Raw genomic sequence first — 57000 nt, 5'->3', positions numbered from 1 at the left:
CGTTCGCCGCGGCATTCGCGGGCTGCGTGTTGTTCATCGAGGCGAGCGCGGCGGCCAGCGCGTCCTGCGCCGACTTCGCATCGCTGCTCTTGTGCGTCGTGTCCGTCGCTTTGTCGTCGCCGGTCGATGCGGTCGTCGTGACGAGCGATGCAGCGTCGGCCGCATCGGCGAGCGCGGACTCGGTATCGTCCGAGTCGGCGTCGGCTTCGTTCGCGGCGTCCGCGCGGGCTTTCGCTTGCGCAGCGGCGGCCGCATCCGATGACGATCCCGACGCCGGCTTCGACGCGTCGGCCGTATTCGTCTTGTCCGCAGGCTTCGATGCCTCTTTCGGCGCGTCCGTCTCGTCGGGCTTCGCGGCGGCCTGAGCATCGGATGCGTCGTCGCTCTTCGATGCGTCGTCGGAAGGCTTCGGCGCGTCGTGCACGCTCGATGTGTCGGCGGACGAATCCGCGAACGCCTGAGCCGCTTGCGCATCGGCGTTGGCGCGGTCGGTGATGCCCTGGAGCGTCTTGCCGAACGACGCGCCGGCGCTCGCCGCGCGCTGCGCCGCGGAGTTGCCCGATGACGTGGCGCCGGAAAGCGCGCCGAGAAGAGAAACGGAGGACATGCTGAGCCTCTGGAAATATCGATGAATGGGTTACGACGAAGCCCGCTCGGCGCGCATGCGCAGCACCTTGGCGGCGTGTTCGTCGGATTCGCGCTGCTCGACGCGCGCGGCCTTCTTCGCGAGGATCGCCTCGCCGCGTGCGGCCAGCACTTCGTAGCTGCCGAGCTTCTGTTTCTTGAGACGCCAGTCGGGTTTCGCCGCCTCGATGCGCTGATCGGCCATCAGGAGCAGCGTGCGCTGCTGCGCGATGGCGCTGTCGAGCGTATCGACGAAAGCCTGGAAATTGCGCAGCGTCTGCGCCGTCGTGCCTTGCTGCGCCGACGCCGTGAAACGCGCGTGATACTCGTCGCGATACGTCACGAGCGCGTCCAGTTGCGTTTCGATCTCGTTGCGTTCCTGCTGAAGCTTGCCGAGCTTCTTCGTGGCGTTATCGAGTTCCTCTTCGGCGAGTTCGATGAGGGTGTTGATCGGCAGATTCTTCGACATGGCGTGGCGGTCCCGTGAGGTCTTTGTGCTTTCTTGTGACGAATGCTTCGGATACTAGTCGAAAACTATTCGAACAGTTGATTCAACATCGCGATGCTCGGCTCGAACGGCGCCTCTTCGCGAAAGCCTTGCTGCAAAAACGACTCCATGCGCGGATACAGCGCGATGGCGCGGTCGAGCAACTGGTCGCGTCCGCTCGAATACGCGCCCACGTTGATGAGATCCTTGTTGCGCTGATAGCGCGACAGCATCTGCTTGAAGAGACGCACGCGTTCGAGATGCTTGTCGTCGATGATCGACGTCATCACGCGGCTGATCGACTGCTCGATGTCGATCGCCGGATAGTGCCCGGCTTCCGCGAGCGAGCGGTTCAGCACGATATGGCCGTCCAGAATCGCGCGCGCCGAGTCGGCGATCGGATCCTGCTGATCGTCGCCTTCGGTGAGCACGGTGTAGAACGCCGTGATCGAGCCGCCGCCTTCGGGACCATTGCCGGTGCGCTCGACGAGCGCCGGCAGCTTCGCGAACACCGACGGCGGATAGCCTTTGGTCGCGGGCGGCTCGCCGATGGCGAGCGCGATCTCGCGCTGGGCCATCGCGTAACGCGTGAGCGAATCCATCAGCATCAGGACGTGCTTGCCCTGATCGCGGAAATATTCGGCGAGCGAGGTCGTGTACGCGGCGGCCTGCATCCGCAGCACCGGCGACACGTCGGCAGGCGCGGCCACGACGACCGAGCGCGCGAGTCCGTCCTCGCCCAGAATCTGCTCGATGAATTCCTTCACTTCGCGGCCACGTTCGCCGATCAGCCCGATCACGATGACTTCCGCGCTCGTGTAGCGCGCCATCGTGCCGAGCAGAACCGACTTGCCGACGCCCGAACCCGCGAACAGGCCCATGCGCTGGCCGCGTCCGACCGTCAGCAGCGAGTTGATCGCGCGCACGCCGACGTCGAGCACCTTGTGGATCGGCTCGCGATTCAGCGGATTGATGACCGGACCCGCCAGCGGCGCATCGACCTTGGCGCCGAGCGGGCCGAGCCCGTCGAGCGGACGGCCGGACGCGTCGACCACGCGGCCGAGCATTTCCCAGCCGACCGGCAGACGCTTCGCGCCCGCCATCGGATCGTTGATCGGCGCGCTTTCCAGCGGATAGACGCGCGCGCCCGGCAACAGGCCGGCGACTTCGGTCGTCGGCATGAGAAAGAGCTTGTCGCCCGCGAAACCGACGACTTCGGCTTCGGCGGTCGGAATCGCGCTGCCCGGCGGCAGCTCGATGATGCATTCGGAGCCGACGCCCATCTTCAGGCCGACCGCTTCGAGCACGAGACCGGCGGCGCGCGTGAGACGTCCGCAGGGACGCAGCGGCTTCGCGATCGCATTGCGCGAGCGCAGCGCGTCGAGCTTGTCGCGCCACGTGTCGATGTGCGGATTGCCCGCGATACCGGCCAGTTCGGCGATGGTGCGCGCGGCGAGTTCGTCGGGCGATTCGTCTTCCGCGCGCTCTTCCGCGAGCGGGCCGAACGACGCCCGCGCGAGTTCCTGTTCGAGTTCGCTCAGACCGTCCTGCGTGATCCGTTGATTTACCACGGCTTGCTTCTCCCCAACGCGGCCACGACGCGCTCCCAGCGCGACACGTTGGTCGCATCGATTTCACCGGTTGCGGCGTGCGCCTTGCAGCCGCCGCGCTCGACTTCCGGATCGGGCCGCACGGTCCAGCCGGCGGCTTCGAGTTCGTCCTTCAGATACGCATCGACGATAGCCATGTCGGCCGGATTGACGATGAGCGTCGGTGCGCCGCACAACTCCGGCTCGGACGCGATGACTTCGCGCGCCACGGCGACGAGCGCCGTCGGATCGAGTGCGAGATGCTGGCGCACGACCTGCTGCGCGATATCGACCGCGAGTTCCGCGAGCGATTCCGCGATGGCCGCATCGGCGGCTTGCAGCGCGGTCTTGAACGCATCGGCGATCTCGGCGAGACGCGCGGCCTGCGCGAGCGCTTCCTTGCGGCCGTCCTCGAAACCCTTCGCCTGACCTTGCTCGTAACCCGCCTGATACCCAAGCGCCTGCCCCGCGACGTGCCCCTTCGCGAGACCTTGCTGATACGCGTCGTCCTCGACGCGGCGCAGGTGCGCTTCGAGCGCGGCCTGTTCCGCCGCGCTGTTGTCGACCTTGATCTCGACGGGATCGAACGACGCCATTTCCCAGCGCTGATACGCCGAGACCGGAGCCTTTTGCGCGCGGGTGTTAGACATATGCGTCCTCGGCCTTGCCGCCTAACTGGATCTGACCGTTTTCCGCGAGATTGCGGACGATCTGCAGAATCTTGCGCTGCTGCTGCTCGACTTCCGACACGCGCACCGGACCGCGCGAATCGAGGTCTTCGGCGAGCAGTTCGGCCGCGCGCTGCGACATGTTCGACAGGAACTTCTGGCGCAGCGCCGGCTGCGCGCCCTTGAGCGACACGATCAGCGTTTCCGATTCCACTTCCTTCAGCAGAAGCTGGATCGCGCGGTCTTCCAGATCGAGCAGGTTCTCGAACACGAACATCTGGTCGATGATCTTCTGCGCGAGCTCGGCGTCGTATTCGCGCACGTTCGCGATGACGCCTTCTTCGTGATTGCTCGACATGAAGTTGAGAATCTCGGCCGCCGTGCGGATGCCGCCCATCGGCGCGCGCTTCAGGTTGTCGCTGCCGGAGAGCAGCGTCGTCAGCACGTCGTCGAGTTCGCGCAGCGCGGCGGGCTGGATGCCGTCGAGCGTCGCGATGCGCAGGAGCACGTCGTTGCGCAGGCGGTCGGACAACAGCGACACGATTTCCGACGCCTGATCGCGGTCCAGGTGAACGAGGATCGTCGCGATGATCTGCGGATGCTCGTTCTTGATGAGTTCCGCGACCGCGCCCGAGTCCATCCACTTCAGGCCTTCGATGCCGCTCGTATCGCTGCCCTGCAGGATACGGTCGATCAGCGCGCCGGCCTTGGTTTCGCCGAGCGCCTTCGTCAGCACGGAGCGGATGTACTCGCTCGAATCCAGCGAAAGCGCCGTGTGCTGCTCGGCTTCGCTCACGAATTCGGTCAGCACGTTGTCGAGCTGCTCGCGCGTCACGTTTTTCAGGGCCGCCATCGTCGCGCCGATCTTCTGCACCTCGCGCGGGGCGAGATACTTGAAAACTTCGGCGGCTTCTTCCTCGCCGATCGACATCAGGAGGAGAGCGGCTTTATTCAGGCCTTCAGCGTTCATCGGACACCCAGTTCTTTACGACCGTCGCAACGATTCTCGGATCCTGACGCGCGACCATGCGCGCGTAGTCGAGATTGCGGTCGAATTTGGCTTTCTTGCTTTCATGACCGAGGAGACTCACCTCGGCATCCTTGTCTTCGTCTTCCAGCTTCGCCGTGCCGCCGCCGTCGAGCGACGGGCCGTCGAGCAGCGAGAGTTCGTCCGGTACGGCGAGCGTCGGCGCGGCTTCGGGCGGCGGCGGGAAGGCGCGCTTCATCGCCGGCTTCACCATGCTGAAGTACAGGAACAGACCGACGATGCCGATGCCCAGATACTTCGCCGCCTGAATGCCCATGCCGATCGATTCCGGCGTCTTCCACCACGGCACGTCGGGCGTCGCGTTCAGATCGGCGGAGAACGCGCTGTTCACGACGTTCACCGAGTCGCCGCGCTTGTCGTCGAAGCCCATCGCGTCCTTCACGAGCTGCTGGACCTGCGCGAGTTTGTCGGCGGCAAGCGGCGTCATCGTGACGTTGCCCTTCGCATCGACCTTCTTCTCGTAGTTCACGACCACCGCCACCGACAGACGCTTGATCCCCCCCGTCGCCTGCTCGTAGTGACGCACGGTGCGATCGACTTCGTAGTTCGTCGTCGTGTCCTTGCGCTGATTCTGCGGACCCGTTTTCGCCGATGCGCCCGCCGCGCCCGATGCCGCTGCGTCGACCGGCGCGGATGCCGGCTGCGGCGGCTGGTTCGACAGCGCGCCCGGCACGCCGCCGATGCTGCTGCCGCCGGATTCGCTCGACTCGCTCGACTGCTGGCTGCGGATCGCCGTGTTCTGCGGGTTCCCGTTCGGGCCGTAGCTTTCGGCGGTTTGCTCGAGCTTCGAGAAGTCGATGTCGGCGCTGACCTGCGAACGCGCGTTGCCGGCGCCGAAGAGCGGCGCGAGGATCGCGTCGATGCGCTTTTGCGTGTTGTGCTCGATCTGCTGCACATACTTCAGTTGCGATGCGTCGAGGCCGTTCGCGGCGTTCTGGCTCGTCAGCAGGTTGCCGTCCTGATCGACGATGTTCACGTTCTTGACCGGCATGTCCGCGACGCCGGACGCCACCATGTGCGTGATCGCCACCACCTGGCCTTCGTCGAGCACGCGGCCGGGGTACAGATTGACCATCACGGAGGCGGTCGGCAGTTCCTTGTCGCGCACGAAGACGGAAGGCTTCGGAATCGCCAGATGCACGCGCGCCGACTTCACCGACGAAATCGAGCCGATCGTGCGCTCCAGCTCGCCTTCCAGCGCGCGCTGATAGTTGACCTGCTCGGCGAACTGGCTGATGCCGAACTTCTGGTTGTCCATCAGCTCGAAGCCGACCGAGCCGGCCTTCGGCAAGCCCTGGCTCGCGAGACGCAGACGCGTTTCGTGCACCTGCTCGGCCGGCACGAGAATGGCGCCGCCGCCGTCGGAGAGCTTGTACGGAATGTTGCCCTGCTGGAGCGCGGCAACGATTGCGCCGCCGTCCCGGTCTGACAGATTGGAAAAGAGCACGCGATAGTCCGGCTGGCGCGACCACATGACGAGGCCCGCGACCACCATCACCAGAATCGCGACGGCCACGATGAGCGGCACGCGCGGATTCGAGCGGAACTGGTTGAGCATCGGCATGCGCTGCGCGAAGCCGCCGAAGTCGGCTCCCGCGCCGCCCGCGAGGCTCGCGCCGGCGGTGGCCGTTCCGGCTGCGCCCGGCTGTGCGCCCGCCAGGCCCATTCTGGCGTCGGGCGTGATGAGTGAGTTGTTGGGCGTTTCCATTTAGCGTCGAAGCTCCGAATCCTGAGGTTCCCCTCCGCCGCTTCCCGCTTCCATGTAAGCGGCGGTGGAGGACTTTTCACGATGGGGATTATCCGCAGAAGATTGCAAGTCGATTCGGCGAATAGAGCGGGGTTTTCCCCGTTCTTCCCGCGCTTTGAAAAACCGCCGGCTGCTAATCTTTTTCGTACTCGGCGAACCTCCGCAAATGCGGGCCGGGCATCGGGTCTCCGCCACGAGCGGCACCCGTTATTTCCTGTCATCCGGAGTCAACATGAACTTTCCGATCAATCCGCTTTCCTCGGCTATGTCGGCCATTCAGTCGATGGCGTCGCAAGCCGCCGGCGGCACCGGCGCCGCAAACGCCGCGTCCGTCGCGTCGGGCGCCGTCATGGGGCAGAGCGGGACATCGGGCGCGGCGAGCGCCGGCAGCTTCGCCGACGCGCTGAAATCGTCCATCGACAAGATCAGCGACAACCAGAACAAGGCACTCGGCGAGGCGCACGCATTCGAAATCGGCGCGCCGAACGTGTCGCTCAACGACGTGATGGTCGACATGCAGAAGGCGAACGTCGGCCTGCAGTTCGGCCTGCAGGTGCGCAACAAGCTCGTGTCGGCCTACAACGACATCATGCAGATCTCCGTCTGACGGTCTTCACATGATCCGTCCCTCGATCCTCGCGATTGCTCTAGAGCCTTGAGTCCTAAAGCTTTGCCGCGTTTTTCCGATAACCCCGGTAACGGCACGGCGAACGATGGTTCGCCCGCTTGAGGCGGGCGGCACGCTCGTCTCTCACCGGTTTTACCGGACCCACACGGATCAGGACGAGCGGCACGGCGTCCGCTTGAAGCCCGCGCACGCTGCGGCATCGCATAAGGAGAACCCGAGAGATGTATTCCCCAGGACACGCAGGAGCCAGCGCCTACGCACGCGTGGGCGTTCAGACAGGGGTGATCGGAGCGAGCCCGCACAGGCTGATCGTGATGCTGTATCAAGGCGCGCGTCAGGCGATCGCGCAGGCGCGCATGCATCTGCAGCAGAACAACGTCGGCGCGCGCGGCGCGGCGATCGGCAAGGCCATCAGCATCATCGAGAGCGGATTGCAGCAGGCGCTCAACAAGGATGCGGGCGGCGAGATCGCGCAACGGCTGGACGCGCTGTACACGTATATGACGCGCCGGCTGCTCGAGGCGAACATCAAGCAGAACGAGTCGATGCTCGTCGAAGTCGACGGCCTGCTCGCGACGCTGGAAGAAGCCTGGGTCGGAATTGGACAGGAAGTGGCGCAAATGACCGCCGTGCCCGCATGACGGGTATGAGCGTCGACTGCCTCGAAAGAATGAAGACGACACAAGAATATTTCGCCCACTACGAGGCCATTGCGGCGGTTTCCGGTCAGATGCTGGTGGCCGCGCGCGGTGGCGAATGGAGCGAGCTGAAGGCGTTGCAGGGCACCTATCGCGAGCTGGTCGACCGCCTGAAGGAAGTCGATACTGGTTCGGATCTCGACGAAACCGCCCGCGCACGCAAGCTGGACCTCGTGAAGAAGATTCTCGCCGACGACGCCGCGATCCGCGATCTGACCTCGCCGAGTCTCGCGCGCCTGTCCGCGCTCTTCACGGTCAACAGCCCGGCCCGCGTACTGAAGAAAATGATCGGACTGCGCTAGCCGCGGTTCCGCGCCCGCCGGACGATCCGGCCGGCGCTTACGAGGATGTGGGCATGACTGGACTCGATTCTGCGATCGCATCGTTGCTCGCCAGCCGCACCGAGCTCCTGATGTCCGCGATTCGCGCGCCGGGCGGCGTGAGCGGCAGCGGCGTGACGGGCACGAGCGTCGGGCAGACGACGCAGCCGGACATGCCGCAGACCGTCGGCGCGCCCGCCGTGGCGGCGGGACCGGCGGCGTCGGCGCAAACCGAGCTTTCCAGCGTCGCGCGCACGCTCGACGTGATTTCGCGCTTCGGCGGCGCGACGCCCGCGCTGACCGGCGACACCCCGCTCTGGCCGACGCCGCCGCGCCCCGCGAGCGCCTTCGCCGCGCTCACGACCGGCCTCTTCGATACCGCTTTCTCCTCCAATGCCGCCGCCGTGGCGGCCGCGCGCGCCGCGACGCAGAATCTGCCGCCGCTGCCCGCCGCCGCGCTGGCGACGGCGCTCGCAAGGACCGTCGGCGAAAGCGGGCTTTTCTACGAATCGCATCTGGTGCAATGGCTCGCGGGCCAGCGCAGCGCGGCGTCGCTCGGCAACGAACCGCAGGCGCGCGTCGATGCCCGTTCGATGTCCCTGCCGTTCGAGCTCGCCAACGCCGTCACGCCGGCCGACACCGGCCTCGACGATGCCCGCGCGCCGCAGCTCGCGCCCGATCTGCCGGATTTCCACGGCCGCCCGATCGCGACGCCGCAGACGCCGCAGCAGGCGGCCGCGCTCGCGGCGTCGGTGCGGGATGCGTCGCCGTCCGAGCTCTCGAATTCGCAGAACGGAACCGCGAACGGTGCCAACGCGCAGACGGCGCAACCGAGCCGGCACGAATCGGCGCTGCAGGCGTCGCTCGCGGCGGGCATCCATCCGGCGACGCTCAATGTCGTGCGTCAGCAACTCGACGTGCTCGCGAACGAGCAATTCCGCTGGCAGGGCGAGGCGTGGCCCGGCACGCGCTTCGAGTGGGAAGTCGCCCGCGAACCGCGCGATCAGCGCGCTTCCGACGACGCCGCCGACGAACGCGCCTGGCGCACGCGCATCACGCTGTCGCTGCCCGCGCTCGGCACCGTCGACGCCGAACTGGTGCTGTCGGGCGACAAGCTCGTCACGCGCATCAAGGCGGGCGACGCGGGCGCGCGCCGTCTCGCCGCCGACGGCGCCGCGTTCGCGCGTCAGCTCGAAGCGGCGGGCATCGCGCTCGCGTCGCTGTCCGTGCGTTCGATGGACGGCACGACCGATCTCGCGCTTTCCGGCGACAGAACCGCCGCGAAAAAGCCGGTGCGCTCGCCGCTCGAACATCTGTTCCACCCGCCGCACGGCGATGGGAGTGAAACATGAGCGGCCCGGATCATCCGCCGTACACGCGCAGGCAGGCGACGGCGCTCGCCTACGACGCGGGCAATCGCGAGGCGACGCCGCGCGTCGTCGCGAAGGGCTACGGCATCGTCGCGGACATGATCGTGCAGCGCGCGAAGGAAGCGGGGCTGTACGTGCACGAATCGCCGGAAATGGTGTCGCTGCTGATGCAGGTCGATCTCGACGCGCACATTCCGCCCGCCTTGTATCAGGCGGTCGCGGAATTGCTGTCGTGGGTGTATCGGCTGGAGAACGAGGAGCCGTTGAGGGAAGCGGGGCGGGCGATCCGCTGACGCTTTCTCAGGCGGCGAACGCCCGCGTGACGATCGCCGCGTGATCGAAGCGTCCGGGCAGCGTGCCGTACACGCGCCCGTTTTCGCCGCGCGCGTCGCCAAGACGCGATTCGATGAACGCATCGGCGGCATCCTGCGGCGCGTGCCGCGCGAGCAGCACGCCCTGCGCGCACAACGTCAATTGCTGCGCGATGCGCCGGGCCGACGCTTCCCGGATCGACGGATCGTCCGTCAGCATCGCAATCAGCGACGACAGCGCGCCCGCCAGCGCCGGATGCGCGCCCGCCGTCGTCTTCCAGTCGTCGATGAGCGCGTGCGCGGCGTCCTGCTCGCGCTCGAACGCGCGCAGGACGTCGAGGCACATGACGTTGCCCGAGCCTTCCCAGATCGAATTGACCGGCGCCTCGCGATAGAAACGCGCCATCGGCCCGGTTTCGACATAGCCGTTGCCGCCCCAGACTTCCATCGCTTCGCCGGTGAATTCGAGCGCGCGCTTGCAGACCCAGAATTTCGCGGCGGGCGTGACGATGCGCCGCCACGCGCGTTCGGCGAGCGCTCCGCCTGGCGCGGCGCTCTGCTCGAACGCGCCCGCGAGCCGCATGAATAGCACCGTCGCGGCTTCGGATTCGAGCGCGAGATCGGCGAGCACGTTGCGCATCAGCGGCTGATCGACGAGATGCGCGCCGAACGCGCTGCGCTGCCGCGCGTGATGAATCGCCTGGACGAGCGCCGCGCGCATCAGCGCCGCACTGCCGATCACGCAATCGAGCCGCGTGAAATTCGCCATCTCGATGATGGTCGGCACGCCGCGTCCCTCGTCGCCGATCATCACGCCGTAAGCATCGAGAAACTCCACTTCGCTGCTCGCGTTCGAGCGGTTGCCGAGCTTGTCCTTCAGGCGCTGGATCTGGACCGCGTTCTTGCGGCCGTCCGGCGCGAAACGCGGCACGTAGAAGCACGACAGGCCGCCTTCGTCGGCGGTGCGCGCGAGCACGAGATGCGCGTCGCATTGCGGCGCGGAGAAGAACCACTTGTGACCGACCAGCCGATAAGCGCCTCCGCGTCCCGTCGCGCCGTTTCTGTCGATGGCGTGCGCGCGCGTGCGGTTGCTGCGCACGTCGGAGCCGCCCTGTTTCTCGGTCATGCCCATGCCGATCATCATCGAATGCTTGCCGGCTCCGAGCGGAATGTCGCGCGGATCGTGTTCGCGCGAAAGCAGCGCATGCGAAACGCGCGCGAACAGGTCGGGTTCGTTGCGCAGAACGGGGATGCTCGCGAAGGTCATCGTGATCGGGCACAGCGAGCCCGATTCGAGCTGGCCGTGCAGATAATAGCCGGCGCAGCGCGCGGCCATCGATCCGGCGCGCGCGGACGGCTCGAACGGCATCGCGTGCAATCCCTCATGGCGCAGCCGCCGCAGCAGTTCATGCCACGCCGGATGAAACTCGATGGCGTCGATGCGCTCGCCGCGCGGACTGTGCGTCGCGAGTTCGGGCTCGTGGCGGTTGGCGAGCTCGGCCAGCGCGACGACGTCCGGTTGCGTCAGCGCCATCCCGTCGCGCGAAAGCGTCTGCACATGCCAATGCGCGCCTTCGCGTCCGACGGCGGCGACGAGCGCCGGATCGAAGGCGAACGCGTCATAGCCGACGAGCGGCGACGCCTGATTCGTGACGTCGTGGGTTTGCCCGAACGGGCGATCGGCGGGATCGGACATCGTCGCTCTCCTTCTGCGGTGATTCGTCGCTGTCGGACGCGCGCAACAGCGCTTTCGGCGGATCGGCCGTCCGGGCGTCATCTCGAATTCAGGAATCATAGGCCGCGCACGGATCGGCCGTGTAGAGGCACCGTTCTTTTCGGGATCGATCGGGAATTTTTGATGCGCGCTCCTAAAGCGCCGCTCACTGAGATAAATCCGATTGTTAATCCCGCCCCGATGACGCGCCGGAACCCGAACCTATAATCGGCACGCCTAATTCCGGCGATTGCAGTAACGCCTTTCACGGAAGCATTCTCAATGAGCATCAACCTCAATCAACTTGTCCAGGGCGCTTTGACCGAAAGCGTGTTGCAGCATGTCGCCGGGCGCATCGGCTGCGCGCCGGAATCCGCGCGGCGCGTCGTGTCGCTGTGCGGGCCGGCGCTGATCGGCGCGATGATGAACAAGGCGTCGTCGCTCGAAGGCGCGCGTCATCTGTTCGCGGCGATCATGTCGCCGGCGACCAACGCGCTGATCGCCGAAGAACTGCCGCACTTCGTCGTGCAGGACGAGGGTTTCAAGACGCTCGTCGACAGCAGCGAAAAAGCCGATGCCGAAATCGCCTCGCGCGACAATCTCAATCTGCTCGCCGAGCGCATCGCCGAATACACGGGCGTCGCGGCGAGCGCCACGCGCACGCTGACCGGCGTGGTCGGCGCGACGCTCTTCGGCGTGCTCAAGCGCTATCTCACGCAGCACAACGGCAATCCCAGCCAGCTTCCGACGCTGCTCGGCCATCAGTTGCCGGTCGTGCGCGCGAACATGACCGACGCGTTCGCCAACGCGCTCGGTCTCGGTTCGGTCGGCGCGTTTCTCGCGGGTGTCGCATCTCGGCTGAAGGCGGTGTCGGCGCATCTGGAACATCCGGCGACGCAGGAAGCCGCCGTGTTCGCGCAGCCGCAGGAAGCGCCCGCCGCCGCCGATCACGCCGTGAAGGAAGACGCGGGCCGGAAGAAATGGTGGTGGATCGCATCCGCTGCCGCGCTCGCGATGTTCGCGGTTCTGGCCGGTCGCGGCTGCTCGACGGACAACAAGCCGGAAGACGCCGCGCCCGTCGCGAAGCCGGACGCCGCTTCCGACGCGAGCGCCGAGACGGCAACGGGCGCGACGGCCGCCGCGGCCGATCAGGCGTCTGCGCCGGCCGCGCTGCCTTCCAAGGACGCAACGATGTCCTTCGTCGTCGACGCATCCGGCGTTCCGACGCTGACCGCCACCGTCCACGACGAGCACGAACGCCGCGAACTGCTCGACACGCTCGCCGCGAAGCTCGGCGCGGACAAGTTCAAGGCGGACATCGCGGTCGATCCGGACACGAAGCCCGCCGCGTGGATCGCGAAACTCGACGGCCTGCTCCCGGTCATGACGCTGCCGGGCGCGCAAGTGCGCGTGGTTGGCGACGAGATCGACCTGAGCGGCCGCGCGGGCGATTCGAAGCTCGGCTGGCTGGACAAGCTGAAGGCGTTCTTCGGCGACGGCTGGACGATCGGCGCAACCGACACGACCGCCGCCGCAAAAACGCTCGCCGCGTCGGACGCTGCCGCGAATTGCAGTGCCGCCGACGTCGCGAAGAATCTGAATCTGCGTCCGATCAAGTTCGGCTTCGCGTCAAACGAGTTGCCGCGCGCGGCGCTGAACGAACTCGCCGAATCCGCGAAGGGGCTGAAGGATTGCGACGCGAACGGCAAGCCGATCAAGCTGCAGATCGGCGGCTACACGGACAGTTCGGGCAATCCGGCGGTGAATCTCCACTTGTCGGAAAAGCGCGCGCGGTCCGTGCGTTCGTATCTGATCCAGCGTGGCGTGCCGGCCGACACGCTGACGGCGGAAGGTTTCGGCGACGCGCATCCGATCGGCGACAACGCCACGCGCGAAGGCCGCGCGGCGAATCGGCGAATCGAATTCAAGGAACTGAACTGATTCGGGAATCGCGCGAGCCGCTGTAAATGACGCGCCGGTCCGCTCATCGCGGGCCGGCGCGTTTTTTTTTTGCGTGGATGTCACCGGTTTCGCGGAAAGCCATCGGCCATGAAATCCTGATCCAGATTCGCGGGCAGCATTTCCCGCGCGACCTCGATCCACGCGCGCGCCGCGTGCGACAGATAACCGTTGCGCCGCCAGCCGAGCGCCATGTCCCAGTGAATCTCGGGCGCGACGATCGGACGGCAGGTGAACGCGTTCGCGTCGAGACGCCGGCAGTACGGCGCGGGCAGCAGCGCGATGCCGATGCCTGCCTGCACGAGCGCCGCCATGAAATCCCAATGCCCGCTGCGGCCGACGATCGTCGGCGCGAAACCCGCGTCACGGCACGCGTTGAGCACGACGTCGTTGAGCGCGAGGCTCTCGCCGTAGAACACGAACGGTTCCGCGGCGAGATCGGTGAGCGCGACTTCGCGGGCGTCGTCCCAGCGCGAACCCTTCGGCGCGACGAGCCAGAGAATCTGCCGGCTCACGGGCAGGACGTCGAACATCGCGGTGTCGACCGGCTGCAAGACGCCGCCCAGTTCGAGCTCCCCGTCGATGAGCGCCGCCTCGATCGCCTTCGAGCCGCGCTCGAACAGCTTCAGCTCAACTTTCGGATAACGGCGACGGAACGCGGCGATGGCCGGCGTGAAGAGCGATCCGCCCATCGGCGGAATACCGATCGTCAGCGTGCCGCGCCCGAACGTGCCGAGATCGTTCAACTCCGCTTCCAGACGCGCGTGCGCCGCCAGCACCTCGACGCCGCGCTGATAGACGATCTGGCCGGCGTCGGTCAGCACCATCTGACGCCCCTCGCGCAGAAGCAGCGGCGAGCCGACCTCGTCCTCCAGCGCCTTCACCATCTTGCTGATGGTCGGCTGCGTCACGAACATGTGTTCGGCGGCAGCGGTGAAGCTCTTCTGCTTCACCACTTCGATGAAGTACCGCAAGGCGCGAAATTCCATCGTCGGCTCCGAATTCCAGTTTGGAATGATTCGAATAAGGTTAAGTCATTTTTATTATGCAAGGTGCGCCCATATACTCAGCCTACGGGATAACCCTAATTAGTCGCCTTCAGCCCGCGAGAGCCGCCATGTCCACCGCCCTGCCGATCAAAACGCCGTCCGCCTTCGCCCGCTTCCTGCGCGTCGCGGTGCAGTCCGCCGCGCTCGCGGGGATCTGGGTCGTAGCGGATTTCGTCGCGCGCACGCTGTCGCTGCCCGTGCCGGGCGGCGTGATCGGCCTCGTCGCGCTGCTCGCGCTGCTGTTCTGCGGCGGCGTCGCGCCGCGCTGGGTCAAGGCGGGCGCGGACTGGCTGCTGTCCGACATGCTGCTCTTCTTCATCCCGGCGGCGGTCGCGGCGGTCCAGTACGGCGGCCTGTTCATGGAAGACGGCTGGCGGCTCGCGCTCGTGGTCGTCGGCGGAACGTTGATGGTGATGGTGGCCGTGGCGTTCGCCGTCGACCGTGCGGCGCGCCTGGAACGCCGTCTCGCCCTGCGCCGTGTGCTCGTCGCGCGACACGCGGCCCGCGCCTGAGCGAGCGGACATGAACCACTTCTTTGCCTCGCTTCTCGAAGACGACGCCGCGCGCCTCATCGCGGCCGGCTGCTTCGTGCTGACCGTCGCGCTGTACTTCGCGGCCAAGCATCTGTACGCGCGCTTCCGGCGGCCGTGGCTCACGCCGCTTCTGGCCGTGCCGGCGGTGCTCGCGGTCATCGTCGTGATTGCGCGCATTCCGTACTCGGTCTATTACACCGACACGCGCTGGCTCATGTGGCTGCTCGGACCGGCGACGGTCGCGTTCGCGGTGCCGATCTATGAGTACCGCGAACTCATCAAGCGGCACTGGATTTCGCTGACCGTCGGCGTGACGGTCGGCATTTTGGTGGCGGTCGGCGGTTCGCTCGCGCTCGCGAAGCTGCTGCATCTGTCGCCGGAATTGCAGCGCAGCCTCGCGACGCGTTCCGTGTCGACGCCGTTCGCGCTCGCCGTCTCCGACAAGATCCACGCGCCCAAAGACCTCACCGCGCTCTTCGTGATCGCGACGGGCGTCTGCGGCATGCTCTTCGGCGAAATCGTGCTCGCGCTCGTGCCGCTGCGCACGCGGCTCGCGCGCGGCGCGTTGTTCGGCGCGGCGGCGCATGGCGTCGGCACGGCGAAGGCGCGCGAACTGGGGAGCGAAGAGGGCGTCGTCGCGAGTCTCACGATGATGATCGCCGGTGTCGTGATGGTGCTGCTCGCGCCAGTGCTTTCCGTACTGCCTTTCTGAGCGCTTGCGCGCGCCGCGAAAGTCCCTCTTCGGCGTCTCGAAAACGCATTCGCCACACGAGACTTTGCTACAATCGACGCTCGTTTCCGAGGAGCGTTGCGACGGGCGATTCATCGAATCCGCCCGCCAGGCTCGGAAGCATTCAATCCGGACGGTTCGAAAGCGCCAGGCAGTCAAGGCGCCCGCTGAGCCACCGCATCGAACGGCGCTCACGTCAACATTTCTAGTCTTTTTAGAAAAGGAGGGCGTGATGAACGCCGCAGTTCTCGATTCCAACGGTTCCAAGGATTACATCGTTGCCGACATGTCGCTTGCCGCATGGGGCCGCAAAGAGCTCGACATCGCCGAAACGGAAATGCCGGGTCTCATCCAGACGCGCGAAGAGTACAAGGCGCAGCAGCCGCTGAAGGGCGCGCGCATCGCCGGCTCGCTGCACATGACGATTCAAACGGGCGTGCTGATCGAAACGCTCACGGCGCTGGGCGCGGACGTGCGCTGGGCATCGTGCAACATCTTCTCGACGCAGGATCACGCAGCTGCAGCGATCGCCGCGGGCGGCACGCCGGTGTTCGCGTTCAAGGGCGAATCGCTCGACGAATACTGGGAATTCTCGCATCGCATTTTCGAATGGCCGAACGGCGAATTCGCCAACATGATTCTCGATGACGGCGGCGATGCAACGCTGCTGCTCATCCTCGGCGCGAAGGCGGAAAAGGACCGCTCGGTCATCGCCAAGCCGACGAACGAAGAAGAAATCGCGCTCTACAAGTCGATCGCGAAGCACCTCGACGCCGATCCGACGTGGTACTCCACGCGCCTTTCGCACATTCAGGGCGTGACGGAAGAAACCACGACGGGCGTGCATCGCCTGTATCAGATGGAAAAGGAAGGACGCCTGCCGTTCCCCGCCATCAACGTGAACGATTCGGTCACGAAGTCGAAGTTCGACAATCTGTACGGCTGCCGCGAATCGCTCGTCGACGGCATCAAGCGCGCGACCGACGTGATGATCGCCGGCAAGATCGCGGTCGTCGCGGGTTACGGCGACGTGGGCAAGGGCTGCGCGCAATCGCTGCGCGGTCTGGGCGCGACGGTGTGGGTCACGGAAATCGATCCGATCTGCGCGCTGCAAGCCGCAATGGAAGGCTACCGCGTCGTGACGATGGAATACGCCGCGAGCCGCGCCGACATCTTCGTCACCGCGACGGGCAACTATCACGTCATCAACCACGATCACATGAAGGCGATGCGCAACAACGCGATCGTCTGCAACATCGGCCACTTCGATTCGGAAATCGATATCGCGTCGACGCGTCAATACACGTGGGACAACATCAAGCCGCAGGTGGATCACATCGTCTTCCCGGACGGCAAGAAGATCATCATTCTGGCTGAAGGGCGTCTCGTGAACCTCGGCTGCGCGACGGGCCATCCGTCCTTCGTGATGTCGAACTCGTTCACGAACCAGACGCTCGCGCAGATCGAACTGTTCACGCAGGGCAAGAAGTACGAGAACAAGGTCTACGTGCTGCCGAAGCATCTCGACGAAAAGGTCGCGCGCCTGCACCTCGGCCGTATCGGCGCGGAACTGACCGTGCTGTCGGACGAGCAGGCCGGCTACATCGGCGTCGACAAGAACGGCCCGTTCAAGCCGAACCACTACCGCTATTAAACGCTGACGGCAGCCGTAACAGGCGCGGGCGTGACGACCACGCCCGCGCGATTCAACGCATCAACCGGAGATTTCTCGATGACCGTGCTGCTGACATGGCTGATCAACGCGCTCGCGCTGCTGATCATCACCTACCTCGTGCCTTCGATTCATATCCGCAGTTTCGGCACGGCGCTCATCATCGCGGTGGTGCTGGGTCTCATCAACGCGATCATCCGGCCTGTTCTCATCATTCTCACGTTGCCGGTGACCATCGTCACGCTCGGGTTCTTCATACTCGTCGTGAATGCGCTGTGCTTCTGGCTGTGCTCGTCGCTGTTGAAGGGCTTCGAAGTATCGGGCTTCTGGTCCGCGTTCTTCGGCTCGATTCTCTACAGCATCGTGTCGTGGCTGCTGTCGGCGCTGATCTTCGGGAATCGCAACTTCGGTTGACGTTGGACCGCGCGCTGCCGTGCGTCAAAAAACATCATGAAACCGATCGAACTCTCATTCGAGTTTTTCCCGCCGAAGACGCAGGAAGGCGTGGACAAGCTGCGCGCGTCCCGCGCCGAGTTGAAGAAGCTCTCGCCCAAGTTCGTCTCCGTGACGTTCGGCGCGGGCGGCTCCACGCAGCAAGGCACGCTCGACACCGTGCTCGAAATGGCCGCGGAAGGCTTCGAGGCCGCGCCGCATCTCTCGTGCATCGGCTCGTCGAAGGACAGTCTGCGCGCCATTCTCTTGCAGTACCGCGAGCACGGTATTCGCCACATCGTCGCGCTGCGCGGCGATCTGCCTTCGGGCATGGGCGAAGTCGGCGAGTTGCGCTATGCGTCGGAACTGGTGGCGTTCATCCGTCAGGAGCACGGCGACTGGTTCAACATCGAAGTGGCCGCGTATCCGGAGTTTCATCCGCAATCGAGGTCGCCGAAAGCCGATCTCGAAAACTTCGCGCGCAAGGTGAAGGCGGGTGCGAACTCGGCGATCACGCAGTACTTCTTCAACGCCGACTCCTACTTCAAGTTCGTCGAGGAAGCACGCAAGCTCGGCGTCGACGTGCCGATCGTGCCGGGCATCATGCCGATCACGAACTTCTCGCAACTGATGCGCTTCTCCGACATGTGCGGCGCTGAAGTGCCGAAGTGGATCGCGCGGCGGCTTGAAAGCTTCGGCGACGATCGCGAGTCGATCCGCGCGTTCGGCGTCGACGTGGTGACGGGCCTGTGCGGCCGTCTCATCGATGATGGCGCGCCGGGTCTGCACTTCTACACGCTCAACGGCGCGTGGGCGTCGAAGACGGTTTGCGAACGTCTCGGCTTCAAGAGCGTCTGATCAGCATCAATGTTCACCCGCGCGGCGCTCGCCGCGCGGTTCTTTCTCTGAATCCCCTTACCGTCGTCTTTTTTGCGTTAGCGCGCGCCTATTCGAGCAATATTTCGTCGCCCGATGTATCAGGTGCGAACATGCCCGATAACCTACCCTTATCGGAGCGCTACCGACGACAAACTCTAGTGGGGAAAACCAAGTACACGTGTCACTTTTGTTCGTGCTAGGGTAGCGCCCACTTTGCGCGTGTGCTTCGAAAAAAGCGGGGCGGCGCGATCAAGTACACTCGCGCTACGTCGGCCAGAAGCCGGCATCGACTTGGAGGAAACATGAACAAAAACAGCCTGTTGCGAGCCATCCGCGGATCGGCGCTCGCAGGCGCCGTCGCCACCGCGACGCTCTTTGCAGCACCCGCGGCACACGCCGCGGGAATCCCGAACAAGACGCTCGTCTATTGCTCGGAAGGCAGCCCGGCCGGCTTCGATCCGGCGCAATACACCACCGGCACAGATTTCACCGCGAACACCTTCACCGTCTATAACCGTCTCGTCGAATTCGAGCGCGGCGGCACGAAAGTCGAGCCCGGTCTCGCCGAAAAGTGGGACGTGTCGTCGGATGGCCTCAGCTACACGTTCCATCTGCGTCACGGCGTGAAGTTCCAGACGACGTCGTTCTTCAAGCCGACGCGCGAATTCAACGCGGATGACGTGATCTTCACGTTCAACCGCATGCTCGATCCGAACAATCCGTTCCGCAAGGCGTACAACGTCCAGTTTCCGTACTTCACGGACCTCGGCATGGACAAGCTGATCTCGAAGATCGAGAAGGTCGATCCGTACACCGTGAAGTTCACGCTGAAGGAAGTCAGCGCGCCGTTCATCCAGAACATGGCGATGGAATACGCGTCGATCCTGTCCGCCGAGTACACGGACAAGCTGCTGAAAGACGGCAAGGCCGCCGACATCAACCAGCAGCCGGTCGGCACGGGTCCGTTCATCTTCCGCAGCTACACGAAGGACGCGACCATCCGCTTCGACGGCAATCCTGATTACTGGAAGCCGAACGCCGTGCAGATCAGCAAGCTGATCTTCTCGATCACGCCGGACGCGGCCGTGCGCGTGCAGAAGCTGAAGAACAACGAATGCCAGGTGATGAGCTATCCGCGTCCGGGCGATATCGCCGCGCTGAAGTCGGCATCGAATGTCGATACGCCGTCACAGGCGGGCTTCAACGAAGGCTATGTCGCGTACAACGTGACGAAGAAGGGCCTCGACAACACCGACGTGCGCCGCGCGCTCGACATGGCGATCAACAAGAAGGCGATCATCGATTCCGTGTATCAGGGCGCGGGCCAGCCGGCCACCGCACCGATGCCGCCGACGCAGTGGTCCTACGACAAGAACCTGAAGGGCCAGACATACGACACCGCGAAGGCGAAGGAACTGCTCGCGAAGGCGGGCTTCCCGAACGGCTTCGAAATCACGCTCTGGGCGATGCCGGTTCAACGCGCGTACAACCCGAACGCGCGACTGATGGCGGAAATGATCCAGGCCGACTGGGCGAAGATCGGCGTGAAGGCGAACATCGTTTCGTACGAGTGGGGCGAGTATCTGAAGCGCGCGCACGCGGGCGAACACGATGCGCTCCTGATCGGCTGGACCGGCGACAACGGCGACCCCGACAACTGGCTCGGCACGCTGCTCGGCTGCGACGCCGTGAAGGGCAGCAACTTCTCGAAGTGGTGCTACAAGCCGTTCGACGAACTCGTCGTGAAGGGCCGTTCGACGACCGATGTCGCCGCGCGCACGAAGGCTTACACCGATGCGCAGCAGATCTTCGCGCAGCAACTGCCGTTCTCGCCGATCGCGCACTCGACGGTGTATCAGCCGGTGAGCAAGAAGGTGACGAATATGAAGATCGAGCCGCTCGGCTACGTTCGCTTCGATGGCGTCGGCATGCAATAAAGTTTGTCTACGGAACGCTTTTTGCACTAAACCATAGTTAATCGAACAGGTCCGGCGGCGCGGGTCCACAAGATCCAAGCCGCCGGTCACGTTTTGAGTCCTCCCAATACCGAAAAGGACGATCCATGTTCCGATTCGTTTTGCGACGCATAGGAATGGTGATACCGACGTTCATCGGCATTACGATTCTCGCGTTCGCGCTCATCCACCTGATTCCCGGCGACCCCATCGAAGTGATGATGGGCGAGCGTGGCGTCGATCCCGCGATGCACGCCGAAGCCATGAAGCGCCTCGGTCTCGACCAGCCGCTGCCGGTCCAATACCTCACCTACGTCGGGCACGCGCTGAAAGGCGATCTCGGCACGTCGATCATCACGAATACCAGCGTGATGGGCGAGTTCCTCGCGCGCTTTCCGGCGACCGTCGAACTCTCCATCTGCGCGATGATCTTCGCGCTCGTCGTCGGCTTGCCGGCGGGCGTCGCGGCGGCGCTCAGGCGCGGCACGGTCGTCGATCACGGCGTGATGGGCACCGCGCTCACGGGCTATTCGATGCCGATTTTCTGGTGGGGCTTGATCCTCATCATGTTCTTCTCGGCGAAGCTCGGCTGGACGCCGGTGTCGGGCCGCATCGCGGTCGAATACGACATTCCGCACGTCACCGGCTTCATGTTGATCGACGCGCTCTTCTCGAGCGACGAAGGCGCGTTCACGTCGGCGGTGTCGCATCTGATTCTGCCGACCATCGTGCTCGGCACGATTCCGCTGGCGGTCGTCGCGCGCATGACGCGCTCGTCGATGCTCGAAGTGCTGCGCGAGGACTACATCCGCACGGCGCGCGCGAAGGGTTTGTCGCCGCTGCGCGTGGTCGTCGTGCATGCGCTGCGCAACGCGCTGATTCCTGTCGTGACCGTGATCGGCCTGCAGGTCGGCACGCTGCTCGCGGGCGCGGTGCTGACCGAGACGCTGTTCTCGTGGCCGGGTGTCGGCAAGTGGCTCATCGACGCCATTTCGCGCCGCGATTATCCGGTCGTGCAAGGCGGCATTCTGATGATCGCGACGCTCGTGATCGTCGTGAACCTGGTCGTCGATTTGTTGTACGGCGTGTTGAATCCGCGCATTCGCCATACTCGCTGAGGAAAACATGTACCTCCACGCTCACACTTGTTCGCTGCCCCCCAAGGGGGCGCATGCCTCGCTTGAGGCCGCTCGGCGCGAGGCATAACGAATGGCTGACGTTCAAAACAATCTCCCGCCGGGCGCGCTCACGCCGCCGTCCGGGCGCATGGTCGCGGCGCGCGAATTCTGGGCGAATTTCTCGCGCAATCGCGGCGCCGTCGTCGCGGGCGTGATCGTGCTCGTGCTGATTCTCGTCGCGCTGCTCGCGCCGCTGATCGCACCGCATAGCCCGATCGAGCAATATCGCGATTACGTGAAAATTCCGCCCGCGTGGCTCGAAGGCGGCAACCGCATGTTCCTGCTCGGCACCGATGAAGCCGGCCGCGACATTCTCTCGCGTCTCATGTACGGCGCGCGGCTGTCGTTCTGGATCGGCTTCGTGTCGGTCGTGCTCGCGCTGATTCCGGGCGTCGTGCTCGGTCTGATGGCCGCGTTCTTCCACTGGCTCGATACGCCGATCATGCGCGTGATGGACGTGCTGCTCGCGTTGCCTTCGCTGCTGCTCGCGGTCGCGGTCGTCGCGATCATCGGGCCGGGGCTCGTCAACACGATGCTCGCCATCGCCATCGTCGCGCTGCCGGGATACGTGCGTCTCACGCGCGCGTCGGCGCTCGGCGAATTGCAGAAGGAATACGTGACGGCATCGCGCGTCGCGGGCGCGGGCACCGTCCGCCTGATGTTCTCGCAAGTGTTGCCGAACTGCGCCGCGCCGCTGATCGTGCAGGCGACGCTCGGTTTCTCGTCCGCGATTCTCGATGCTGCCGCGCTCGGCTTTCTCGGCCTCGGCGTGCAGCCGCCGGCGGCGGAGTGGGGCGCGATGCTCGCATCGGCGCGCGATTACATCGAAAGCGCATGGTGGATCGTGACGATGCCAGGCCTGTCGATCCTGATCTCGGTGCTCGTCATCAATCTGCTCGGCGACGGTCTGCGCGATGCGCTCGATCCGAAACTCAAACGGATGGGCTGACATGAACGATCTTCTGACTATCCGCAATTTGCAGGTGACGTTCGGCGGCACGCAGGCCGTCGATCGCATCGATCTGTCCGTGAAGCCGGGCGAAGTCGTCGGCGTCGTCGGCGAATCCGGCTCGGGCAAGAGCGTCACGATGATGGCGCTGATGGGCCTCATCGACGCACCGGGCAAAGTAACCGCCGATCAGGTCACGTTCGACGGGAAGGATTTGCTGAAGGCGTCGGCGCGCGCGCGTCGCAGGATCATCGGCAAGGACATCGCGATGGTGTTTCAGGACGCGCTGACGAGCCTGAACCCGAGCTACACCGTCGGCTATCAGATCAAGGAAGTACTGAAGCTGCACGAAGGTCTGCGCGGCGATGCGCTCGACAAACGCGCGCTCGAACTGCTCGATCAGGTCGGCATTCCGGACGCGAAGAACCGCATCAATTCGTTTCCGCATCAGATGTCGGGCGGCATGAATCAGCGCGTGATGATCGCGATGGCGGTCGCATGCAATCCGAAGCTTCTGATCGCCGACGAGCCCACCACCGCGCTCGACGTGACGATCCAGGCGCAGATCATGGAACTGCTCGTGAAGCTGCAGAAGGAACGCGGCATGGCGCTCGTGCTGATTTCGCACGATCTCGCGGTCGTGTCCGAAGTGGCGCAGCGCGTCGCGGTGATGTACGCGGGCGAGATCATCGAAACGAATCATGTGCCGACGATCTTCAGCGAGCCGCATCATCCGTACACGGAAGCGCTGCTCGCGGCGATTCCCGAACATTCGCGCGGCGCGGAACGTCTCGCGGCGCTGCCGGGCATGGTGCCGGGCAAGGACGATCGCCCGAGCGGATGTCTCTTCGCGCCGCGCTGCAAATATGTCGTCGACGATTGCCGGAAGGCGCGGCCGAATCTGTATCAGCTCGACAAGAACGATCCGGCCGTGCGGGCGCGCTGCATCAAGCCGTTGAACATCGATGTGGTCGTGGAAGGAGGCGCGCGATGAACGCCGTACCGAAGGAATCGAATCAGGACATCGTGCTCGCCGCCGACAGGCTCACGAAGCATTACGACGTGAAACGCAGCGCGTTCAAGCACGGCACGGTGAAGGCGTTGAACGGCGTGTCGTTCGAATTGAAGCGCGGGCGCACGCTTGCGGTCGTCGGCGAATCGGGATGCGGCAAGTCCACGCTCGCGCGTCAATTGACGATGATCGAAGCGCCCACGTCGGGCCGCTTGCTGATCGAAGGCGACGATGTCGCGGGCGCGAGCCGTGCGAAGATCGCCGAGTTGCGTCAGCGCGTGCAGATGGTGTTCCAGAACCCGTTCGCGTCGCTGAATCCGCGCAAGACCGTCGAGCAGACGCTCGGCGAACCGCTCGCGATCAACACGAAGCTCTCGTCGACGGAGCGCGCCGAGCGCATCGCGAAGATGATGCGTACCGTCGGCTTGCGGCCGGAACACGCGTCGCGTTATCCGCACATGTTTTCGGGCGGGCAGCGTCAGCGCGTGGCGATCGCGCGGGCGATGATTCTCGATCCGCAGATCGTCGTCGCCGACGAGCCGGTGTCCGCGCTCGACGTGTCGATTCAGGCGCAGATCCTGAATCTGTTCATGGATCTCCAGGCGCAGTTCGGCACGAGCTACGTGTTCATCTCGCACAATTTGTCGGTGGTGGAGCATATCGCCGACGACGTGATGGTGATGTACTTCGGCGGCGTCGCGGAAGTCGGCGACAAGAAGACGATTTTCGCGAAGCCGCGCCATCCGTACACGCGCGCGCTCATGTCCGCGACGCCCGCGATCTTCGAGGAAGACCGGCGCATCAAGATCAAGCTGCAGGGCGAGATGCCGTCGCCGCTCAATCCGCCATCGGGCTGCACGTTCCATCAGCGCTGCCCGTATGCGATCGAGCGATGCCGTGTCGAAGAGCCGAAACTGCGCGTGGTCGATGGACGTCAGGTGTCGTGCCATCGCGCCGAGGAGGTCGGCGAAGCCGAAGTCTGAATCTCGCCGGAAGGCTGCACGACGCGTCACGCGAATGTTTTAAGATGTCGATCGTGCAGGATTCAACCGTCAAGCCGCGCTTTTCGCGCGCGGCGTTCGCCAAAACGACAGCCCTCGTGCTGTCGTTCTTGCTGTTTACGGCGGGTGTCTCGGTGTCACCTTCGGGCTTCGCGGTGGTCGGATCGCGCACGCCGCAGGCCGCGGGCGATGCGGGGTCCGCCGCCGCGCCCGCCAATCCCGCTCCGCCGCCGCGCACGGACCGCTCGACCGGCACGACCGCGAGCGGCCCGGTGCGCGCGCAGCCGCCGCGCATGCCGTTCTACGTCGCGACCAAGGGCACGACGACCATCTATCTGCTCGGCACGCTCCATGTGGGTTTCGCGAGCGACTATCCGCCCGAGCAACCGTTTCGCAAATCGATACTCGCGGCGCTCGATGCATCGCCTACGCTCGCGCTCGAGATTTCCCCCGACGATCTCCTGCTCTCTCAAGACGATGTGAATCGTTATGGCATGTGCCGCAGCGCGTGTCTGATCGACTATTTGCCTGACTCGATGTGGAAGAAGGTCGAGGCGCGCATGCGCAGCAATCCGGCGGCGCTGAAGGAGATCCGGCATACGCGGCCATGGCTCGCATCGATGCTGATCGAAACCTACGACACGTTGAAGGCCGGGTTTCAAAGCGAGTACGGAACCGAGGCGCAGTTGCAGAACGTGTATCTTCGCGCGCGCGGGAAGATCGTCGGACTGGAAACGCTGAACGAGCAGATTTCGACATTCACGCGGCTTTCGTCGGCGCAGCAACGCGAAATGCTCGCGCAGGATCTCGTGCAGACGCCGGCGGAGAACGTCGCCGATGTGAAGGAGTTGCACCGGCTGTGGCGCATCGGCGACGCGGATGCGCTCAAGGCCTGGGACGACGCCAAGTCGAGCAAGCTGGCGCGGAACAAGGCGCTCGCGGCGCAGGTCGACAATCGCGTGGTGTATCAGCGGAATCAGCGGTTCGTGCAGCGGATCGTCGCCATCGCCGCGCCGGATAAACCGGTGTTCGTGGCGATCGGCGCGTTGCATCTCGGCGGGCCGCGGGGCGTGCTCGAGCTTCTGAGAAAGCGAGGGTTCGTGGTGGAAGCGGGGTGATCGCCAGATCGCCGGGCCAGCCGTCGACGTTATCGGCGCGGCGCGACCGGTGACGGCGCCGATTCCCGTTCGAGAATGTCGACGTTGCCGTAGTACATCGAGCGCTCGGTCACGTCGGACGGTCGCGTCATCCACCACCATTTGTAAATGCCGAGCTTGAGATATGCGTTCCGGTCGCCCGGATACGCATTCGCGCAAGTCTCGCACCGAGCGACGCGCGTTCCGTTCATATAGAGATCGGTTCGCGGATGAAGGCCCGTATCGTCCGGACGGTATCGCAGCAACCAGTCGACGACTTTTCCCCTGTCGCCCGAAGGCGCGCCGAAATCGATCGCATTGACGGGCTTCCCGGGGCCGCCACGGATCTCGAGCCGGTATCGCCCGCCGGCCAGCATCAGCGAGACGGGCGGGGAACCTGCGGAGGCGCCCTGATGCAACTGGAAGGTGATTTCCGGTTGCCGTGAATCGAGCCGATAGTCCGCGGGGATGACCGTGGACCACCGGATCTCGTATTCCTTGCCGATCGCGAAACGCGCGATGCGCTCGAAGCCGATTTCGGCACGCGGCGATCCGTTCGCGACGCGCGAGAAGTCGTCGGCACGGCTCATCGACAACTTCAGGGCGACGCCGCCAGCGACGGGCATCGCGACGGTGTCGAGCGATTCGGGCCTCGGCGTGTGGATCGTCAGGCGCGGATCGACGCCTTTGCTCCACTGGCTCCGAAAAACCAGCGCATAAGGGCGATCGCTATCGCTATCCGCGAGCACCGAGCACGCGGACAGCAGCATCGCGAAAACGGCGGCGAGCAAGACCGGCTTACTTGACATCAGGTTCTGCGGCGCGTCATCGAAGCGAGCGAAGCCCGCGCAAGCATCAACGCGAATTTGTTGTTCGTCACGAAGTAGCGGCGCCACATGCGGCGCGGCTCCTGAAAGACCCGGAACAGCCATTCGAGCCCGCAGCGCTGCATCCAGACCGGCGCGCGCCGCACTTTCCCCGCGACGACATCGAACGTGCCGCCGACGCCCATCACGAAGTCGACGCCGAGTTGTTCACGCCATCGGTTGATGAAATTCTCCTTTCTCGGCGACGTGATCGCGACGAACAACAGCCGCGCCCCGGACTGACGTATCTCATCGACGACGCGCTTTTCGTCGTCCCAGAAATAGCCGTGATGACGGCCTGCGATTCGCAATCCGGGATATCGGGCCGTGACCACGCTGGCCGTGCGATCGACCACGTCTTGCGTCGCGCCGAGAAGGAACACCGGCAACGCGCGCTCGGCGGCCATTTCCAGCAAACGCCCGAACAGGTCGACGCCCGCCACGCGCTCGCGTACCGGGAAGCCTAGCAGCCGCGCGCCCCATACGACGCCCATGCCGTCGATATTGACGATGTCGCAGGCGCGCACCGACTCCGCAAGTGCTTCGTCCGTCTGCATGTGAACGAGCTTTGCGACATTCACGACGACGTGCTGCGTGAATACCCGCTGCTCGACGCGTGCGCGAATCCAGTCGACGGTTTCGTCCATGGTGGCGACGTCCATCGGGCATGAAAAGATTTCGATACGGTTCATGTTTGAGAGAAGTAGTGCGAGGACACGTTCGGTCGTATCAGTGCAAGGCCTTGTCGTAAGCGCTCACCAGGCATTCGACCGTGCGTTCGATGGTGAACCGGTCGAGAAAGCGTTGTCTCGCTGCGGCAGCCAACTGCGTGCGCAGCGCCGGCGACGTGATCAGCTTGGCGAGTGCATCGCAGAGTTGATCGGCGGCATCGGGCGACACCAGCAATCCATCGCGCCCGTGAACGATGGCGTCCGTGACGCCGGGAATGTTCGTGGAAACGATCGTCGCGCCGTACGCCATCGCTTCGACGATGGCCACCGGAAAACCTTCACTGCGCGACGGCAAGACGAAGATGTCGGCATTCGCGAGCAACTGCGCCTTTTGTTCGCCCGTCGCCCATCCGAGGTGCTCCACTTCCATCGAAAGATTTCGATGTTCGACGTCCGTCAGGAACGCTTGGAGGTCGCCGCTGCCAGCGACAAGCAGCCGATACGGATGGCCGAGCCGTTTCAGCCGTTCCGCGGCTTCGAGCAGCACCTTGATGCCTTTGGCTTCCACGAGCCTGCCGAGGAACAGAATGGTTGGCGGCTGCGCGCCGGACCTGCCGAGCGCCACGTCCGACGCGGGATCCGAAATGCCGTTGTAGATGAGCTGACGCTTCTCCGGATGGCAGAGCCGGTCGCGATCCAGCCACGCTTCCATGTCACGCGACAGGCAGATCACCTGAGCAGCGCGCTTCCACATGAGACCGACTGCCTTGCGGCACAGCGCGGGAAGCGTTTCGATGTACTGCGCCATCGCGCCGTTATGCAGATGCAAGATGTACTTTTGGCGCAAGCCGATGCACGTCATGGCGAGGAGCCACTTTCTGAGCAGCGAGCCACGGACCGATGTGTGAATATGGACGATGTCGATATTCCGCGAGACCGCTCCGCTCACGACTTTCCACCACGCGCGCGCAAACTGCCGGATGCGTCGCAGCCCACCGCGGGCGCCGCATGTCGCCGCGAAGCTCAGCGTGTAGCCCTGCGATTCGAACAGCTCGCTGCGTTGCGCATATCCGCCGATCACGGAAGCGATACCGCCCTGCGCCGACATATCCGGGCCGACGTGAAGCACCTTTTGCACGGCGCGACCATGCGCGCCGGCAGACCTCGAAACACTCATCCTTCACTACCTTGCAGTTCGAATCGTTGACGCGAGCGCTTTCATCGGTCGCGGACATCCTCGGTGGACGAAGCGGGCAAACCGCCTTCGAAAGCTTCGCGAGCGCGCGGCGGCTTCTGCCGGCGCCGGTCCATCTCGCGGCCGGCGGCCCAGGCGAATACGGCGCAGAGATACAGCGCCGGCGTTTTCGTTGCGAGCGAGTTGTTGGTCATCGCCGTCATGAAGAAGGCGACGAACATTACGGACAAGCGACGACGGGTTCGGGCGTCCCGGTCATGTGCGATCCTGCGCAAACAGATCCAGATACAGGCGAGCAGCAGTAACGTGCATCCCAGGCCGAACATGAGCACGTACGCGACCAGAAAGTTCTCGATCACGCCGATATCCGCCCGATCCATCATGCGCGACACCGCGTCCGGGTCCGTTCCGGCGAGGACGCTTCTCCAGTCGAGGTAGTTCAGGATTTCCACGGACTGCAAACGGACGCCCGAACTGCTGTCGTAGGCGCCGACATTGGCAATCCGGTCGCCGAGCATGCCCGACGCCAGCATCCAGCCGACGAGGCCAATGGCGAAGGGCGCGCCCAGCGACACCAGCGCCATCCGGCCGACGGACCTCAGCCCGAAGCGAATGGACATCAGCGCATTCAAGGTCAGATAGACCATGAGCGCGCCCCGCGCGCCGAACGCCGATAGCGCCGCAGTCGTCAGTACGAACACCAGAATCGAAATCGCGGACGTGCCGCTCAGTTGCAATGCGACGGCGACTGTGACCAGGATCAGCGCGTTATTCAGCGGATGGCCGTGCAGGGCAGTCGCACGAAAATAGCTGCCGTACCATGTGTCGATTGGAATGAACTGCGTCTGCGTGACGACCTCGAAAATCGCCATCGCGCTTTCGAGGATCACGAATGCGAGACCCAGCCGCAAGGTGCGCCGCACCGTGCGTTGATCCATGAACGGCGCGACCGCCGCTATCCAGAACATGGCAAGGATCGTGTCGACGGCGAAACCCAGCGCCTGCGCGCCCGTGACGATCGCTTTCAGAATGAGGACGGCTATCGTGAAGACCGAGCACGCAATCGGTGTCCGGAAACTTCGGCAAGACCACGCCGACGGTCCCGCCGTGCGCCTGAGCACAAGCACGAGCACCGCGCCGACGGTGAACCAGACGTAAGGGTGGACCTTCAATCCACCCGCGCCCTCGTTGCCCGAATAGTTGAGGCCGAGCAGATTCAGGCCGGCTCCGCTGAGGAACAGCGCCAGCGACACGGCCGCGAGAAACATGAACGAAACGACGTTCGAGACGGACAGCCTCACGACTACGCTCCGGCTCCCTGAGTGGCCTTGTCATCGTGGGCCTGCAAACCGAGTTGCTCCAGATAGCGATCTCCGATTGCTTCAAGGGAGAACGCTCCGGCTCGCGCGATCAGCGCCGGCTTGTCGACGTCGCCGGTCAAAGACTCGATGATGGCCGCTGCCAGTGCTTTCTCGTCGTCCACGGGCACGAGGCGTCCGTACTTTCCGCCGTCGAGGATCTCGTCCGGCCCATGTTCGCAACGCGTGGACACGACCGGCAGTCCGAATGACAAAGCCTCGACGATCACATTGCCGAACCCTTCGCGCTTCGAGGAGCACACGAAAAGATCCGCGTTGCGATAGAGCTCCGCGACATCGCCGGCGAATCCGGGAAGACTGACGCTATCGGACAAACCCAGTTCACGGACCAGCGCCTCCAGACGAGCGCGGTCCTTGCCCTCTCCGGCGATGACGAGCGTGGCGTCGCCGCGCGTCTTCAGCACGGATGCGAACGCGCGAATCAGAACGTCGAAGCCTTTTTGCGCGCCCAGCCGCCCCACAGCGAGCACGGCGGCTCCACGCGGCTTTGCGTTCGCGACGGCGCCCGGTATGAAGCACGGGTTATGAATGACGACCACCTTGTCCGGCGCCCGGCCTTTGAGGCTGCGCCGGAGATCCTGTGCGACGCCTGTCGAGACCGCCACGATGGAATCGCTCGCCTGATAGAGCCATCGCGCGATCGCCCACTTGATTTTTGCCTTCGCGCTGGTCCTGTGCAGAGACCCGTACACCGAATCGGACGGAGCGAAGACGGAGTGCTCGCTGATCACCAGGCGCGTCCGGCTTGCGCCGAACAGTCTGGCCGATACGGAAATCAGGTTGGCATAGGGCAGAAACGACAGCACGGCCTCCGGACGTCTCGTCCTGATCAACGCACGCAGTTCGAGCACGCGCGCGAGATGCCCGGTCTTGCTCGCGACGACGACTTCGACGCCGGGTGGCAACTGATAAGCGGTTCCTTCCGTGTGAACGAAGAAAAACGGCCGGAAACCCTTCGAGACGAAGTGCTTCGCAATTTCGACGGCGACGCGCTCGGCGCCTCCGCCATGCAAGCAGGGAATATGAAACAGAACCTCGCGCTTGCCATTCATAGCTTGCCCCTCAGTGCTTCCCGAATGGAGCCCACGTTCGCGCCAACGCACATGCCGCAGAAGAGCGAAAGCGCGACGATCGCGGAAAGGCACTCCGTCCATATGCCGGCATGGCCCGCGCGATTCAGCACGTCGTTCGACAGCTCGCCCGCCGCCAGAGCCGCCGCGGCGAACGCAGACAGGAGGATCGCACCGCACACCACGCGCCCCAGATCCACGATGCCCCGCGCGAATGCGGCGCTGATGAGCAGCGCGACGACGTTCACCGCGAGAAGGCCGCGCACCATGCCGCCGCATCCGGCCATGCGCGCGCCGAAATATGTTGCGGCTACCGCGAGCGTCATCGTCAGAAGGTTGATGCTCATCAGCGCCTTGGTCCGCGCGTGCAGGTGATACGCCTGGTCGAAGAAATGCGCCCTGAACGCGGCAATCGTCGCGATCGCCAGCAGCGGCAGCACCAGTGGCAGCGCCGCGTTTCCGATCGACGGTCCCAGCATCAGCGGGAGCGCGACGTCACGCAGCACCATAACAACGATGGACACCGCGAACACGCAGGCCAGCATCAGCAGGCCGAGCCGGGCATGAAACGCGCGGTGCCCGGCTGCGGACCGCGACGCCTTCTCGCGCAAGAGCCACGGATAACACGGCGTCACGATCAGCAGGCAGGCGGCCGAGATGGCGTTGGTGATGAGCCCGCTGGCGGCGGCGTAGATACCGACGACGGCCGGTTGCTCGAACATCGCCAGAATGGGACGGTCGAGGCGCGTCATCGCCGTCGTGGCGATGAACACGGGTATGAGCGGCAATCCGTAATGCAGCATGGCGCGCAACTGATCCACGCTGAAGCGCGCGTGACGCATGACCGCAACCCTGTCGAAGCCGCAGAGAATCGCCTGCAGCACGAAGATGGCGGCGGTCCCATACAGGGTCAAGGTCATGGAATGCGTCAGTGACCACGCGATCAGTCCCGCGAGCGTCGCGCCGACGGTGAGCAGGAACGACGCGAATGCGTATCGCAACACGGCGCTGCCCGCCCGCGCGATTTCCTGCGTGTAAAGCGCCGCGCTTTTCGCCAGCGCGAGCACGCCGACGGCGAGCCACACCTGGCGGCTGCCGGCCTCGAACGCGAGCGCCAGAGCGATGGCGGCCAGCGCGACGAGTGCGATCGCCAGCCAGACGAGGTGACTCGTCCGCAGGTACGCATCGGCGTCGTCCTTCCGGGCCGAGGCCGTCCAGAAGCGCACGAAGGCCAGCCTGTGCCACTGAAAAACGACGGCCTGAAACGCCTCGACGAGCGCCAGATAGACCGCGAGCTGGCCATAGACCTGCGGGCCGAGCACGCGTGCGTAGGCCATCAGCGATACCACGCCTCCGGTCACGGATACGGCATAGCCCGCGGTAAGGCCAAGGCCGCGCCTAGCCACGAGCGAGCACTCCACGTGTATCGATCAGCACCTTCGACAGCATCCGGTTGCCGTCCATCGACGTGAACTCGCGGTGATCGACCAGCAGCACGATGATGTCCGCCGCGTTGATCGCGTCGGCCATGCTCATCAGTTCGATCTTGCCGCGCAGCGGCTGCGGCAATGCCGAAATGTTCGGTTCCACGGCGACGATTCCGCCGATGCGCGCATCCGCGAGCATGGCTACGATTTCCAGCGCCGGACTCTCCCGCAAATCGTCGATGTTCGCCTTGAAGGCGAGTCCCAAACACGCGATCACCGGCTCCTTGAACCGCGCGGCCGCGCGTTTGACGCGCTCGACCACCCAGTGCGGCTTCGAATCGTTCACGGCGCGCGCCGTGCGAATCAGGCGTGCTTCCTCGGGCGCCGAGTCCACGATGAACCACGGATCCACCGCGATGCAATGCCCGCCGACGCCCGGCCCCGGCTGCAGGATATTCACGCGCGGATGCCGGTTCGCGAGCCGGATCAGTTCCCACACATTGATATCGAGGCGGTCGCAGATCAGCGACAGTTCATTCGCGAACGCAATGCCCACGTCGCGCGACGCGTTCTCGGTCAGCTTGCACATCTCGGCGGTGCGCGCGTCGGTGATGACGCACTCGCCCGTGACGAAGGTTTGATAGAGCGCGCGCGCCGCTTCGCTGCAGCGCCGCGTCATGCCGCCGATGATGCGGTCGTTCTCCACCAGTTCACGAATCACATGTCCCGGCAACACACGCTCCGGACAATGCGCGATGCGAATGTCCGACGCCTCGCCGTTCTCCTGCGGAAAGCTCAGATCGGGCCGCATTTCCGCGAGCCATTTCGCCATCTGTTCCGTCGCGCCGACAGGCGATGTCGATTCCAGCACGACCAGGTTGCCTTTCTTCAGAACCGGCGCGATGGCGCGGCTCGCCGCTTCGATATAGGACAGGTCGGGCTTGTAGCCGTCGGTGAAAGGAGTCGGCACCGCCACCAGAAACGCATCCGCCGGTTCGGGCGACGTCACCGCGCGCAAATGCCCCTGCGTCACCGCGGCGTGCACCAGCATGTCGAGTTCCGGCTCGACGATATGAATCTCGCCGCGATTGATGGTATCGACGGCATGCTGATTCACATCGACGCCGATGACTTGCTTGCGGCGCGCGGCGAACGCGGCCGCCGTAGGCAAACCGATATAGCCGAGACCGATGACGGAGATTGTCTGGAATTCCATGACTGTGCTTCTTCTATCTTCTATTGCGAGAGGTGATCAGGCGGCCAGAGCCGGGCGAAGCTCGAACGCCTGCAAGACGGCGGCGATGCGATCGCATGCGCGGCCGTCGCCATAAGGATTCGCGCCACGGCTCATCGCCGCGTACGCACGCGCGTCGTGCAGCAGGTGCATGACGTTGTCGACGATGTCGGCGGTATCGGTGCCCACGAGCTTCACCACGCCGGCGTCGACCGCTTCCTGACGCTCGGTGGTATCGCGCATCACGAGCACCGGCTTGTGCAGCGAGGGCGCTTCCTCCTGAATGCCGCCGGAATCGGTGAGGATCAGGTCGGCGCGATCCATCAGCCGCACGAACGGCAGATAGTCGAGCGGCTCGATGAGATGCACGTTGCCGATGCCCGTCAGCAGACGGTTGACGGGTTCGCGCACGTTCGGATTCAGATGCACCGGATACACGATGTCGGCATCCGGCGACGCATGCGCGATCTGCGCGAGCGCCGTGCAGATGCGCTCGAATCCGCCGCCGAAGCTCTCGCGGCGATGTCCCGTCACCAGCACGAGCCGGCGTCCGGACGCGAAGGAAGGCAGGGCGTCATCGGCGCGCGCGCGAAGGCTGCCATCGCTCGCGAGACGTTCGCGAACCTGCAGCAACGCATCGATGACCGTGTTGCCGGTCACGACGATGGTTTCGTCGCGCACGCCTTCCGCGAGCAGGTTATTCCGCGCGCGTCCGGTCGGCGCGAAATGCAGCGCGGCCAGTGCGCCGGTCAGCTTGCGATTCGCCTCTTCCGGCCATGGCGACGCGAGATTGCCGGTCCGCAGCCCCGCCTCGACGTGCGCGACCGGAATGCGCTGATAGAACGCGGCGAGCGTCGCGGCCATCGTCGTCGTGGTGTCGCCGTGCACGAGGACCATGTCCGGCCGATACGCGGCGAGCACGTCGCGCATCCCGGCGAGAATCGCGGCGGTGACGTCGTAAAGATCCTGACCGCGCTTCATGACGTTGAGATCGAAGTCGGGGCGGATGTCGAACAGCGCGAGCACCTGATCCAGCATCTCGCGATGCTGACCGGTCACGCACACGCGGCATTCGAAGCCGGATTCGAGCGCCATCCGCTTGACGAGCGGCGCCATCTTGATCGCTTCGGGACGCGTGCCGAAGGTGAAGAGCAGTTTTTTCAATCTTGACCTTGAGGAATGCAAAGAGTCCGATGGCTTCATGACTTCGGGCTTCCATACTGGGAGAAGGCCCCGTAGGACATCCCGCGGGACGGCGTGTCGGTAAGCAGTGCCCCGTCGACCGACACACCCGCGCTCGTGAGCTGACGCATGGTCTGGCCCAGCTCGGCGGCGGTATGGCAGCCGTGCCGGACAACGAGGAGAGTCGCATCGGCGTGGCGGCCGATCAGGCCGGCATCGGTGACGGCAAGCACCGGCGGCGAGTCGATGATCACGAAGTCATAGAGCGTCCGCAGCTCTTCGAACAGTTGCTCGAAGCGCCCGCTCAACAGCAGTTCCGATGGCAAATCGGGCGTGCCGCCACCCGTGATGACATCGAGCCCCGGCAGCACGCCCCTGCGAATCACGCTTTGCAGACTGGCGCCGCCGATCAATTCCGCGAGGCCCGATGCGCGGGCCAGACCCAGAACACCTTGCAGATCGCCGCGCCGCATGTCGGCATCGAGGAGCAGCACGCGTTCTCCGCCCGCAGCGAGCACGCTCGCGAAATTGACCGAGATGAACGATTTGCCGATGCCGGGGCGCGCGCCAGTGAACATCACGATCTTGTTGCGCTTCCTTAGAACGCCGAACTGCAGCGCCGTGCGCAAGCTGCGCAGACCTTCGATGGCGATGTCGTTCGGCGACGCGCTTGCGAGCACCCGAGGCTTCGCCGGATCGCGTTCGCGCGATGCGTCGAGCGACGCCTGGCGGTCGGAGTGGGAGATGAGCGCATAGACAGGCAGATCGATCGCCGCTTCGACCTCCGCCGGCGTTTCGAGTCCGCGACTGAGCATCCGCCGTCCGAGCGCGAGGCCGCATCCGGCGAGAAGTCCGAGCACGAGCGAGAGCGCGAGCGTGAGCGCCTTTTTGGGCGCGACGGCCTTCTCCGGCACGACCGCGTAGTCGACGGTGCGGACGTTGCCGAGTTGGCCCGCCCTGAGCACGCGTAACTGCTGCGTGCTGTTGAGCAGACTGGTGTACAGGTCGTTGCTGACCCGCACATCGCGCAGAAGACGCACGGCGTCCTGTTGCACCGACGGCAGCTCGCCGATCTGCCGCTCGTAGGTATCCGATTGCCGCCGCAATTCGGCGATGCGTGCGTCGACCGCCGTCACCGATGGATGCAGCGCCGTGTAACGCTGAACCAGGTCGACGCGCTGCTGCTGAAGCTCGATGATCTTCGTCTTGTTTTCGACGACGGTTTGAAGCAGCAGCTTGCTTTGCTCTTCCAGATCGACGGCACCGTGCTGCGCGCGAAATTCGTTGTAGCGTGCTTCGGCCTGGTCGAGATCGGCGCGCAATTGCGGCAGCTGATCGCCCAGAAACGCGAGCATCTGCTGCGCCTGTGCCGATTTCCGGTCGACGTTTCGTTGCACGTAGAGCGTCGCGATCGTGTTGACCGTCTGCGTGATGCTTTCGGCATCGGCGCCGTCGAGCGTCATTCCGACGATTCCGGACTGCTTCGTCTTTTCCGCGATCTTGAGGCCCTGCTGCAGATCGGCGATGGTCCGCTGCGTCGACAGGCGCGTCACGTCGAAGCGCGTGCCGGGCCGCGCGCGCAGCGATGTCACGGTGAGTTCGACACTGTCGTTGCCCGTTCGCGCGGACGCCGGCTGGCCAGCCGTTCCGCGCAGGATGGTGGCGCCGTCTGCCGATTGCAGTTCGTAGCGCCCCGCGTCGCCCGCGATCAGCGTGAAGGGCTTCCCGTGCCAGCGCGCCGGCACGTCGAATTTCGACACGGCGATGCGCTCGCCGCCCCACGCATAACCGCCCAGGCCGGGCGGCGCGCCGTTGAGGCCGTCGCCGGCCAGGAAACGGACGAACGGCTTGCCGACGAGCGGCGCATAACGCGGCTTCGCATCGATATCGAGGTGCAGACGCGCGACCGCGTCGCCGATCACCGCGCGCGAGCGCATCAGTTCGATTTCCGCATCGGTGCTGGCCTTGTTCTGGAACAACGCCGCGAGATCGCCGAGCTTGTCGTTGAGCGAGCCCGTACCGCTGTCGTCATCGACCTGGATCAGCGCGTCGGCGCGATAGGTCGGCGTGGCGAGGAATGCGTACAGCGAACCGATCAGAAACGTGCACGCCGTCGCGGCCGCGATGAGCCCGCGGCTCTCGCGCAGGACGCCGAGAATCTCGAACAGGCGGATTTCGTCGTCGCCTGTCGTGTCGGAATAGGTCTGTGATGGTTTGACTTGAATGTCTTTCATCGTTGCACCGCCAATGCGCGGCTCCATTGCGAGACGCCCGCGCGGATCTGCGCGAAAGCCAGGTCGAACACCGCGCGATAGCGCTTGTAGGGATCGGCCACGTCCGCGCCCGTTTCGTCGCAAAGGCGGAAGACCTTGCCGCGAGTGAATGGCCAGGTCGTCTCGATCCAGCGGCGCTGTTCCTGGGTCATCGTGAGAATCAGATCGGCTTCGCGGACGAGAGCGCCGTCGAGCTGTCTCGCGACGTGCGAGTCGAGCGGGATGCCGTGCGCATCGGCCATGTCGGCGATGGCCGGATCGGCTGGATGCCCGGCGAGCGCGCGCGTTCCCGCCGAAACGACCGGCAGGTGCGGCAACTCGCGCGCGAGCATCGCCGCCGCGAGCGGACTGCGGCAGATATTCCCCTCGCACACCATCAGCACGGAGCGGATCATTTCGCGAGCACTCCCGCCGTGAGGCCGGCGTTGACCAGCGGCATCAGCAAACTGATCACGCGGTTGAAGCGCACGAGGCCGCTGCCGTCCACATAGACGATGTCCTTAGGCTGCAGCTCGAATTCGTTCGCCACGAGCATCGACACGGGCGAACGGCTGTCGAGGTGAAACACTTGCGGTGCGTCGTCGTCCGGGCGGATCACGAACATCTGCGCGGTGTCCGCCGTGTTCGGATTGATGCTGCCCGCCTGCGCGAGCGCATCGGCGAGCGACATGCGGCCGTCGCGGCGCGGTGCGGCGCGGCCGGGCCTGCTTACTTCGCCCATCACATAGACGACGTTGTCGTCGCGCGATGCGACGCGCAGCAAGTCGCCGGACTTCAGATACAGCGTCGACGGGTTGAGCCCTTGCGCGAGCAGTTGCGGCACGTCGATCCGGTGCGAGGCGCCGCCGCGCACCAGCACGACATCGCTCTGATCGGCGTTGTCGCTGAAGCCGCCGGCGCGCGCGATCGCGTCGTAGAAGCTGAGCGGCACATCGGTCAGCGCAAGCGCGCCGGGGTTATGGACCTGGCCGTCGACAAAGACCTGGCGCGAGCGATACGAAGCCATCCGCACGGTGACTTGCGGCTTGACGAGATACATCGAAAGCGCGCTGGTCAGCCTTTGCTGGATTTCATCGGTGCGCAGCCCGGCGACCGCCAGCGACCCTGCATACGGGAAGCGCAAGTTGCCCTGCTGATCGACGACGAAACCGGGCGCGGGGTCGCTTGCCTTCGCGCTCGTCTGGCTCTGTACGGAGCCGAGCGCTGCGGCAAATTCCGGATGATCCCAGACGACGATCTGCAGCACGTCGCCCGGGCCGACGGTGTACGTTCCCGGCGTGCCGAAAAGCTGCTTCGCCTGCTGATCCTGACGCGTCTTGCGTTGCGCGGCGTAGCGCTTCACGAGCGCGAGATCGAGCTCCGTAACGGCGATCGCGGGCGTCGCCGCGGTGGCTTCGACCTGCGATCCGGCTTCGTTCATGTGAAAGCCGGGCGCGAACGCGCACGCGCTCAGCGCGCACGTCAGCGCGATCGTCAGCGTCGTTGGTAGAAACGAAGCGCGCCCGGTCGCCGGGCGAACGCGTTCGGTTGATTGCTTCATGGATAAGGCCTGCGCATCAATACGCATTGCGATGAACGAAACCCCGCACGATGGTCGCGAGGACGATGCGCATATCGAGCGCGAACGACCAGTTGCCGAGGTAATAGAGATCGTGTTCGATGCGCTGCTGCATCTTGTCGACCGAATCGGTTTCGCCGCGAAATCCGTTGATCTGCGCCCAGCCGGTGATGCCCGGCTTGATGCGATACCGATGGATGTAGTCGTCGACGATGTCCTGATAGAGATCGTCATGCTCGATCGCATGCGGACGCGGCCCCACGACCGACATCTCGCCGCGCAGCACGTTGAAAAATTGCGGCAGCTCGTCGAGGCTCGTGCGACGCAGAAACGCGCCGACGCGCGTGACACGCGGATCGCCGCGCGTGGCCTGGACGACGCCGTCGTCTGCCGCGTGCAGGTGCATCGTGCGGAACTTGTAGATCTCGAACGGCTGCCCGCTCGCGCCGCGGCGTCGCTGCTTGAACAGCACCGGTCCCGGCGACGAGAGCTTGACGGCGAGCGCGATCGCGATCAGCAGCGGCAAGGTTCCGAGAATCGCGCACGTGGCGAACACGCGATCGAAGATCGTCTTGATGGCGGGCGTATCACCGTTGAGCGGCGAGGCGACGAGATTGATCGCGAGCAGGCCGTTGCCATCGGCCGTGCTGCTTTGGAAGCGCGACAGGCTGGTCACATCCGGAATGAACCGGATATTCACCAGTTCGTTGCGGAACGCATGAAGCACGCGGCGCAGCGATTTCTCATCGGTGAGCGGCAGGGCGAGCCACAGTTCGTCGATCCGCCGCGTACGCACATGCGATGTAAAGGCGTCGAGATCGAAAAAGCGCGGCACGCCGTTCAGCGGAGCCTCTGTTGGCGCCCCCGTCTCGAATTGCGCTTCGATGCGGTAGATTGGCTTGCGGATGGCATCGAGGCTGCGCACGAGGAAGGCGCAATGATCGCGGCACCCCGCGACAGCCACCGAATAGATTGGCGCCCCACGCGAACCGGCGATCCTGAGTACAAAGATTCCGAGCGCGGTCATCACGCCCAGACCTGCGAATGCACCGAGCGAGGGCTGGTAGTCCGGATGCATCAGCTTGACCGTGCCGATGGCGAGCGCTTCGCAGAACACCCACCCGAGCGCCGACAGAAGCGCGCCTACGCGGGGCGCGGCACGAGACGTTCCACGCACGTCCATTGCGCACCACGCGAAAATGATCGCGAGTGCGACGACGGTGCTCCGATACGCTGCGAATGAGCTTCCCTCGGTCTGCTTATGGACGGTTATTGCGCAGACTACGACGAAGACGCTTTCGACAAGTCGCAGCGGTAAATCACGGCCGGAAGGTGCGTTATTTAGTTGGAAATAGCTCGGCAATCGCATGGCGGACAAAGGCGGAATACCGGCTCGCCTGTCGATCGTGAATGGCGAATATATGGAGAACCAGATTCATGAGTGAAACAGTCTCCATTAGCCATTACACGGCAGATATAAGCATCGTCCTAATTACCCATATTTGAAATATGGATGCGATTTTTCAAAGTTTAATGATTGACGCATGCCTCTTCGGGCAATTCATAAACGTGATCCACCCTCGGAAGGCGATGATCCATTGCCTCAAAACGCAGGCGGTTGGAGGCTCACAGCCAGAGCCGGGTATTGGAAAATAAAAAAAGCGCACTCAGGGTGTTTCCTGAGTGCGCTCATTAAACCGATTATCGAATTTTATTGATTGACGAACGTCGCTCGAATATTCGCGCACTCGAGATGCGCCATAAAAATATTCGCTCAAATAAACATCAGCCAGTTCAACAAGAATATATTCGCGACTAGCAACGTCACCGCCGTCGGCACCTGCACCTTGATGACCGCGTTCTTGTCGGGCAACTCCAGCAGCGCCGCAGGCACGATGTTGAAGTTCGCGGCCATCGGCGTCATCAGCGTGCCGCAGTAGCCGGAGAACATGCCGATCGCGGCCATCGTCGCGGGATTGCCGTGGAATACGCCGACGAGAATCGGTACGCCGACGCCGCCCGTCATGACCGGAAACGCGGCGAAGCCGTTGCCCATGACCATCGTGAAAAGCGCCATGCCGAGGACATACACCGCCACCGCGACGAGCCGGTAATCCATGTTGACGTAAGCCGTCGTCACATGCGCGACCGCCTTGCCTACGCCCGCATCCGAGAACACGAGGCCGAGCATGCCGAGCATCTGCGGCAGCACGGCAGCCCACGACAGCGCATCGATGAGACGGCGCGTTTCGCGCATCGACTGGCCGACCGTGTCGCGCGTCATCACGCAGGCAATGGCCAGCGCGATCACGCAGCCGATGCCGAAGCCGATCAGCGTCACGTTCTTCAGCTCGATCAGCGGCACGCCGCCGAACACGAGGTATTTCGCGCCGAGCGTGAGGATCACGGTGACGACGGGAATCGTCAGCGCGGGCACGAAGAGCTTGTTGCCGAGCCGCGCGGCGCTCCGGCGGCGCGTGTCTTCGGAAAGCATCTTCGGCTTCGCGCCGGTGACGCCGCCGAAACCCGCGATCAGCGCCATCGCCACGACGAGCACGCCGACGACCGTCACCGGAAGCCAGTCGCCGACGAGAAAGATCAACGCGTAGATCAGCCAGAATCCGCCAGCGGTCAGACGCCGCGGATGCGATTTGTCCGTGAGGATCATCCCGCCGACGACCAGCAGAATGATGCCGACGAGATAGAACAGATAGTTGATCGTGAGCGTCATGCTTTTTCTCCCGCGACGTTGCGCGTGAGCGCGTCGAGTTCGCGCGCGAGCCTGCGGTCCAGGAGCCACAGACGGAAACCGTGAATCAGGAACGCGCAGATTGCCGTCGGAATGCCCCACACGGCGACGTGCATCGGCTCCACGACGATGCCCGCTTCCTTCAGGAACGTGACCATCAGCACGATCGCGCCGAACGCCACGAAAATGTCCTCGCCGAAGAACAGGCCGACGTTGTCGGTCGCCGCCGAGTATGCGCGCAGCTTGAAGCGCGTCGCATCCGAGAGCTTGCCGTAGCGCGCTTCGGTGGCGCCTTCGGCCATCGGCGCGAGCAGCGGGCGCACCATCTGCGGATGGCCGCCGAGTCCCGTCAGGCCGACCGCCGCCGTGAGTTCACGCACGAACAGATAGACGATCAGCAGACGCCCGGCTGTCGCGGCCTTGATGCTCGAAATCCACATTTGCGCGCGCTCGCGCAGGCCGTGCCGTTCGAGCAAACCGATCACCGCCAGCGGCAACAGGATGATGAGCGGAATGTTGCGCGTCTTGAGAAAGCCGGTGCCGATCGCGGTCAGGATTTTCTCGATGGGAAAATGCGCCGCGAAGCCGGTGATGATCGCCGCGGCCGCGACGATCAGCATCGGATTGAAGCGCAGCACGAAGCCCGCGATGATGACGGCCACACCGATGAGCGGCCATAGATTGACAGGGGTTGCCATGAGTTCTCCAAACAATATTGACGTCACGCCTCGTACCGGGCGCGTGGATTCACTGCTTCCTTGCTAAAACGCCCCGGCGTTGCGGGGCGTTCGAACCTGCGTTGACGGCTCAGGCGTCGGCGTGCGCGGCGCGGACTTCGATGCCCGCATCCGCCAGCGCGCCGCGAATGCGCCGCGCGAATTCGAGCGCGTGCGCGCCGTCGCCGTGCAGGCAGATCGTCTGCGCGTTGAGCGGCACCCATTCGCCGGACACGGCCTGCACCCGCTGATCGCGCACCATCGCGAGCGTGCGGTCGAGCACGACGTTTTCGTCATCGAGCAGCGCGCCCGGCTCCTTGCGCGGCACGAGCGAGCCGTCCGCGCGATAACCGCGATCGGCGAACACTTCTTCGATGGCGATCAAGCCCGCGCGCCGCGCCGCTTCGATGAACCCGCTGTTCGCGAGACCGAAGACGAGCAGCGACGGATCGAAATCGTGCACGGCGGAGACGATGGCATCGGCGATTTCCGCGCTTCTCGCCGCCTGGTTGTACAGCGCGCCGTGCGGCTTGACGTGCGCGATGCGTCCGCCTTCGGCCTGCGCGATCGCCGAAAGCGCGCCGAGCTGATACAGCACGCCCGCGTAAATTTCCTCCGGCGGCAGGTCCATTTCCTTGCGGCCGAAGTTCTCGGGATCGTTGAAGCTCGGATGCGCGCCGATGGCGACGCCTTTCTCGACGGCCCAGCGCACGCAATCGCGCATCGCCGTGGCGCCGCCCGCATGCCAGCCGCACGCGATGTTCGCGGAACTCACGAGATCGAGCAGCGCCTCATCGGTGCCGCAACCTTCGCCGAGATCGGCATTGAGATCGATTTCCATGATGTTTTCGCACTCGTTCCGTTGGATGTTGGATGTATGCGCCGCGTCGTTCGCGCGGCTTTCGCCCTGCTGCTAAGAGCCGGCGCGCGCGATGCGTTCCTCGTGCATCGCGATCGCCGTTTCCACCTGGCTTACGTATTGCCGTTCGTCGGCGAGCGCGTGACGCGCCTCTTCCGCCGACGTCTCGATAAAGCGCACGCCGCCGTTCAACCTCACCTGCGCGAGCTTCCACAAATCAGCCTTGATGACCGCGCCGATCTTCGGATAGCCGCCTGTGGTCTGCGCGTCGCCCATCAGGATGATCGGCTGGCCGTTCGGCGGCACCTGGATCGTGCCGGGCAACACCGCGTGCGACAGCAGCTCCATCTTTTCGCGCCGCTCCAGCGCCGTGCCCGCGAGGCGAAAGCCCATGCGATTGCTGTTCGGCGTGATCGTCCATTCCTCGTTCCAGAAAACCTGTTGCGCGGCGTCGCTGAAACTCGCGTATTCCGGGCCGCGCAGCACGCGAATCGGGGCGGCCCACGCGAGGCTCGGCGAATGGCGTCCGCGGCGCACGGGTTCGTCGACGAGCACGAACTTGCACCACGCGGGCGCTTTCACGCCGAACGCGGGTTCTTCCGGCGAAAAGGCGATGCCCTTGTGCGGCTGCGGCACGCCGACCGGCAGGCGATCGCCGTCGCGCAGCGCGCGTCCGCCGAGGCCGCCGAAGCACGCGCCGAGATCGGTCGAGCGCGAGCCGAGCATCGGCAGAACGTCGATGCCGCCTGCGATCGCCACATAACAACGCATGCCGCGCTTCGCCGCGCGCAGCGTCAGCTCCTGGCCCGCGCGCACCGGCAGGCTCCACCACGAATACACCGGTTCGTCGTCGAGCGTCGCGCCGAAATCGGTTCCAGTGATGGCAATGCGCGTCGCATGCTTGAAGCGCAGCACGGTCGGCCCGAACGTGATCTCGATGCCCGCCGCATCCGCCTTGTTACCGACGATGCGATTGCCGATTTCCAGCGACAGCGCGTCGAGCGCGCCACCGGAACTCACGCCGAGATGCCGGTAGCCGCGCCGGCCGAGATCCTGGACGGAAGTGAGCACGCCCGCGCGAATCACGTCGATCATGCGCGTACCTCCAGCGCCTTGAAGCGCACGCGGTCGCCGGGCTGCATGAGCGTCGGCGGATTTCTGGCCGGATCGAAGAGCTTCAGCTCGGTGCGCCCGAGCAATTGCCAGCCGCCCGGCGACGCCGCCGGATAGATGCCCGTCTGCGCCCCGCCGATGCCGACCGATCCCGCCGGCACTTCGAGACGCGGTTCGGCGCGGCGCGGCATCGCGAGCGCGGGATCGAGCCCGCCGAGATACGCGAAGCCCGGCTGGAAGCCGAGGAAGAACACGACGTACTCGGTTTGCGTATGACGCTTCACCACGTCATCGACGGACAAGCCCGTGTGCTGCGCGAGCGCGGCGAGATCGGGGCCGTCGGCGCCGCCGTAGCGCACCGGAATCTCGATTTCGGCGCTGTCCATGTCGGGCGTCTCGGCCGCGTCCCAGCCGCTTTCGAGTTGCGCGGCGAGCGTTTCGTAGTCCGCTTCGAGCGGATCGAACACGATCGTCAGATTGTTCATGCCCGGCACCACTTCGACGACGTGCGGCATCAGGCGCGCGTGCTCCGCCAGCGCCCAGATGCGGCGCTGGCAGTCGAGCGTGGCGGGCGGCGCGGCTTCGCACACGAGCGCGGAGTCGCCCAGCGAATGAATACGTGGTCTTGTCATGCCTCAATTTGCCTTTGCGATGCGCGAAATTCGTCGATTCGATGAACGCCGCACCGTCGCAGAATGTTACATTGTCAATAAATTATCAAGAAATTATCAATACAGGTTTTCGCCGAGGCGCGCCGTCGCTCGCAAAATCGACGTTGCGCTACACTCCAACGCACTTCAATTCGGTCACCGCCATGCCGCGCCATCCCACCAAGATCGTTTCGTCCGAGCATCTCGTCTCCGAAGCCAGCGCGGAATTGTCGGAGTTCGAGTACGGCCTCATCATGGCGGGCAACGCGTTCAATCGCTGGATGGTGCGCTGCATGTCCGCGGCGGGCGCGAAGGACATGACGGCGGTGGAAGTGTCGCTGCTGCACCACGTGAGCCATCGCGACCGCAAGAAGAAGCTCGCCGACATCTGCTTCGTGCTGAACATCGAGGACACGCACGTTGCCACGTATGCGCTGAAAAAACTCGTCGCTCGCGGCTATGTGCAGAGCGAGAAATCCGGTAAGGAAGTGTTCTTTTCCGCGACGCCGGCGGGCCGCGAGCTGTGCGGCAAGTATCGCGAAGTGCGCGAAGCCTGCCTGATCGAGACGCTGCGCGAAAGCGGCCTCACCAACGAGCAGATCGGCGAGGCCGCGCAACTGATGCGCAACGCCTCCGGCCTTTACGATACGGCCGCGCGCGCGGCGGCCTCGCTCTAATAGACAGCGGATTCGGTGACGATCGCGTCGAGCGGCATGTCGTGCGTCTCGCGCGGCAAGGTCGCGCACAGACCCGATTCGTACGCGACGCCGATCGTCACCGGCCGCGCGCCGTTCGGCCACGCGGCGAGCGTGCGGTCGTAATAGCCGCCGCCGTAGCCCAGCCGATACCGGTCCGCATCGAAACCGACGCACGGAATCAGCAGCAGTTCGGGCACCACGGCTTTCTCTTCAGCGGGCACCGGAATACGGTAGCGGCCTTCTTTCATCGGCGAGTCGGCGCGCCAGGCGTGGAAGACCATCGGCGCGTGCGGTTTCACGACGACCGGCAGCGCGGCGCTGCGCGTGGCGTCGGCGGCGAGCCAGCGCGTGAGCGCGTCGCGCGCGTCGAATTCGCCCGCGACCGGCCAGTAGAACCCGACGCTGCGCGCTTCGTGCCGCGCGAGCACTTCCTGAAGACGGATCGCGAGCGCCTCGTTTCGTGCGTCCTGGCCGGCTTGCTCCTGTTGCGCCTCGCGCTTCGCGAGAAGGGTCGCGCGCAAGGCGCTTTTCGGCTCACGCTTGGGTTCGTCGCAAACGTTGCGTGCTATGCTTTCCTCCGATCTCAGGACCCGGTTCAAGACCATTCGCGCTCCAGAAATAAAGATGTCAAAACGCCTCAACCGAGTATATCTCGCGGTCGGCGCAGCCCTTGCCGCCGCGACGCTCGTCGCCTGCGGCACGGCCTCCGCCGTCCGTCCCGATGCAGATTTCTCCCCCACGTCCGACGACCGCGTCTTCCTGCAGCTGCGCGATGCCGCGCGCGCGAACGATGCGGGCAAGGCCGCGATGCTCGCCGCCCAGATTCCGGATTACCCGGCGCCGAGCTACATCGAATACTTCACGATCAAGCCGCAGCTTTTCGATTCGCAGGGCCACGCGCGCCTCGACGCGCCCGACGCGCCGGTGCTCTCGTTCCTGCAGCGCTACGACGGCCAGGCGATTGCGGACCGCCTGCGCAACGACTATCTCGTCGTGCTCGGCGGCCGTCACGACTGGAAGAACTTCGAGCAGCAGTATTCCCGTTTCGTTCTCAACGACGACACGCAGGTCAAGTGCTATGCGCTCGAAGCGCGTTTGTCGCGCGGCGAGAACGTCGCGGATGCGGCGCGCGCGCTGCTCGTCGAGCCGAAATGGTATGGCGACGGTTGCGTCGATCTGATCGGCGCGCTCGCGGCGTCCGGCCAGTTCACGAGCGACGATGTCTGGCAGCAGATCCGCCTTGCCTACGAGCAGAACTACACGTCGACGGGTTCGAATATCGTCGACGCGCTCGGCCAGGAAAAGCCGAAGGATTCGCTCTTCGACGACGCCGTCAACAAGCCGCCGCTCTATCTCGCGCGCGGCGTGATGCCCAACACGCCGGCGCATCAGCTGACGCTGCTCGCGGTCACGCGCCTCGCCCGCAACGATCCGGCGATGGCCGCCGCCACGTTCAGTTCCGTCGCGCCGAGTCTCACGCCCGCGGAGCGCGCGACCGGCTGGGGCACGATCGGCTATCAGGCGGCGATCAAGCGCATGCCGTCGGCGGCCGACTGGTATCGGCTGTCGGCGAACGCGCAATTGTCCAACCCGGCGTACGAATGGCGCACGCGCAGCGCGCTCCTCATCGGCGACTGGAACATGGTGCGCTGGTCCATCGAACAGATGCCGCCCACACTGCGCGCGCAGCCGTCGTGGGTCTACTGGCACGCGCGCGCCGTGAAGCAGGCCGGCGATACGGCCACGGCGAATCAGGAATTCCAGAGCATCGCCGATCAATACAACTTCTACGGCCAGCTCGCGCTCGAAGAGCTCGGTCAGAAGATCACGGTGCCGCCGCGCACGACGGTGTCCGACGCCGAGATCGAGCAGATGCAATCGGTGCCGGGCTTCGCGCTGTCGCAGCGTTTCTACGCGCTGAACATGCGGCTCGAAGGCAACCGCGAATGGAACTGGCCGCTGCGCACGATGACGGATCGTCAACTGCTCGCCGCCGCGCAGTATGCGAAGCGCATCGAGATGTTCGACCGCACGGTCAACACCGCCGACAAGACGAAAGCCGAGCACGATTTCACGCTGCGCTATCTGTCGCCGTTCCGCGATATCGTCGAGCGCGACGCGAAGGACACCAATCTCGACATCGAATGGGCGTACGGGCTGATCCGTCAGGAATCGCGTTTCATCATCAATGCGCGGTCGGAAGTCGGCGCGGGCGGCCTGATGCAACTGATGCCGGGCACGGCGCAACTCGTCGCGAAGAAGATCGGTCTTGGCACGGTGTCGCGCGCGCAGATGAACGACATCAACACCAATATCCTGCTCGGCACGAATTACCTGTCGATGATCTACAATCAATTCGATAACTCGCCCGTGCTCGCGACCGCTGGCTACAACGCGGGGCCGGGCCGGCCGAAGCAGTGGCGTCAGGACTTGCGCGCACCCGTCGAGGGCGCGGTTTTTGCTGAAACGATCCCTTTCACCGAGACTCGCGATTACGTGAAGAACGTGCTGTCGAACACCGTCTATTACGCGGCGCTGTTCGAAGGCCGTCCGCAGTCGTTGAAGGCGCGTCTGGGCTACATCGCACCCTGACCGTCTGAAACGAAGCTTCACGCCCGCGCGTCGAACGACAGGACGCGCGGGCGTTTTCATTTCTGCGCCGGCGTTCTGAACTGAAGCCGCATTCGTCAGGCCGCGACCCAAGAGGCGAACTATGCGACACCAACATATAGCGTTGATCGGCGGTTCGGGATTCATCGGCAGCCATCTCGTCAATGCGCTCGTCGATCTCGGCAAGAACGTGCGCGTCGCGACGCGACGGCGCTCGAACGCCGCGCATCTCACGCTGTTGCCCGTCGATGTCATCGAGACCGATGTGCACGATCCCGTGCAACTCGCCGCGTTCATCGATCAGAGCGATGCCGTGATCAATCTCGTCGGCATTCTTCAGGGACGGCGCGACGATCCGTACGGGCCGGAGTTCGCGAAAGCGCATGTCGAACTGCCGCGCAAGATCGCCGCCGCGTGCGAGGCGAAGGGCGTGCGGCGTCTGTTGCATATGAGCGCGATCGGCGCCGATCCGGCGGGCCCGAGCATGTATCTGCGTTCGAAGGGCGACGGCGAAAAGATCGTCCGAGAATCCGGACTCGACTGGACGGTCTTTCGCAGTTCCGTCGTGTTCGGTCCGGAGGACAATCTCCTGAATCAGTTTGCGTTTCTGGAACGCATGTTCCCGGTGATTCCGCTCGCTTGTGCCGATGCGCAGTTTCAGCCGGTCTTCGTCGGCGACGTGGCGAAGGCGATGGTCAACGTGCTCGATCTCGACGCCGCCAATGGCCATGTCTACGAGCTCGCCGGGCCGAGCGTCTACACGCTCGCGGAACTGGTGCGTTTCGCGGGCGCGACCATCGGCAAGCATTCGCGCATCATCAAGCTGCCGGAGAGCCTCGGCCGCCTGCAGGCGATGACGATGGAAATGGCGCCCGGCCAGCCCGTCATCTCGCGCGACAATCTCGATTCGATGAAGACGCCGAGCATCGCGAGCGGGCCGCTTGCGCCGGAATTGGGCATCGACGAGCCGGCGAGCATCGAGACCATCGCGCCGCTGTATCTGAGCGGCAACTCGCCGCGCTCGCGCTTCAGCGGATATCGCGCAACCGCGCATCGTTAATCTTCTTTTTGTGATCGCATGAAACTCGTTATCGGTGACAAGTTCAATTCTTCCTGGTCGATGCGCCCGTGGGTGCTGCTCAAACATTTCGGCATCCCGTTCGAAGAGACGCTGATCCGCCTCGGCCAGCCCGACACGAAAGCGAAGATTCTCGAAGTGTCGCCGTCCGGCAAGGTGCCGTGCCTCATCACCGATGCGGGCGATTCCGTGTGGGAGTCGCTCGCGATCGTCGAAACGATCGCCGAGGCGCATCCCGAACACGCGATGTGGCCACGCGACGCGGCTCTCCGCGCGCGCGCCCGCAGCATCAGCGCGGAAATGCACGCGGGTTTCGCGGACTTGCGCGAGAACATGCCGATGGAAATCACGACGCGCGCGCCGGGCGCGGGCGCGACGCCGGGCGCGCTCGCGAACATCGCGCGCATCGAGGCGATCTGGGCGGAGTGCCTGGCGAAATCGGGCGGGCCGTTTTTGTTCGGCGAGTTCGGTATCGCGGACGCGATGTTCGCGCCGGTCGTCATGCGCTTCAACACCTACGCGCCTGAACTGGGCGCGACGTCGCTCGATTATGCGAAGCGCGTGACGGCGCTGCCCGCGGTCGCGGCGTGGATCGACGGCGCGCACGAGGAAGCGCGATGAACATCTACGCAGTCGGCGGCGCGATCCGCGACGAATTGCTCGGCGTGCCGGTGGTGGATCGCGATTATGTCGTCGTCGGCGCGACGCCCGAGCAGATGGTGGCGCAGGGTTATCGGCCGGTCGGCAAGGACTTTCCGGTGTTTTTGCATCCGCAGACGCACGAGGAATACGCGCTCGCGCGCACGGAGCGCAAGACGGCGGCGGGTTATCACGGCTTCCAGTTCTACTATTCGCCGGATGTGACGCTCGAGGAAGATCTCGCGCGCCGCGATCTCACGATCAACGCGATGGCGCGCGAAGTCACGCCGGCGGGCGAGCTGACCGGTCCGGTGATCGATCCGTTCGACGGGCAGAGCGATCTGAAGAACAAGTTGTTCAGGCATGTCGGCGATGCGTTCATCGAGGATCCGGTGCGTATTCTGCGACTCGCGCGTTTTGCGGCGCGTTTCGCGGATTTCGATGTCGCGCCCGAGACCGCCGAGCTGATGAAGCGGATGGTCGCGGCGGGCGAAGTCGATGCGCTCGTCGCCGAGCGTGTGTGGCAGGAAGTGTCGCGCGGGCTGATGGAAAAGAAGCCGTCGCGCATGTTCGACGTGCTGCGCGGATGCGGCGCGCTCGCGCGGATTCTGCCGGAGGTGGATGCGTTGTGGGGCGTGCCGCAGCGCGCGGACTATCACCCGGAAGTGGATACCGGCGTGCACGTGATGATGGTGCTCGACTACGCGGCGTCGCAGGGATTCGCATTGCCGGTGCGCTTCGCGGCGCTGACGCACGATCTTGGCAAGGCGACGACGCCGGAGCATGTTTTGCCGCGGCATATCGGGCATGAGGGACGCAGCGTCGACCTCTTGCGGCCTTTGTGCGAGCGCTTGCGCGTGCCGAACGAATGCCGCGATCTGGCGATGCTCGTCGCGCGTGAGCACGGGAATATTCATCGCGTGATGGAGATGGGCGCGGCGGCGCTCGTCAGGCTGTTCGAGCGATCGGATGCGATACGCAAGCCTGCGCGGTTTGCTGAAGCGCTACAGGCTTGTGTCGCGGATGCGCGTGGGCGGCTTGGATTGGAGCAGCAGGCTTATCCGCAGGCTGAGCGTTTGCGGGAGGCGTTGGTTGCGGCTCGTGCGGTCGATGCCGGGGCCGTTGCGCAGGCGTTTGCTTCTAATCCTTCCAAAATCAAGGATGCCGTGCATGATGCGCGGGTCGCGGCGGTGAAAGGCGCTTTGGGGGTTTGACGGCTTCTTGTTTTGCTTTGTTTTGCTTTGTCTTGCTTTGTCCTGCGGTTCGTTTGTTTTTTTGTTTTCGCCGGATCCCGTGTTCGTGTCGGTCTATTAGCGTTGCCCCTGTGCGGGGCGGCACCTACTTTCTTTGCTGCTGCAAAGAAAGTAGGCAAAGAAAGCAGCTTTTCAGGCCCGCGGTCACACGCAATTTGGGTAGTTCTCTCGTTCTCGATGGCACTCGCCTAAAGAGTGCCCTCATCACAATAACCGGGCTTGGATCGCGCACGGTCCGCCGCCCGAAACCGTTGAGAACGCTGGTTCAGCACGAAAGAGCTTCGGCACAGCGCTACGCGCTGCCGCCCGGTATGCAAGGGAAACCAACGTGCGGCAAGTGCAGCGAGATTAAGACGTTAGTAGCGAAGCACACGCAGACCCGATTCACCGGTCGGCCGCGAAGCGGGCTGGAGCTGTTTGGTGCTGAACCAGTTTGGTGTGTGGTGCGATGTGGCAGACCGTGCGCGAGCCAAGCCCGATGGGGCCTATGAGGGCACTCTTTAGGCAGCCCACGATGGACGAGAGGACTACCCAAATTGCGTGTGACCGCGGGCGTGTCAGTAGCTGCTTTCTTTGCTTACTTTCTTTGCAGCAGCAAAGAAAGTGAGTGCCGCCCCGCACAGGGGCAGTGCTAATAGACCGACACGAAAACGGGATCCGGCGAAAACGAAAGCAGAAGCAAAAGCAAAAGCAAAAAACCCTCAAAGCGCCCGCGCAATCAACGACAACAAAACCGACAACAGCAGCGTCGACATAAAGGGAAACGAATATTCCCGCCCAAATATCCGCAGCGTGAAATCTCCGGGAAGCCTCCCGATGCCGATCTTCTTGAGCCACGGCAGCGACCCCGAAAGAATCGCGAGCGCGATAAACGTAGTGAGCAGCCAGCGGATCATGATCGCTTACTCATAGCGTATGAGACCGATCGCCGGCCGAAAACGCATCCAGCATTCCGGGAATGCCGCGCGAAAACGCGATCACCTTGAACAACTCGCCCATTTCCGCCTCCGAAAGCAGCTTCTGCACGGCATTCGCAGCAGGCAAAAAGCGCTTCACATCAGCGGGATCGAGATCGCTGAGCACATCGGTGATGCCGGCATTCATCAGAAACCGCGCCTGCGACGTAAATCCGAGCAAATCCGCACCCGCTTCGACGCCTGCTTCCGCGATGCCCGTAAACTCGACATGCGCCGTGATGTCCTGCAATCCCGGATACAGAAACGGATCCGAATGCGCGCGATGCCGGTAGTGACACATCAGCGTGCCCGCCGCGCGCTGCGCGTGATAGAACTCGCGTCGCGGAAAACCATAGTCGATGAAAAATGCCGCACCGCGCACAAGCATCGTGCAGACGGTCTTCGTGAACGCGAGCGCGGCCTCGTGCGTCTCCGTCACATATTCGGCAAAAGGCTCGTCGTTGGCTTCATCGATGGCGGCATCGATCAGTTCGACCTGCGCGTCCGGCGTGATCGGCCGGTCATCGAAGGCAAAGCGGTCGTTCAGCGCCACGACGCCACGCTCGTGCCACGCGCCGAGCTTGCGCACGACCAGACGCACAGGCATCGCGTCGAGCACTTCGTTGCCGATCACGACGCCCTCGAACGCATCGGGCAGCGCGTCGAGCCATTTCACCTTCGCCGCGAGCGCCGGCGCGTCCTTCTCGATGGTCTCGCGCTGACGTTCGCGCAACTCGCCCGAAAGATCGACGATCGTGTAGCTGTCGAAGGCCACATCGAGTTCGGCGAGCGCGTTCATCAAGCCCGCCGCGAGCCTGCCGGTGCCCGCGCCGAATTCCATCAATTGCCGAGTGTCGCTCTGTAGCAACGCCTGCGCGACGGGCCGCGCGAGCGTCGTCGCGAAAAGCGGGGACAGTTCCGGCGCGGTGACGAAATCGCTGCCGTCTTCCGCACGGCGGCCGAATTTCATTGCTCCGCCGCCGTAATAGCCGAGGCCGGGCGCGTACAGCGCGAGGTCCATATAGCGGTCGAACGGCAACCAGCCGCCCGCCGCGGCAATGCGCCCGCGGATCAGGTCGGTGAGCGCTTCGGACTGCGCGAGCGCGTCGGCGCCCGGAGCAGGTAAACTATCGGATTGTCTGGCATTCGGATTCATCCCAGTATTGTAAATGAGCGCTTCCACGCCGTTTTCTTCCGTCAACACGTCGTCATCCGGTCCCGTTTCGCGTGCGCGCGCCGTGCTCGTGACCGGCGCGGCGAAACGCATCGGGCGCGGCGTCGCGCTCGAATTCGCGCGGCAAGGCTGGGATGTGGCCGTGCATTACGGCCACTCGGCGCATGAAGCGCGCGAAACCGTCGCGGATATCGAGTCGCTCGGGCGCCGCGCGGTTGCACTGAAAGCGGATCTCGCCGTCGAGGCCGAGGTAGAACGGCTCGTGCCGGCGTGCGCCGAAGCGTTCGGCGGTCTGAACTGCGTGGTGAACTGCGCGTCGCGTTTCGACGAAGATACGGCCATCGACTTCGGCTACGCGAAGCTGCTCGAGATGACCGCCGTCAACGTCGCGGCGCCGCTCACGCTCGCGCGCATGCTGCACGAGATCACGCCCGAGTCCGCAACCGTCGATGACGCGCAACGCGGCGTCGTCATCAACGTGCTGGATCAGAAGCTGTACAACATGAACCCGGACTACCTGTCGTACACGCTGACGAAGGCGGCGCTCGAAAACGCCACCATCGCGCTCGCGCAGGCGCTGGGTCCGAAACTGCGCGTCGTCGGCCTCGCGCCCGGTCTGACGCTGATTTCCGCCGGCCAGACGCCCGCGTCGTTCGAGACGGCGCATCGCGTGACGCCGCTCAACCGCGCATCGACGGTCGACGACGTCGCGCAGGCCGCGTGTTATCTCGCGAACGCGCACGGCGTGACCGGCACGACGCTCGTCGTCGACGGCGGCCAGCATCTCGTGCCGAGTCCGCGCGACGTCATGTACATGATCGGCGCGCAAAAGTCCTGAAACGCGCCACTGAATATTGGAACCAACATGCTTGCCGCACTTTCGCATCCCCGGCTGACCGATTGCCGGCGGCTTTTTCTGCGTAACTACGAAGTTCGCATCAACATCGGTGTGCATGACTTCGAAAAGCGCGGCGAGCAACGTGTCGTCATCAACGTCGAGCTGTACGTGCCGCTCGCGCTGTCGACGCCCGTCGCCGACAAGCTCGCCGAAGTCGTCGACTACGATTTCATGCGCTCGACCATCGCCGAGCGCGTGAAGCGCGGACACATCCATTTGCAGGAAACGCTGTGCGACGACGTCGCGGCCGCGCTGCTCGCGCATCCGAACGTGCGCGCCGTGGCCGTGTCGACGGAAAAGCCCGACGTCTATCCCGATTGCGACGCGGTCGGCGTCGAAGTCTTCCGCATCAAAGAGGAACGAGCATGAACGCGCGCGACACGATCGAAGCCGCAGCCGAAACCGCAGAAGCGCAAAAGCCGGTGCGCGAGGCGCTGACGAAGCGCCAGCAAAAGGAAGCATACGAGAACAACAAGCTGTTCAAGCGCATCGCGCGCCAGGTCGGCGAGGCGATCGGCGACTTCAACATGATCGAGGAAGGCGACAAGGTCATGGTGTGCCTGTCCGGCGGCAAGGACAGCTACGCGATGCTCGACATCCTCATGCGCCTGCGCGAGCGCGCGCCGATCAACTTCGAGATCGTCGCCGTCAATCTCGATCAGAAGCAGCCGGGCTTTCCGGAACACGTGCTGCCGGAATATCTGAGCAAGCTCGACATTCCGTTTCATATCGAGAATCAGGACACGTACAGCATCGTCAAGCGGCTCGTGCCGGAAGGCAAGACGACATGTTCGCTCTGCTCGCGACTGCGCCGGGGCATTTTGTATCGAGTCGCGGGCGAGCTCGGCGCGACGAAGATCGCGCTCGGACATCATCGCGACGACATCCTGCAGACGCTGCTGCTCAACCTGTTCTACGGCGGCAAGCTGAAGGGCATGCCGCCCAAGCTGCAATCCGATGACGGCAAGAACATCGTCATTCGTCCGCTCGCGTACGTGAAGGAAGTCGATCTCGAAAAATACGCCGAACTGCGCGAATTCCCGATCATTCCGTGCAATCTGTGCGGCAGCCAGCCGAATCTGAAGCGCGCGGAAATGAAGGCGCTGGTCCGAGAATGGGACAAGCGTTTTCCGGGGCGCGTGGAAAACATGTTCAACGCGCTGTCGAACGTGGTGCCGTCGCATCTGATGGACAGCAAACTTTTCCCGTTCGCCGGATTGCGCGCGACGGGCGAGGCCGATCCGCAAGGCGATATCGCGTTCGACGAGGAACCGTGTGCGACCGAACCGTCAGGAACGTCCGGCACGGTTTCAATTGTGCAGTTCGACGACCTGTAACCTTTATCCAATAAGGCGCAGCGTGGGTTTCGCCGCATTGCGCCAAAGAGCCGCGTGATAAATTGGCGGCTCGTCATACCAGCAAGGCTTTCAGCGATGAACATCGTGATTCTGGCTGCCGGCATGGGCAAGCGCATGCGCTCCGCCCTGCCGAAAGTGCTTCATCCATTGGCGGGCAAACCGCTGCTCGCGCACGTCATCGATACGGCGCGCACGCTGTCGCCGACGCGGCTCGTCGTCGTCGTCGGACATGGCGCGGACAAGGTTCGCGAGGCCGTCGGCGCGCCGGACGTCCAGTTCGCTCTGCAGGACAAACAACTCGGCACGGGACACGCCGTGCAGCAGGCGCTGCCGCTGCTCGATCCATCGGTTCCGACGCTCGTGCTGTACGGCGACGTGCCGCTCACGCGTGCGAGCACGCTCGAACGTCTGATCGCCGCCGCGGGCGCGGAGCGCTACGGCGTCCTGACCGTGAACGTGGGCGATCCGACGGGCTACGGGCGCATCGTGCGCGACGCCGCGGGCAAGGTGAAGAAGATCGTCGAGCAAAAGGATGCGAGCGAGGAAGAACGGCGCATCGCGGAAATCAATACGGGCATCGTCATCACGCCGACGCGCACGCTCGAATCGTGGCTCGCGTCGCTGAAGAACAACAACGCGCAGGGCGAGTTCTATCTGACGGACGTCGTCGAGCGCGCGATCGAAGCGGGCGTCGAAGTCGTCACCGCGCAGCCGGACGCCGAATGGGAAACGCTCGGCGTGAACAGCAAGATCCAGCTCGCGGAGCTGGAGCGCATCCATCAGCGCAACGTCGCGAACGCGCTGCTCGATGCGGGCGTGACGCTGATGGACCCGGCGCGCATCGACGTGCGCGGCACGCTCGAATGCGGCGCGGATGTGTCGATCGACGTGAACTGCGTGTTCGAAGGACGCGTGACGCTCGCCGACAACGTGACGATCGGCCCGAACTGCGTGATCCGCGACGCGACCATCGGCGCGGGCACGCGAATCGATGCGTACACGCACATCGAAGGCGGCAAGACGGGCGCGAACGTCGTGCTCGGTCCGTACGCGCGGCTGCGTCCGGGCGCGACGCTCGGCGATGAAGCGCATGTCGGCAACTTCGTCGAAGTGAAGAATGCGGTGTTCGGGCGCGGCTCGAAGGCGAACCATCTCAGCTATATCGGCGATTCGGATGTCGGCGCGCGCGTGAACATCGGCGCGGGCACCATCACCTGTAATTACGACGGCGCGAACAAGCATCGCACGGTGATCGAGGACGACGTGTTCGTCGGCTCGGATACGCAACTGGTCGCGCCGGTGCGCGTGGGCCGCGGCGTGACGATCGCGGCCGGCACGACAGTATGGAAGGACGTTGGCGAAGGCGAGCTGGTGCTCAATGAGAAGTCGCAAGTGAGCAAGACGGGCTACGTGCGCCCGGTCAAGAAGAAGTCGTAAGGCTGTACGTCAGATTCAGCCCAACGCGCGCGACGCATCGTGCATCGCGCTTTCGAATGCAAGTCTCAGAGGAAGAACGTCCATGTGCGGAATTGTCGGCGCGGTAGCGCAACGTAACATCGTCTCGGTGCTGGTCGAAGGTCTGCGCCGGCTCGAATATCGCGGCTACGACTCGTGCGGCGTGGCCGTTCTGAGCAACGGCGAGCCGCGCCGCGCGCGCAGCGTCGCGCGCGTATCCGATCTCGACGCGCAAGTGCGCGAGACGAAC

At 64.4% G+C, this 57000-nt stretch carries 54 protein-coding genes, 1 pseudogene and 1 riboswitch (1 of these 56 only partly in view); of the genes and pseudogenes, 27 read left to right on the top strand and 28 right to left on the bottom strand.

The window, feature by feature from the left end; translation table 11 throughout:
- The 6 genes from NCS02_RS13690 to fliF all read right to left on the bottom strand — a co-directional run.
- On the bottom strand, positions 1 to 607 hold the 5' end (the start) of the coding sequence (locus NCS02_RS13690) for a flagellar hook-length control protein FliK (RefSeq protein WP_250480745.1). 755 nt of this gene lie to the left of the window's left edge; the window shows 607 of its 1362 coding nt (coding positions 1-607); its start codon is at positions 605 to 607; the stop codon falls past the left edge of the window.
- A 30-nt stretch (positions 608 to 637) separates the two neighbouring features.
- Positions 638 to 1093: a flagellar export protein FliJ gene (gene fliJ, locus NCS02_RS13685; protein ID WP_250523195.1), complete on the bottom strand. Its 456-nt coding sequence runs from the start codon at positions 1091 to 1093 to the stop codon at positions 638 to 640.
- 65 nt (positions 1094 to 1158) lie between these two features.
- Complete coding sequence (fliI, locus tag NCS02_RS13680) at positions 1159 to 2682, bottom strand: flagellar protein export ATPase FliI (protein ID WP_008352580.1); 1524 nt, start codon at positions 2680 to 2682, stop codon at positions 1159 to 1161.
- Entirely contained in the window at positions 2676 to 3350 is a 675-nt protein-coding gene (fliH, locus tag NCS02_RS13675; RefSeq protein ID WP_008352582.1) for a flagellar assembly protein FliH, read from the bottom strand. The genes fliI and fliH overlap by 7 nt, the downstream gene beginning before the upstream one ends.
- A complete protein-coding gene (fliG, locus tag NCS02_RS13670) occupies positions 3343 to 4338 on the bottom strand; it encodes a flagellar motor switch protein FliG (protein ID WP_008352584.1) in 996 nt (331 codons plus the stop codon). Before fliG ends, fliH begins: the two co-directional genes overlap by 8 nt.
- Positions 4328 to 6124 carry a flagellar basal-body MS-ring/collar protein FliF gene (gene fliF / locus NCS02_RS13665; protein ID WP_008352586.1) on the bottom strand — a complete coding sequence of 599 codons (1797 nt, stop codon included), beginning with the start codon at positions 6122 to 6124 and terminating at the stop codon, positions 4328 to 4330. The genes fliG and fliF overlap by 11 nt, the downstream gene beginning before the upstream one ends.
- Positions 6125 to 6395: 271 nt before the next feature.
- Here fliF and fliE point away from each other — a divergent pair, with 271 nt between their 5' ends.
- From fliE to NCS02_RS13640, 5 genes are all read left to right on the top strand, one after another.
- A complete protein-coding gene (gene fliE, locus NCS02_RS13660; RefSeq protein ID WP_008352588.1) occupies positions 6396 to 6770 on the top strand; it encodes a flagellar hook-basal body complex protein FliE in 375 nt (124 codons plus the stop codon).
- A 242-nt stretch (positions 6771 to 7012) separates the two neighbouring features.
- On the top strand, positions 7013 to 7432 hold the full coding sequence (gene fliS / locus NCS02_RS13655) for a flagellar export chaperone FliS (protein ID WP_033536660.1): 420 nt from the start codon (positions 7013 to 7015) through the stop codon (positions 7430 to 7432).
- A gap of 29 nt (positions 7433 to 7461) precedes the next feature.
- Positions 7462 to 7791, top strand: a complete 330-nt coding sequence (locus NCS02_RS13650) for a flagellar protein FliT (RefSeq protein WP_033536661.1) — start codon at positions 7462 to 7464, stop codon at positions 7789 to 7791.
- Between the two features lie 53 nt (positions 7792 to 7844).
- A complete protein-coding gene (fliK, locus tag NCS02_RS13645; protein WP_250523194.1) occupies positions 7845 to 9161 on the top strand; it encodes a flagellar hook-length control protein FliK in 1317 nt (438 codons plus the stop codon).
- A complete protein-coding gene (locus NCS02_RS13640) occupies positions 9158 to 9472 on the top strand; it encodes an EscU/YscU/HrcU family type III secretion system export apparatus switch protein (protein WP_239295503.1) in 315 nt (104 codons plus the stop codon). The genes fliK and NCS02_RS13640 overlap by 4 nt, the downstream gene beginning before the upstream one ends.
- 7 nt (positions 9473 to 9479) lie before the next feature.
- Here NCS02_RS13640 and NCS02_RS13635 read toward each other — a convergent pair whose 3' ends face one another.
- A complete protein-coding gene (locus tag NCS02_RS13635; protein WP_250523193.1) occupies positions 9480 to 11186 on the bottom strand; it encodes an isovaleryl-CoA dehydrogenase in 1707 nt (568 codons plus the stop codon).
- 300 nt (positions 11187 to 11486) lie between these two features.
- On the opposite strand from NCS02_RS13635, the gene NCS02_RS13630 reads away from it, so the two are divergent.
- A complete protein-coding gene (locus NCS02_RS13630; protein WP_250523192.1) occupies positions 11487 to 13145 on the top strand; it encodes an OmpA family protein in 1659 nt (552 codons plus the stop codon).
- Positions 13146 to 13225: 80 nt separating this feature from the next.
- On the opposite strand, the gene NCS02_RS13625 is transcribed toward NCS02_RS13630, so the two are convergent.
- A complete protein-coding gene (locus tag NCS02_RS13625) occupies positions 13226 to 14152 on the bottom strand; it encodes a LysR family transcriptional regulator (RefSeq protein WP_250523191.1) in 927 nt (308 codons plus the stop codon).
- 128 nt (positions 14153 to 14280) lie between these two features.
- On the opposite strand from NCS02_RS13625, the gene NCS02_RS13620 reads away from it, so the two are divergent.
- From NCS02_RS13620 to NCS02_RS13570, 11 genes are all read left to right on the top strand, one after another.
- Positions 14281 to 14724 carry a CidA/LrgA family protein gene (locus tag NCS02_RS13620; protein ID WP_250523190.1) on the top strand — a complete coding sequence of 148 codons (444 nt, stop codon included), beginning with the start codon at positions 14281 to 14283 and terminating at the stop codon, positions 14722 to 14724.
- 10 nt (positions 14725 to 14734) lie between these two features.
- The gene (locus NCS02_RS13615; RefSeq protein WP_008352604.1) at positions 14735 to 15457 is read left to right on the top strand and encodes an LrgB family protein; all 723 of its coding nucleotides are present in this window, start codon (positions 14735 to 14737) and stop codon (positions 15455 to 15457) included.
- 82 nt (positions 15458 to 15539) lie between these two features.
- Positions 15540 to 15675: riboswitch (S-adenosyl-L-homocysteine riboswitch) on the top strand.
- Positions 15676 to 15707: 32 nt separating this feature from the next.
- Positions 15708 to 17129: an adenosylhomocysteinase gene (ahcY, locus tag NCS02_RS13610; protein ID WP_008352605.1), complete on the top strand. Its 1422-nt coding sequence runs from the start codon at positions 15708 to 15710 to the stop codon at positions 17127 to 17129.
- 78 nt (positions 17130 to 17207) lie between these two features.
- The gene (locus NCS02_RS13605) at positions 17208 to 17561 is read left to right on the top strand and encodes a phage holin family protein (RefSeq protein WP_008352606.1); all 354 of its coding nucleotides are present in this window, start codon (positions 17208 to 17210) and stop codon (positions 17559 to 17561) included.
- 36 nt (positions 17562 to 17597) lie between these two features.
- Complete coding sequence (metF, locus tag NCS02_RS13600; RefSeq protein WP_250523189.1) at positions 17598 to 18437, top strand: methylenetetrahydrofolate reductase [NAD(P)H]; 840 nt, start codon at positions 17598 to 17600, stop codon at positions 18435 to 18437.
- Between the two features lie 323 nt (positions 18438 to 18760).
- Entirely contained in the window at positions 18761 to 20395 is a 1635-nt protein-coding gene (locus NCS02_RS13595) for an ABC transporter substrate-binding protein (RefSeq protein WP_250523188.1), read from the top strand.
- A 125-nt stretch (positions 20396 to 20520) separates the two neighbouring features.
- The gene (locus NCS02_RS13590; RefSeq protein ID WP_008352611.1) at positions 20521 to 21531 is read left to right on the top strand and encodes an ABC transporter permease subunit; all 1011 of its coding nucleotides are present in this window, start codon (positions 20521 to 20523) and stop codon (positions 21529 to 21531) included.
- Positions 21532 to 21622: 91 nt separating this feature from the next.
- A complete protein-coding gene (locus NCS02_RS13585) occupies positions 21623 to 22540 on the top strand; it encodes an ABC transporter permease subunit (RefSeq protein ID WP_008352613.1) in 918 nt (305 codons plus the stop codon).
- A 1-nt stretch (position 22541) separates the two neighbouring features.
- Complete coding sequence (locus NCS02_RS13580; RefSeq protein WP_175979632.1) at positions 22542 to 23534, top strand: ABC transporter ATP-binding protein; 993 nt, start codon at positions 22542 to 22544, stop codon at positions 23532 to 23534.
- Entirely contained in the window at positions 23531 to 24535 is a 1005-nt protein-coding gene (locus tag NCS02_RS13575; RefSeq protein ID WP_250457112.1) for a peptide ABC transporter ATP-binding protein, read from the top strand. Before NCS02_RS13580 ends, NCS02_RS13575 begins: the two co-directional genes overlap by 4 nt.
- A gap of 44 nt (positions 24536 to 24579) precedes the next feature.
- A complete protein-coding gene (locus tag NCS02_RS13570; RefSeq protein WP_175979630.1) occupies positions 24580 to 25671 on the top strand; it encodes a TraB/GumN family protein in 1092 nt (363 codons plus the stop codon).
- 29 nt (positions 25672 to 25700) lie between these two features.
- On the opposite strand, the gene NCS02_RS13565 is transcribed toward NCS02_RS13570, so the two are convergent.
- The 17 genes from NCS02_RS13565 to pxpB all read right to left on the bottom strand — a co-directional run bounded on the left by NCS02_RS13565 (position 25701) and on the right by pxpB (position 44613).
- Positions 25701 to 26498: a heparin lyase I family protein gene (locus NCS02_RS13565; RefSeq protein ID WP_250523187.1), complete on the bottom strand. Its 798-nt coding sequence runs from the start codon at positions 26496 to 26498 to the stop codon at positions 25701 to 25703.
- Entirely contained in the window at positions 26498 to 27247 is a 750-nt protein-coding gene (locus tag NCS02_RS13560) for a WecB/TagA/CpsF family glycosyltransferase (RefSeq protein ID WP_175979628.1), read from the bottom strand. Before NCS02_RS13560 ends, NCS02_RS13565 begins: the two co-directional genes overlap by 1 nt.
- Before the next feature lie 37 nt (positions 27248 to 27284).
- Positions 27285 to 28364: a glycosyltransferase family 4 protein gene (locus NCS02_RS13555; RefSeq protein WP_250435313.1), complete on the bottom strand. Its 1080-nt coding sequence runs from the start codon at positions 28362 to 28364 to the stop codon at positions 27285 to 27287.
- 80 nt (positions 28365 to 28444) lie between these two features.
- Positions 28445 to 29722 (bottom strand): VpsF family polysaccharide biosynthesis protein, encoded by a 1278-nt coding sequence (locus NCS02_RS13550; protein ID WP_250440280.1) that lies wholly within the window; start codon positions 29720 to 29722, stop codon positions 28445 to 28447.
- A 2-nt stretch (positions 29723 to 29724) separates the two neighbouring features.
- Complete coding sequence (locus NCS02_RS13545; RefSeq protein WP_250523186.1) at positions 29725 to 30852, bottom strand: glycosyltransferase; 1128 nt, start codon at positions 30850 to 30852, stop codon at positions 29725 to 29727.
- Positions 30849 to 32276: a lipopolysaccharide biosynthesis protein gene (locus tag NCS02_RS13540; protein WP_250523185.1), complete on the bottom strand. Its 1428-nt coding sequence runs from the start codon at positions 32274 to 32276 to the stop codon at positions 30849 to 30851. Before NCS02_RS13540 ends, NCS02_RS13545 begins: the two co-directional genes overlap by 4 nt.
- Entirely contained in the window at positions 32269 to 33513 is a 1245-nt protein-coding gene (gene wecC, locus NCS02_RS13535; RefSeq protein WP_175979623.1) for a UDP-N-acetyl-D-mannosamine dehydrogenase, read from the bottom strand. Before wecC ends, NCS02_RS13540 begins: the two co-directional genes overlap by 8 nt.
- 36 nt (positions 33514 to 33549) lie before the next feature.
- Complete coding sequence (wecB, locus tag NCS02_RS13530; protein WP_250523184.1) at positions 33550 to 34695, bottom strand: non-hydrolyzing UDP-N-acetylglucosamine 2-epimerase; 1146 nt, start codon at positions 34693 to 34695, stop codon at positions 33550 to 33552.
- A gap of 35 nt (positions 34696 to 34730) precedes the next feature.
- Positions 34731 to 36947, bottom strand: a complete 2217-nt coding sequence (locus tag NCS02_RS13525; RefSeq protein ID WP_250523183.1) for a polysaccharide biosynthesis tyrosine autokinase — start codon at positions 36945 to 36947, stop codon at positions 34731 to 34733.
- Positions 36944 to 37381, bottom strand: a complete 438-nt coding sequence (locus NCS02_RS13520) for a low molecular weight protein-tyrosine-phosphatase (RefSeq protein ID WP_250523182.1) — start codon at positions 37379 to 37381, stop codon at positions 36944 to 36946. Before NCS02_RS13520 ends, NCS02_RS13525 begins: the two co-directional genes overlap by 4 nt.
- Positions 37378 to 38526, bottom strand: a complete 1149-nt coding sequence (locus tag NCS02_RS13515; RefSeq protein WP_250523181.1) for a polysaccharide biosynthesis/export family protein — start codon at positions 38524 to 38526, stop codon at positions 37378 to 37380. The genes NCS02_RS13520 and NCS02_RS13515 overlap by 4 nt, the downstream gene beginning before the upstream one ends.
- A gap of 16 nt (positions 38527 to 38542) precedes the next feature.
- Positions 38543 to 39913 carry an undecaprenyl-phosphate glucose phosphotransferase gene (locus NCS02_RS13510; protein WP_250523199.1) on the bottom strand — a complete coding sequence of 457 codons (1371 nt, stop codon included), beginning with the start codon at positions 39911 to 39913 and terminating at the stop codon, positions 38543 to 38545.
- Positions 39914 to 40318: 405 nt separating this feature from the next.
- Positions 40319 to 41275: a DUF979 domain-containing protein gene (locus NCS02_RS13505; protein WP_175979618.1), complete on the bottom strand. Its 957-nt coding sequence runs from the start codon at positions 41273 to 41275 to the stop codon at positions 40319 to 40321.
- On the bottom strand, positions 41272 to 41991 hold the full coding sequence (locus NCS02_RS13500; RefSeq protein WP_008352624.1) for a DUF969 domain-containing protein: 720 nt from the start codon (positions 41989 to 41991) through the stop codon (positions 41272 to 41274). Before NCS02_RS13500 ends, NCS02_RS13505 begins: the two co-directional genes overlap by 4 nt.
- 109 nt (positions 41992 to 42100) lie before the next feature.
- Positions 42101 to 42850, bottom strand: coding sequence for a 5-oxoprolinase subunit PxpA (gene pxpA, locus NCS02_RS13495; protein ID WP_008352625.1), 750 nt, complete (start codon positions 42848 to 42850; stop codon positions 42101 to 42103).
- A gap of 72 nt (positions 42851 to 42922) precedes the next feature.
- Positions 42923 to 43963 carry a 5-oxoprolinase subunit C family protein gene (locus NCS02_RS13490; protein WP_250523180.1) on the bottom strand — a complete coding sequence of 347 codons (1041 nt, stop codon included), beginning with the start codon at positions 43961 to 43963 and terminating at the stop codon, positions 42923 to 42925.
- Entirely contained in the window at positions 43960 to 44613 is a 654-nt protein-coding gene (gene pxpB / locus NCS02_RS13485; protein WP_008352630.1) for a 5-oxoprolinase subunit PxpB, read from the bottom strand. The genes NCS02_RS13490 and pxpB overlap by 4 nt, the downstream gene beginning before the upstream one ends.
- 182 nt (positions 44614 to 44795) lie before the next feature.
- Here pxpB and NCS02_RS13480 point away from each other — a divergent pair, with 182 nt between their 5' ends.
- The gene (locus NCS02_RS13480) at positions 44796 to 45308 is read left to right on the top strand and encodes a winged helix DNA-binding protein (protein ID WP_008352632.1); all 513 of its coding nucleotides are present in this window, start codon (positions 44796 to 44798) and stop codon (positions 45306 to 45308) included.
- Here the strand turns inward: NCS02_RS13480 and NCS02_RS13475 are convergent.
- Positions 45305 to 45934, bottom strand: a complete 630-nt coding sequence (locus tag NCS02_RS13475; RefSeq protein ID WP_244256204.1) for a 5-formyltetrahydrofolate cyclo-ligase — start codon at positions 45932 to 45934, stop codon at positions 45305 to 45307. The genes NCS02_RS13480 and NCS02_RS13475 overlap by 4 nt on opposite strands.
- A gap of 19 nt (positions 45935 to 45953) precedes the next feature.
- Here NCS02_RS13475 and NCS02_RS13470 point away from each other — a divergent pair, with 19 nt between their 5' ends.
- The 4 genes from NCS02_RS13470 to NCS02_RS13455 all read left to right on the top strand — a co-directional run bounded on the left by NCS02_RS13470 (position 45954) and on the right by NCS02_RS13455 (position 50870).
- A complete protein-coding gene (locus NCS02_RS13470; protein ID WP_250435304.1) occupies positions 45954 to 47921 on the top strand; it encodes a lytic transglycosylase domain-containing protein in 1968 nt (655 codons plus the stop codon).
- A 121-nt stretch (positions 47922 to 48042) separates the two neighbouring features.
- Complete coding sequence (locus NCS02_RS13465; protein ID WP_250523179.1) at positions 48043 to 48999, top strand: complex I NDUFA9 subunit family protein; 957 nt, start codon at positions 48043 to 48045, stop codon at positions 48997 to 48999.
- Positions 49000 to 49017: 18 nt separating this feature from the next.
- The gene (locus NCS02_RS13460; protein ID WP_250523178.1) at positions 49018 to 49638 is read left to right on the top strand and encodes a glutathione S-transferase family protein; all 621 of its coding nucleotides are present in this window, start codon (positions 49018 to 49020) and stop codon (positions 49636 to 49638) included.
- Entirely contained in the window at positions 49635 to 50870 is a 1236-nt protein-coding gene (locus tag NCS02_RS13455; protein ID WP_008352637.1) for a multifunctional CCA addition/repair protein, read from the top strand. The genes NCS02_RS13460 and NCS02_RS13455 overlap by 4 nt, the downstream gene beginning before the upstream one ends.
- A 740-nt stretch (positions 50871 to 51610) precedes the next feature.
- Here the strand turns inward: NCS02_RS13455 and NCS02_RS13450 are convergent.
- Both NCS02_RS13450 and NCS02_RS13445 read right to left on the bottom strand, forming a co-directional pair.
- Positions 51611 to 51805, bottom strand: a complete 195-nt coding sequence (locus tag NCS02_RS13450; RefSeq protein ID WP_008352638.1) for a DUF2905 domain-containing protein — start codon at positions 51803 to 51805, stop codon at positions 51611 to 51613.
- Positions 51806 to 51815: 10 nt separating this feature from the next.
- On the bottom strand, positions 51816 to 53021 hold the full coding sequence (locus tag NCS02_RS13445) for a class I SAM-dependent methyltransferase (RefSeq protein WP_250523177.1): 1206 nt from the start codon (positions 53019 to 53021) through the stop codon (positions 51816 to 51818).
- A 13-nt stretch (positions 53022 to 53034) separates the two neighbouring features.
- On the opposite strand from NCS02_RS13445, the gene NCS02_RS13440 reads away from it, so the two are divergent.
- The 5 genes and pseudogenes from NCS02_RS13440 to NCS02_RS13420 form a co-directional block, all read left to right on the top strand.
- On the top strand, positions 53035 to 53877 hold the full coding sequence (locus tag NCS02_RS13440) for an SDR family oxidoreductase (protein ID WP_250523176.1): 843 nt from the start codon (positions 53035 to 53037) through the stop codon (positions 53875 to 53877).
- 27 nt (positions 53878 to 53904) lie between these two features.
- Positions 53905 to 54306: a dihydroneopterin aldolase gene (locus NCS02_RS13435; protein WP_008352641.1), complete on the top strand. Its 402-nt coding sequence runs from the start codon at positions 53905 to 53907 to the stop codon at positions 54304 to 54306.
- Positions 54303 to 55274: a tRNA 2-thiocytidine(32) synthetase TtcA gene (gene ttcA, locus NCS02_RS13430; RefSeq protein WP_175979612.1), complete on the top strand. Its 972-nt coding sequence runs from the start codon at positions 54303 to 54305 to the stop codon at positions 55272 to 55274. The genes NCS02_RS13435 and ttcA overlap by 4 nt, the downstream gene beginning before the upstream one ends.
- 96 nt (positions 55275 to 55370) lie before the next feature.
- Positions 55371 to 56732 carry a bifunctional UDP-N-acetylglucosamine diphosphorylase/glucosamine-1-phosphate N-acetyltransferase GlmU gene (glmU, locus tag NCS02_RS13425; protein WP_008352645.1) on the top strand — a complete coding sequence of 454 codons (1362 nt, stop codon included), beginning with the start codon at positions 55371 to 55373 and terminating at the stop codon, positions 56730 to 56732.
- Positions 56733 to 56814: 82 nt separating this feature from the next.
- Positions 56815 to 57000: pseudogene (locus NCS02_RS13420) on the top strand (glutamine--fructose-6-phosphate transaminase (isomerizing)); the annotation flags it as partial.

The organism is Caballeronia sp. NCF2 (genome assembly GCF_023631205.1).
Classification (GTDB): Bacteria; Pseudomonadota; Gammaproteobacteria; order Burkholderiales; family Burkholderiaceae; genus Caballeronia; species Caballeronia zhejiangensis.
The sequence above is the reverse complement of the archived record's forward strand: the minus strand, read 5'-3'. Positions and strand labels throughout refer to the sequence as shown.

Coding starts and splice junctions, on each gene's coding strand:
- NCS02_RS13505 (WP_175979618.1), bottom strand. CDS start 41,275: ATGACGCTCACGATCAACTATCTGTTCTATCTCGTCGGCATCATTCTG.
- NCS02_RS13520 (WP_250523182.1), bottom strand. CDS start 37,381: ATGATCCGCTCCGTGCTGATGGTGTGCGAGGGGAATATCTGCCGCAGT.
- NCS02_RS13650 (WP_033536661.1), top strand. CDS start 7,462: ATGAAGACGACACAAGAATATTTCGCCCACTACGAGGCCATTGCGGCG.
- NCS02_RS13590 (WP_008352611.1), top strand. CDS start 20,521: ATGTTCCGATTCGTTTTGCGACGCATAGGAATGGTGATACCGACGTTC.
- fliG (WP_008352584.1), bottom strand. CDS start 4,338: ATGAACGCTGAAGGCCTGAATAAAGCCGCTCTCCTCCTGATGTCGATC.
- NCS02_RS13460 (WP_250523178.1), top strand. CDS start 49,018: ATGAAACTCGTTATCGGTGACAAGTTCAATTCTTCCTGGTCGATGCGC.
- NCS02_RS13510 (WP_250523199.1), bottom strand. CDS start 39,913: ATGCGATTGCCGAGCTATTTCCAACTAAATAACGCACCTTCCGGCCGT.
- NCS02_RS13435 (WP_008352641.1), top strand. CDS start 53,905: ATGCTTGCCGCACTTTCGCATCCCCGGCTGACCGATTGCCGGCGGCTT.
- NCS02_RS13525 (WP_250523183.1), bottom strand. CDS start 36,947: ATGAAAGACATTCAAGTCAAACCATCACAGACCTATTCCGACACGACA.
- NCS02_RS13450 (WP_008352638.1), bottom strand. CDS start 51,805: ATGATCCGCTGGCTGCTCACTACGTTTATCGCGCTCGCGATTCTTTCG.
- fliF (WP_008352586.1), bottom strand. CDS start 6,124: ATGGAAACGCCCAACAACTCACTCATCACGCCCGACGCCAGAATGGGC.
- NCS02_RS13585 (WP_008352613.1), top strand. CDS start 21,623: ATGGCTGACGTTCAAAACAATCTCCCGCCGGGCGCGCTCACGCCGCCG.
- NCS02_RS13620 (WP_250523190.1), top strand. CDS start 14,281: ATGTCCACCGCCCTGCCGATCAAAACGCCGTCCGCCTTCGCCCGCTTC.
- NCS02_RS13615 (WP_008352604.1), top strand. CDS start 14,735: ATGAACCACTTCTTTGCCTCGCTTCTCGAAGACGACGCCGCGCGCCTC.
- NCS02_RS13595 (WP_250523188.1), top strand. CDS start 18,761: ATGAACAAAAACAGCCTGTTGCGAGCCATCCGCGGATCGGCGCTCGCA.
- metF (WP_250523189.1), top strand. CDS start 17,598: ATGAAACCGATCGAACTCTCATTCGAGTTTTTCCCGCCGAAGACGCAG.
- NCS02_RS13515 (WP_250523181.1), bottom strand. CDS start 38,526: ATGAAGCAATCAACCGAACGCGTTCGCCCGGCGACCGGGCGCGCTTCG.
- NCS02_RS13470 (WP_250435304.1), top strand. CDS start 45,954: ATGTCAAAACGCCTCAACCGAGTATATCTCGCGGTCGGCGCAGCCCTT.
- NCS02_RS13490 (WP_250523180.1), bottom strand. CDS start 43,963: ATGATCGACGTGATTCGCGCGGGCGTGCTCACTTCCGTCCAGGATCTC.
- glmU (WP_008352645.1), top strand. CDS start 55,371: ATGAACATCGTGATTCTGGCTGCCGGCATGGGCAAGCGCATGCGCTCC.
- NCS02_RS13545 (WP_250523186.1), bottom strand. CDS start 30,852: ATGAATGGCAAGCGCGAGGTTCTGTTTCATATTCCCTGCTTGCATGGC.
- ttcA (WP_175979612.1), top strand. CDS start 54,303: ATGAACGCGCGCGACACGATCGAAGCCGCAGCCGAAACCGCAGAAGCG.
- NCS02_RS13455 (WP_008352637.1), top strand. CDS start 49,635: ATGAACATCTACGCAGTCGGCGGCGCGATCCGCGACGAATTGCTCGGC.
- ahcY (WP_008352605.1), top strand. CDS start 15,708: ATGAACGCCGCAGTTCTCGATTCCAACGGTTCCAAGGATTACATCGTT.
- NCS02_RS13635 (WP_250523193.1), bottom strand. CDS start 11,186: ATGTCCGATCCCGCCGATCGCCCGTTCGGGCAAACCCACGACGTCACG.
- fliE (WP_008352588.1), top strand. CDS start 6,396: ATGAACTTTCCGATCAATCCGCTTTCCTCGGCTATGTCGGCCATTCAG.
- NCS02_RS13465 (WP_250523179.1), top strand. CDS start 48,043: ATGCGACACCAACATATAGCGTTGATCGGCGGTTCGGGATTCATCGGC.
- wecC (WP_175979623.1), bottom strand. CDS start 33,513: ATGGAATTCCAGACAATCTCCGTCATCGGTCTCGGCTATATCGGTTTG.
- NCS02_RS13440 (WP_250523176.1), top strand. CDS start 53,035: ATGAGCGCTTCCACGCCGTTTTCTTCCGTCAACACGTCGTCATCCGGT.
- NCS02_RS13625 (WP_250523191.1), bottom strand. CDS start 14,152: ATGGAATTTCGCGCCTTGCGGTACTTCATCGAAGTGGTGAAGCAGAAG.
- NCS02_RS13565 (WP_250523187.1), bottom strand. CDS start 26,498: ATGTCAAGTAAGCCGGTCTTGCTCGCCGCCGTTTTCGCGATGCTGCTG.
- fliK (WP_250523194.1), top strand. CDS start 7,845: ATGACTGGACTCGATTCTGCGATCGCATCGTTGCTCGCCAGCCGCACC.
- NCS02_RS13575 (WP_250457112.1), top strand. CDS start 23,531: ATGAACGCCGTACCGAAGGAATCGAATCAGGACATCGTGCTCGCCGCC.
- fliJ (WP_250523195.1), bottom strand. CDS start 1,093: ATGTCGAAGAATCTGCCGATCAACACCCTCATCGAACTCGCCGAAGAG.
- NCS02_RS13640 (WP_239295503.1), top strand. CDS start 9,158: ATGAGCGGCCCGGATCATCCGCCGTACACGCGCAGGCAGGCGACGGCG.
- pxpB (WP_008352630.1), bottom strand. CDS start 44,613: ATGACAAGACCACGTATTCATTCGCTGGGCGACTCCGCGCTCGTGTGC.
- NCS02_RS13605 (WP_008352606.1), top strand. CDS start 17,208: ATGACCGTGCTGCTGACATGGCTGATCAACGCGCTCGCGCTGCTGATC.
- NCS02_RS13445 (WP_250523177.1), bottom strand. CDS start 53,021: ATGAATCCGAATGCCAGACAATCCGATAGTTTACCTGCTCCGGGCGCC.
- NCS02_RS13580 (WP_175979632.1), top strand. CDS start 22,542: ATGAACGATCTTCTGACTATCCGCAATTTGCAGGTGACGTTCGGCGGC.
- fliH (WP_008352582.1), bottom strand. CDS start 3,350: ATGTCTAACACCCGCGCGCAAAAGGCTCCGGTCTCGGCGTATCAGCGC.
- NCS02_RS13630 (WP_250523192.1), top strand. CDS start 11,487: ATGAGCATCAACCTCAATCAACTTGTCCAGGGCGCTTTGACCGAAAGC.
- NCS02_RS13560 (WP_175979628.1), bottom strand. CDS start 27,247: ATGAACCGTATCGAAATCTTTTCATGCCCGATGGACGTCGCCACCATG.
- fliS (WP_033536660.1), top strand. CDS start 7,013: ATGTATTCCCCAGGACACGCAGGAGCCAGCGCCTACGCACGCGTGGGC.
- NCS02_RS13480 (WP_008352632.1), top strand. CDS start 44,796: ATGCCGCGCCATCCCACCAAGATCGTTTCGTCCGAGCATCTCGTCTCC.
- NCS02_RS13570 (WP_175979630.1), top strand. CDS start 24,580: ATGTCGATCGTGCAGGATTCAACCGTCAAGCCGCGCTTTTCGCGCGCG.
- NCS02_RS13500 (WP_008352624.1), bottom strand. CDS start 41,991: ATGGCAACCCCTGTCAATCTATGGCCGCTCATCGGTGTGGCCGTCATC.
- pxpA (WP_008352625.1), bottom strand. CDS start 42,850: ATGGAAATCGATCTCAATGCCGATCTCGGCGAAGGTTGCGGCACCGAT.
- NCS02_RS13475 (WP_244256204.1), bottom strand. CDS start 45,934: ATGGTCTTGAACCGGGTCCTGAGATCGGAGGAAAGCATAGCACGCAAC.